Raw genomic sequence first — 57,111 nt, forward strand, 5'->3', positions numbered from 1 at the left:
CGCGTCGCGCACTGCGTGGAGATGTCGCATCTCGCCGTCGCATGATTGAAAGTAACCTGCGTCTGGTGGTGAAAATTGCTCGTCGTTATGGCAATCGTGGTCTGGCATTGCTGGACCTGATTGAAGAGGGCAATTTAGGGCTTATCCGTGCCGTCGAGAAGTTTGACCCGGAACGTGGGTTCCGCTTCTCAACATACGCAACCTGGTGGATCCGCCAGACGATCGAACGGGCGATTATGAACCAAACCCGTACGATCCGACTGCCGATTCACATTGTAAAAGAGCTGAACGTCTATCTGCGTACCGCGCGTGAGTTGTCGCATAAACTGGACCACGAACCGAGTGCAGAAGAGATTGCTGAACAACTGGATAAACCGGTTGATGACGTCAGCCGTATGCTCCGACTCAACGAGCGTATTACCTCGGTAGACACCCCGCTGGGTGGCGATTCCGAAAAAGCGTTGCTGGATATTCTGGCCGATGAAAAGGAAAACGGTCCGGAAGACACCACGCAAGACGATGATATGAAACAGAGCATCGTCAAATGGCTGTTCGAACTGAACGCCAAACAGCGTGAAGTGCTGGCACGTCGTTTTGGTCTGCTGGGGTACGAAGCTGCGACACTGGAAGATGTGGGCCGTGAAATTGGTCTCACTCGTGAACGTGTTCGCCAGATTCAGGTTGAAGGTCTGCGTCGTCTGCGTGAAATTCTGCAGACTCAGGGACTGAATATCGAAGCGCTTTTCCGCGAGTAAGCACAAGTTCTATCAAGAAAGGCCAGTCTCATTGGGACTGGCCTTTTTCTTTAGGGCTACCGCTATCGGGTTCTTTTTACTACACCAGACTTTTCAACCGGTAGATCCACTCCAGCGCCTGGCGAGGCGTTAGTGAATCCGGGTCGAGATTTTCCAGCGCATCAACGGCGGGTGACGTTTCTTCCGGTACTGACAGCAGCGACATCTGCGTGCCGTCGACCTGGGTTGCGGCAACATTTGGCGCGATGCTTTCCAGTTCGCGCAGTTTTTGCCGCGCGCGTTTGATCACCTCTTTCGGTACGCCAGCCAGGGCAGCGACTGCCAGACCATAGCTCTTGCTCGCCGCGCCATCCTGCACGCTGTGCATGAAGGCGATGGTATCGCCGTGCTCTAACGCATCCAGATGCACATTAGCGACGCCCTCCATCTTCTCCGGTAACTGCGTCAGTTCGAAGTAGTGGGTCGCAAATAAAGTTAATGCTTTGATTTTATTTGCCAGATTTTCTGCGCATGCCCATGCCAGCGACAGGCCGTCGTAGGTGGAGGTACCGCGTCCAATCTCATCCATCAGCACCAGACTGTTCTCGGTGGCGTTATGCAGAATGTTGGCGGTTTCGGTCATTTCTACCATGAAGGTGGAACGACCTGATGCCAGATCATCCGCCGCGCCCACGCGGGTAAAGATACGATCGATAGGCCCGATCTCGACTTTCTGTGCCGGAACGTAGCTGCCGATATAGGCCAGTAGCGCAATCAACGCAGTCTGGCGCATATAGGTACTTTTACCCCCCATGTTTGGGCCGGTGATGATCAGCATCCGTCGCTGAGGCGAGAGGTTAAGCGGGTTGGCGATAAACGGCTCGGTCAGCACCTGTTCAACCACCGGATGACGTCCCTCGGTAATACGAATGCCGGGTTTATCGGTGAAGATCGGACAGGTGTAATTCAGGGTATAAGCACGCTCCGCGAGGTTGACCAGCACGTCCAACTCCGCCAGCGCGCTGGCGCTCTGTTGCAAATCAGCCAGGTGTGGCAGCAGCATGTCGAACAGTTCGTCATACAACTGTTTTTCCAGCGCCAGCGCTTTGCCTTTTGAGGTCAGAACTTTGTCTTCGTACTCTTTCAGTTCCGGAATAATGTAGCGTTCGGCGTTTTTCAATGTCTGGCGGCGTACGTAGTTAATTGGCGCCAGATGACTTTGCCCACGGCTGATCTGAATGTAGTAGCCGTGCACGGCGTTAAATCCTACTTTCAGCGTGTCCAGACCGGTGCGTTCGCGTTCGCGGATTTCCAGTCTGTCGAGGTAGTCCGTGGCGCCATCAGCCAGCGCTCGCCACTCGTCAAGCTCTTCATTGTAGCCTGGGGCAATGACGCCGCCGTCACGGACGAGCACCGGCGGAGCTTCCACGACGGCACGTTCCAACAGTTCACGCAGCTCAGTAAACTCACCCATTTTCTCGCGCAGCATCTGCACGGGGGCACTGTCTACGTTTTCCAGTTGTGCGCGCAGTTCGGGTAATTGCTGGAAGGCATGACGCATACGGGCCAGATCGCGCGGGCGCGCAGTACGCAGGGCCAGACGCGCCAGAATACGTTCCAGATCGCCTACCTGACGCAGCACGGGTTGTAATTCGCTGGTGGTATCCTGCAGCGCGCCGATAGTCTGTTGGCGCTCGGTGAGGATTTTGGTGTCGCGGACCGGCATATGCAGCCAGCGCTTGAGCATACGGCTACCCATCGGTGTCACGGTGCAGTCGAGTACTGAAGCCAGCGTGTTTTCCACCCCGCCCGCCAGGTTCTGGGTGATTTCCAGATTGCGGCGTGTGGCGGCGTCCATGATGATGCTGTCCTGCTGACGCTCCATGGTGATGGAACGAATATGCGGCAGCGAGGTGCGCTGGGTATCTTTTACGTATTGCAGCAGACAGCCGGCAGCACATAACCCGCGTGGGGCGTTTTCCACGCCAAAGCCAATCAGATCCCGCGTGCCGAACTGCAGATTTAACTGCTGACGGGCGGTATCAATTTCAAATTCCCACAGCGGACGACGACGCAGGCCGCGACGTCCCTCTATCAGCGAGGTTTCGGCAAAATCCTCGGCATACAGCAATTCAGCGGGGTTGGTGCGCTGCAATTCCGCGGCCATGGTTTCGCGGTCAGCGGGTTCACTGACACGAAAACGCCCGGAGCTGATATCCAGCGTAGCGTAGCCGTACCCTTTACTGTCTTGCCAGATGGCGGCCAGCAGGTTGTCCTGGCGTTCCTGCAACAACGCTTCATCACTGATGGTGCCTGGTGTGACAATACGTACCACTTTGCGCTCAACCGGGCCTTTGCTGGTCGCCGGATCGCCAATCTGTTCACAAATAGCAACGGACTCACCCTGATTGACCAGCTTGGCGAGGTAGTTTTCTACCGCATGATGAGGAATGCCTGCCATCGGGATTGGCTCGCCCGCAGATGCGCCGCGTTTGGTCAGGGAGATATCAAGCAGCTGAGAGGCGCGTTTCGCATCGTCATAAAACAGTTCGTAAAAGTCGCCCATGCGGTAAAACAGCAGTATTTCCGGGTGCTGAGCCTTCAGCTTGAGATACTGCTGCATCATGGGGGTATGGGAGTCTAAGTTTTCTATTGTACTCATTGGTTTATGATGTCCATTTTCTTAATTTTTGATGAGTTAGTGATTTTTTGGTTATCATTAAGTTTCACGTTGTCTCATCGAATATCATGAAATCCTACATTTAAAGGTGGGTTAAAGTGTGCCTTGCCAACCTATACCTGGGTAAAATATGGGCATATACAGAGTAACCTACCTTGATGTTCATGACTGCATAAGGTGCATGATAACGGAGTCTTTATGGCAGGAAAACAAGAGGGAAAGCTACTTTCGTTTAAAGCGGTAGAAATGATGAAGCCAGGCGACAAAGATAAGTCCATAAATGACTCTGAGGTGTCTGTTAAATCCGTAGTGATTCAACCTGTACGACAACCGGGGCGATACCTCAGTCCGGAGGCCATTAGACAGGCCTCGTCGTGAGGATCGAATCTGCTTACAGATGTAGGGTCGATCCATTATTCTGGAATACACCGGTATCAGGACGATGTTTCATGCAATTTATCTGCTGGAGTTCCTCAATGGTATATTCGCGGTACAAGAAATACTGGATTTGGGTACCGTATCTGAGGTTCATTTTCTGAGCCAAGGCTGATACCCGCTGATACACTGCTTTCGTTGAGCAGTGCAGAAGTTGGGATGTGGCAGTAATATTTATTTGTCGGCGTAACGCACAGGCTACGGAAATCTCGGTATGGGTAAGGTTACGTAGCTCCCGCAAAGAATCAATTATGGTGAGTATATGATAGACAGTATATCTTCGGCCTTCATTAATATACTGGATAAACTCCGTTACAGAGGCGGTTCTGGAGATACCCTCCAGTGATGAAAGCACCTTTGATAACATTCCACGGCCTTTTACAAAAATGATAGAATAGCTGTCGGTCAGTTCATTGCAAATACGATGTTTAATATCATGTAAGCTGAAGAAAGATTCAATATCAATAATACATAAGTTCTCTTCGCGCAGGCTATCTATTGGCATCAGCCCTCCCGCAGACCGGGTAAAAAAAATATCATCAGAGAATACGACAAACGACATTGGGAAAAACCTTAACTCTTTGTTTTTAAGAAAAATGAGTCCGGTGCTTTCCTCAAAGGGATACACTGGACAATAAATGATTTACGGATTTTTTGAGATGAAACTAAGAAATTACAAGAAGATCCTCATTCAGACGCTATTTTTTGTCTGACATCATTAGCGTTATCTCTTTTTTATTTAGCATGGAAATAATCCCCTGATCCTTCAGGCTATCCAGGGCACGCGACAAGGTGGATATCGAAATGCCCAGAACCTGGGCCAGTTCTTTCTTACTGATCGGTAACTCAAGGTTGAGATGCTCAAAGCCATACTCTTTATAAGTGCGAGACAACAGTTGCAGGAAATATTGAACCTTCTGCAAGGTATCACTTTTGGTCAATACTGAAATAAATTGCTGTTTTTCCTGCGCCGAACGTGACAGGATCCTGACAATAAAATCTGTAAATCCTGGCATCAGCTGGCTCATTTCGTAGAAATGATCGCTTCTCAGTACGCAAACTTCTATTTCCGTTGCGGCTTGAATATCCTGCTGACTGTAACCGATGTGCAGCTCCTCCACGCCCATCACCTGTCCTGGCAAAACGATCCCCATCAGCTGCCCGCGCGTATCGTAAACCTTAGCGGCCCCGCTACGTAGGGCATATAGCGCGTCTATTTTCTCTCCCCGACGATAAATATATTCACCTCTGGCAATCTTCTTTTTTGTCTCCAGATTGCGGATAAACAATGGATCTTTCTGCCTGAACAGATAGGCGGAGCACAGTTCTGCAAAACCGCACTCTTCACAATTGACACAATTATTTCTTTTCATAGTGAATGTATAACACTATCCCTGTTATTGAATCACACAGTTCATTAAGGGTGATAAGGTATTTGCAATCGTAATATAGTTATTGTCTTTTTTGTCTAAGGAGATAACGTATTCCCCTTCCATCCCAAATATTTTTGTTGTCAGCAGGGTAATGTCTTCCGGCACATTATCGTGAGCCATGATATCTTTTGTCGTCGTATTCATACGATACTGGTTGCCGCTGACGTTATGGTAGGTAAATGTTATATAACGCGACAATCGATATTGACGCCCCTGATAGTCAATGTTGCCGGAAAGATTAAATACGCCCGTTTCGTTCTTGTTAAATTCAAACGTGATATTTCCTTTGAATAAGAGAGCGTGATCTGAAGCGTCAACATAGGTGATATTCGCAAAGCAGCGTTTGTCAAAATAAACACCCGATCGCAGGCTTAGTTGCCATGTTAACAGACAAATCAACGCGACCACTGCCAGCACTAAGGTTGTCATCAGCTTCATTTTAATTTCCAGTTAAAAGCATAATAGTTCTCACAATAGACAATTTTTGCTGTTGCCTTATCTGTTGGACAATAAGAGTAGAAAAACCGACCATGACTACCGTAAAGAACACTGGGTTGAAAATAAACCATAATCTGCGCGGGTTTCCGGGCGCACTTTAGCTCAAGTTCAGGCTGTAGCTGACGGATAATATTCATGACCTGAGGGTCAACTTCCTCCGATAAATCTTCATAGGCAGTAAATTTGCAGTTCCCGATTTCACCAATACTGTATTCGGCTGCAAAACGCGGTGAACCCTGTTTCTGGCTGAGTATCCAAAGGTTGGCCAGCAGCAAAAACGCGATAGCCGCAATCAGCCAGAGGTTTTTTTTATCCTTCGTTGCCGCCTTACGCAGGGATACCGGAAGAGGTGTGGTACTCACCATTTCTTCATCATTCTGCAGTTCAACGGCGATTTCCGGTGAGAAGTAAAAGCCCACCTTGGGTACGGCTACAATAATTTCCTCAATGAATATTAAGGATGTTAATGTTTTTCTGAGGATACTAATGTACTGGCTCAGCGATGAACTGGAACCCGGATGGCCCGCTTCCTCCCAGACTTTATCCAGAAGATAATCGCGTTCAAGTACCCGGCCTGGCGACGCAATCAGTAACGAAAGAATACGGTTAGCGGTATTTGTTAGCCTTTTACTTTGCTCGTTTCCGGGTTCCTTGACCACAAGTTCCCCGCTCTCGCTATCGTAAATGACTCTATTGGCTATCAAATATTTCATTCGCGTTTTCTTTCGGTAAATTTATACAATATGCATTCTGCGCGGCTGCGATTTCGGGTTATGCCTGGCTTAGTACATCGCAACCAAAGGTCTGAGCACTGCAATATTATGGCTTAGCAGATCGACAATGTCCCGATCCAGACGAAAATTTGACGCCTCTTCCTCGAGAATAATCAATGCTTTTTCGCTGGACATCCCCTGACGATAGGGGCGGTTCTCGGTCATCGCGGTGAAAACATCAGCCACAGCAATAATACGCGAAGGGATATCCAGCGCAGCCGCACCCAGACGAAAAGGGTAGCCGCTGCCGTCGAGGCGTTCATGATGTCTTGCCGCCCAGTGTACGATTTCACCCAGCTCTTCAATGGGATGTAGCATCTCCAGCGTCTTATAGCTGTGGCGCTTCATTTGCGCATACTCGTCCGGCTCCAGCTTTCCCTGCTTCTCGAGGATTTCCAGTGGAATACCCAGCTTGCCAATATCGTGCAGGTACCCCGCGATGCGGATTTTATCCTGGGTGTAGCGATCGCAGCCGTACAGCTCCGCAAGCTTCGCCGCCACGTGAGCCACGCTGGTACTGTGAGTCTGCGTAAAGCTGCTGTATTTATCGACGATATTCGAAATCAGCAGGCAGACCTCCAGAAAATCATGGTGATCCAGCACCACATCATTGAGCGGGCTGATAACACGCAGCACCTGTTGTAATGAGGGCGAACTCAGGCGAAACCAGAAACCATCCTCATGGCTGGCATCCTGTAGCGCCTCGACCAGGCACGATGGCCATAGTGGGCTACTGGCCAGAAAACCGGAAACAATATTATGCCGTTGGGCCACATAGTCACCTTCAATCCCGCGCAGCCACAGCTCAAACTCATCGGCCAGATGCACCAGATGCCAGGTATTTAGCATTGTATTCTGCGTGTAACCCAAGGCATCCGCGTGGCGCGTTTCAAGAATTGCGGTCACTGGCTGTAAAAAACGTACGCCGGACATCATTGAGGCGCCAAGCCGTCCATGCTCTTCAATAAAGGCTTTACCATGGGCGCCACTGAAGGGATGCACTTTGCTCACCGCCCCGATATTGTGCAACATACCCGCAAGCCAGGCGTTATTGATGGCTGCACTGTCAAAACCGGCTCGATTCCCGAGATACCAGCAAATGAGACCCGTGCGTTGCAAATGATGCACCAGTTCAGGAGAAAGCGGGTGCATAATGCTGTGCAGAAGATCAAGCACGGTTTGAACAGATATTTTCATAAAATCCTTTAAGAGAATTAAATTAAAAACTTACTGTAGCCCGTCTGGGCCACAGTAAAATAGGGGGGTTAATCGTAGCCAAACATTATCTGCGCAGTCGCCACCACGCTACCGGTTGATAATGCTGATGCGTTATAAACTTTGTAATAAGCATGAAGATAAATGTATTGCGTATTGCTTATATCATCATCTTTAGCGATATCTAATATTTGTGAGGCATGTTCCATATTATTGCTACTGGATATTTGCACCTCATCATAGTCACCCATAAACATCCGGCTACGAATGGCAATACCTACCCCTCCCGCCGTGGTTTCATCGTTGACCATTATCTGGTAGCTGGTATCCGAACTGACTAAATCATTGCTGGATAACCAGGCCTTAACATTGCGGGTAGACGTTTTAATTCCGGCCAGGTTGCCGCACTTCAGCGGGATCGTGAAATCGGCACCATCTGCCTTTCCATTTTTTTTCAGGACGCTAAACGGAGCGGGGGGTAATTTCACGCTCATGTCCCGCGTCATATTGCAGGTTGTTTCTTTTGGCTCAAACTGAATCGTCAGCTTCTCATAAGCAATAAAATAATCGGTATTCCAGCTTTTGCGTGCGGTTTCAGACATCATATTGGACCAGGCGCGATAAGCATATGTTTTGCTGGAAAGGAACGGTGAGCTGGAGCCGCTTCCGGTACCGCTCATCACCGCAGGTATGACCGACAGTGCGCCGCTGGTTGTGGTTTTGGTATAGCTTTCCATGCCCACAGGCGGAGCCGACATTAATTCTGCTCGCAGCGTATATTGTGTCTGATATGACAGAGAGTGAATGCCCACGATACCGCTGACAGTCACTTTGGTATCGCCACTAATGGTGGACGTTAATTTTATCCAGTAGCTACTTTCACCATCCGCACTGTTGAAATTCAAATAAACAGGAGAACCGTTGAAACCGGTAAAATAATATAAGTGGTCTTGCGCCAGACCACCGATCCCAATATTCCCGTAAGTACAGGTCATACTACCCGACCAACTGGTGGTATAGGAATATTCAACGACGTTTGAATTCACGAAAGCCGATGAAAGATTTAGCGACTTATCCGATTCTGCGACGCTGGTAAAAAGTATACCGGAATTACGGCAGGTATCGCCTGTTACACCGCGAGACTGAGCCTGCGACTGTGCTTGTGCAGATAATATTGGGATTGCGGTCAGTATTATGGCCGTAACCATAAAATAAAATAATTTTTTCATGATTGATTCTGTTAGCTGAGTAAACTGAGTTAGCGACAAATATTTTCAGCATGCTCTGCAGGCTGGGAAATAGTGCAGAATTTTTTAGTCTTACCTTTGCTGATATTCACCTTCAGGCTGGCGGGAAGCGTCTCTGACTTAATAAAAATCTGACTCCCCTGTGCGACATAGCCGACTTCTTCATTCCCGGCACCGCTGACAACCGCGCCAAACGGCAACTGACCCCCTTCAGCGGTTTGCACATCAAAAGTGAAGAGTCTGCGCGTGTCAGTTTTGTACTTCAGCCAGCTGATACTGCCTTCGTACGGCGCCACATTGAGTAAATTACCTTCAAGGTCGACGTCGCTTTTTTGGGTTCCATCCTGCTCCAGATGGAAATTATTCTGTCGGTACGGTGTCGCGCTGGTGATGAGGGCGATACCTTTGCTGTTGGTGTGTGCGGAGGTATCGCCGTTAACGACCGCGTTCACCACTCCTGGCGCTTCAATAATGACAAAATTACGTCCGTTATGAGGAGACGCCAGCAGCCCACCCTTCCATGCCAGCAGATTGCCGCTGGCACCCAGGCTTAGCTGGCGATATTCACGGGCCAGCGTCGCGCCGCTGTTCATGCTGGTATAGTCATTTTTCCAGCTGGTGTAGAGATCGGCTGCTCGCGAATCGTTGTCACTGTCGTGGCTCAGCATCAGGCTGTAGTCAACATCATGCATATTCCCGCTCATGCTGACGTCAGAAGAGGAATATTTGCCGTTCTGCACGCTGGCATGAGAAGACAGGCTGCCGCCGCTGCCGAATATCGACATCGGTATCGTGACAGAAAAATAGAGGTTGTTTTCCGTCTTACCGCGTGAACGCAACGCGCTCACCAGGTCGCCTTCATAATTGGTTTCATAGTCGTAATAGGACTGCGTAACCTCCGAGCGGCGCAGCGAAACCGAGTAGTTGACGCCGTGACTGGCATTGCTCCAGGTCAGGTTGTACTGACGGCTACTTTTCTGACCGCGCCAGTAATCGCGCCAGTAGGCTGAAAGCGACAGTCTTCCAAATTGTTCCCCCAGCGGCTGATTAATATTGGCGCTAAAGGCTTGTTTGCTGTTGATCGTTGAGGTGCCCGTTCCGCCATAATCCTTAATATTGGATTTGGTCAGGATATAATCGCTAAAAGAAGCGTAATCCTGAGTACGGTAATAATACGAAGCCAGCGAAATATTGGTGCGGGTCGGGAAGTATTTACTCCAGGACAGCGCGTATTTTTCTCCGTGGCGACGGCTATCGCCAGGCAGACGATACTGCGACTCCTCCACGGAAGCCGAGAGTGACCCAGCGTAGGGGATGGAAACCGCTCCTCCCAGAAGCAGAGACTGATAATTCTGGCTCCAGATCCCGCCCGCTGACGCGGTGAGGTAGTTATTCACCCCACGTGAATAGCTCACCTGGGTAAAATGGCTGCTATCGTCGACGTTGCGCATGTCCACCGCCCCGACGTTAATCTGATAGTCGCTGCTGCCGGGGCGCTGCATATCCGGGATCGAGGAGAATGGCACAATGAAGTGCTCAATGTTGCCGCCAGTGTTTTTTACCTCGACGGATAAATCGCTGCGTGAGCCGGTAGGCATCAGATCGCGGATGGCAAAGGGACCTGGCGGGACATTGATCTGGTGGATGATATGACCATCCTGGGAGATACTGACCACCGCTGAACTGGTTGCAACACCTTCGATCACTGGCATATAAACGTTTTCGCTGTCCGGTAACATCTGACGACTTTTATTCAGTGTCACCCCACGAAAACGGACCGTGTCAAAATAATCCGACGTCGTATAGCTTCGACCAATGCGCAGTACCGAATCGATTGCCGCAATTGGTTTTTCAACAAAACGCGTGGTATTTATCCAGCTACCTTTGTTCATTGCGCTGTAGCGCATCCACGATGAGCTATCGAGAAAATGCCAGCCATACATGTTTAGTCCGCTGTTCAGCGATAAATACAGATTATCGCTGTCACTATAGCCATTCTGCAGGCCGTGAAAATTGTAATAGTTGAAATTGTAATTGGTATACAGGCCATTAATTCCCTGATCCCATTTTTGCGGTGACACCCAGTTACGGCTATATTCTTTTACGAAAGCCTGAGGTACTTCTAAATCCAGACGCAGTGTGCCGGGTATCAGGGCGCTTTTCCCTCCGTGTAGCAGGGTATTAACGTCGAGCTTTTCAGCGGTGCTTTTATTTACAATATCATCCAGCCCCTGAATATCCAGTAGAGATGCGTCGTCTTTATTAATAAGCAGAGTACCTTTATCGTCATTAGCGACGGAAATATTAAATTTCCCGCGCCAGACGTTATTCACATAAACATCCAAATCATAAGCCCCCGGCGTCATAACCAGCCGAGAATTACTCCAGTCCATATCTGCTGAATTACCTACCAGCAGGCTGCTATTAAAATCCTCCGCCAACGCGCCGTATGAAAATATCGCGAGGCTGACAGAGTGAACTAGCAAACTTATACGAAACAGAGAACTGTTTTTCATCAGAATTGAACCTGGAGTCATTTATCTGGGATATCAGTGGATAGTGCTGAATCTCTTTGCGCCATAATCATCAAGCCATGTTAGGCGATATTGCCCACCGGACTGAATTTTGCTGGATACCAGCGCGCAGCCAAACGGCGGTATAAACGCAGTCTCAGCCAGTAAATTATCTTTTCGGCTTTGCTTTAGCTCGCCCCCCTGCCATGTCACGACCTGAGGGATGGTCATGTAATATGGCGAATTATTCTTCAGGCAAGTTTGACCGCCAGAAGTCGAAACGGTAATTTTCTCCGCCACGCTACTGTCGAGATCGCTCAGTTGATCCGGACGATAGAACAGTTTTATACGATTGCGAATGGCCACTTGTAGGTAGCTATCTCCACTCCCTTCAGGGACGGGAGGGACATCCAGAACGTTAAGCCAGAATACACTTTCGCGGTCTTTTGGCAGCGAATGGGTGTTCATCGCCGAGATTTTCAGAGCCTGTCCGGCGTGTCCGCTCATTTTTACGACCGGAGGCAGCAGAGAAAACGGCACTTTGACTTTCTCCGGCGCGGCGGAAGCATCGCCCTCGTCAATCCAGGACTGCACCAGATGGGTTTGTTCGCTGTCGTTTACCAGTTGCACCGACACAAATTTGGCGCTGGCCGGATAAATAACACGCGTTTCGTTGATCACAACGCTTGCGCTGGCATTCATGGAAATGAACGTAGCCGCAAGAAAAAATATCAGAGTTTTCATAATGTCGTAGAGGAGAGCCGGGGAGACCCCGGCTGAATGAGTTAGTCGTAGCTGAAGGAATAAGTTGCGTCAGTAACTACTTTACCGGTTGTTACGGCCGCGCCACCGTAGTTGTAGTAGTTGGCATACATGGTCAGTGTGACGCCATCTTCGGTGGCAGCGTCAGCGGAACTCAGACCAGTATCGAAAGCGGTATCAAACGGTACGGCAGTGTTACCGTCTTTGGTTAGCGCAATACCCACACCCTCGGCGCCATTGTCGCTGTAGTTTTTCAGGTATTTAGCATCATCCGACAGGTTGCTGCTGCTGAAAGTGATTTTAAGCGTTTTAGCTTCGTCCGATGCCGCAGAGCAGTTTTTCAGATTCATGGTGAAGTCTTTGGCGTTGGTTTTAACTACACCGGCGGTGGTGCCCATATCACCCACAGCAATAGGGGAAAGGTTTACCGTGAAGTCTGAACCGTTATTGGTCACCACGTTACAGGTGGTATCGGACACTGAACCGTTAAAGGTAATAGTGCCACCCGCTACGCCGGTTGATTCAGCTGCAAATGCAGAGCCGGAAACCATCAATGCCGCTACGATGAATGTTTTGTTAAACATTTGTGTATATCCCATTTTCATAATCAAATTTACTTTTGTCAGTAGCGTGAAACTTTTTCCCTGCTCCCTGGTTCGCGCTACATCATCCCTGGCATCTGAACAGATGTTGATGATTCATTTCACCTTCTCTGGAGTGGCGCATTCGGTTGCAGAACAACATTTCGCGTCACGCTGTAAGGTTGGAATATAAGACCATTGTTTGTATATTTGGTAAATGTAAATATCGATTAAATTATTTTTTTAAGATTAAAACGCTATTTTTAATGTTTTTTATAAATTTATATCATGAGCGAGGGGATGAAGAGGCTAGCGTTAAGAAAGTAATTACTGGTTAGATGATGGACAAAAGCTGCAAATGACGTTTTTGCAGAACAGCGGAATAGGCGAATGAATAAATTAATTAACTAATTGTTATCAAAAACTTAATAAAATAAACGTGTTAGATACAATTACTGTGTCGGCCCTGGGCTAAAGTGGACTCCCGGGCAGGGCAATCAATCGGGTTATGAACATGCTCAATACCTGTCTGACCGGATGATTGTGCCGCATTGCAGAATATCAGCTTGGCACACCGTCAAATTTCACCACTAACTCTGCGCCTGAAAAGTCGCCCGAGCTATAAAATCATCGTTGCATCAATATACAACTGTCGGTGACATTTATTACTGGCGGTCAGAGAGGGAAGGGATTATTGGAAAACCAGAAAGTTATAACGCTGGACGAGCAGGGTAACAATGTTCGCATAATCAGCGAGTTATGGTAGTGTAGGTTAGAATAGGGTTTTTATATTATGAGAGAAAATAATCTTTATTAATCAGCATTAACACACCAAGGCATCTTGGGCGTGTAGTTCGTGATGCCCGTATCAAGTGACTCTTTCAAATCGTTTTTGCTCTTTTTTAATCTTCGCTTATTGATTATTCATTTTCCGGCAACGCATAATTCTGGCAGTACAGATAGGGGATCCCCTCTTTGGTAATCAAATACGTCTCTCTATTCAGCGCAAAAAAATCGACATTGGATACGCTGGTGTTGGTCAGGAAGAAGTCGGGGAGGAGTTCCTGAATGAGACTGGCGGGTGCTGTTTCGCGATTGGATATTTGGATTTTCTGCGAAATCCAAACCGGGCTTGAGCCGTAGCTGGATTGTGTAAAAAGTACCATGCGTTGCACGGTCTGCTCATTATTTTCGGCATCTTTGATAATGCCATCAATATTCACAATACCTTTGTTGCCGCCGGTTTTGATATCAATGATCCCTCGGAATGAGCTTGTATTGCGTACAATCTCGATGGCAGACCGACAGGTCAGATTATGTAACTGACCATTGTTTTTACTGTACCGGTAGACGGCGGTAACAATTAGCGCAGCAAAACAAAGCAGCAGGATAATACCTGTCTGGATGCGGGGCGTTCGGGAATAAAAATTCATTAGCTATCATACCGTGGGTAATAAACCGACTGACAGGCGTTTTCCTGCCTGTTTTTCATCGGTGAGCGACATACAAGCACGGATAATTTCTTGGATTCAGGGTAGGTGGTGATATAGATAAATTTATGGCTCTGACACAGCCCAGGATTTTTGTTGATAAATGCCGTATGTCGGGAGAAATTACTGGCATCATTATTAAAATAATACTGACAGTCAGTGGGGGCGTTGTCTGCGGTGATATAGCCGGAGAAATAGTTATCACTGGTTTGCCACGGATACATTATAAGCACACAAATTATCAGGGTAATAGCAAGTATTACCATTTCAGCAGTGGTGATCAAAGGTTGGCGCGCTGTGTCATCTGACAGTTCTTCTATGGCGACATCCGGCACTAAGGGTTCTGCTGTAAAAGATACGCTCTCCTTCGGAGTTTCAATCACCTGAATATTGAACTCTTCCTGGATGATCAGCCCTTTGCGGGGGATCGTGGTGATAAGCGGTTGCTCCAGTTCCAGCTGCAGCAAACTTTTGCGCAAAGAGAGAATGCTTTGATAAAAGGCGTTGAAGCTCACCTGGCGGTGATTTTTACCCCAGCCGAATTCCAGTAGTTCGTTTTGGGAAACCACTTGCCCACGATGTTGAATAAGTAATAAAAGACATAATGACGCCGAGTGTTTGAGTTTTATCCGCTGATTGGGTTGATCTATCCGCGCCAGCGATTGTGTAGCTGGCGTAAATATTATTATTTTTTCAATCAGATAACTGACATTGCCAGTCTCAGACATGATGTTTCTACTCTTGCTGGTGCGCCAGGCGGTTGGCGAGTCATGATACCACTTAGCCCATAAAGACCACCAGTATGGACCCGACCCTACAGCGAGAACCGCGAAGTGTTTCAATTTCGTATCATAATATAACAACAATGATAACTTTTTAATGAAAATAAACTATATATAAATCAATGTATTGTGTCTTTTTGACTACATTGCAAAGAACAGAAAGATGAAATAACAACGACAAAGATGATTGCCATTAATTCTTTATGGACAGCGTCATATACTGCCTGGCACCACCACGCGAAAACAGCATGAGTCTGAACGCGTCAACGGCACCAGGGAATGCCGGTGGTAGATGTAGATGGGAATAAATGTCAGCTTGTTGGTGAGCTGACATTTATTTTTCGTGTTGAGTAAAATTCCACCCTCGTTTTGACAAAGCCATAATTTGCGGTAGAGAGTCCCATGTTTCAGAAAGATATTGAAAATGCTGTAGTGCTTGTTGGTGATGAAATGAAAAAGTCAGATAATGCCTGGCTGTCCTTACGCAAAAAACGCCAGCGTATTGATCTGAAGAGTGATGGAAATATCTTGTTTCTGGAGAAAGGGGCCGTCTCTGTTCATCGTGTGGAAAATGATTTGGTGATGGTAAGTATATCTGCACCGGCCATCCTCGGCTTGCCACAAATGCGTACGGAAGTTGCCGGACACTATTTACGTTGTGATACCGATTGTGAAATGTGGGCGATGAGTGCACCCAATGCCGAACTTTTGTTCACTGCGAAGAATCTTTGGAAACATGCATTTGATATTTTAACGCTACATCTGCAACGCTATTTTCAACGAGAAAAATTGCAATCGCATCGCACTATCCGTGAATTGATTATTGAACACCTGAAATATATTTGGTCGATGGAGCCTGAGATGCGTGAAAACACATCTGTGTATACATTCATTCTCGCTCGAAATCATATCTCACGCAGTGCTATCCACAAAGTATTGCAGGAGTTAGTGAATGACGGAAAAATAATTATGAAGCGAGGGAAACTCTCTTTTTTTGTATGTTAAAGTTAACATTAAAAGCATCTGACGTGTTTTTTTGCACTCAGCTGGAATGATAATGCAAAAACTGGGTTTGTGATTTTTGTTAATTATCAGTATGTTGGTTTTTGTCTTTTTCTTCACCGCTGATGCCAGCTACGCGGAATGTCCATTTTTATCTATAAATTAGTATTTATTTATTAATTTGATATGAATATGATGTTCCCTCCAATAATAACAAAAGTCATATCGCCAATGACCAACGGCAGGCCGGAAAACCTTGAGGCACAGCATAGCCGACTGTTTGGCAAACCTACTACCGATACAACGGATGTTCGCGCTGCACTGCAAAACGCGTTGGATCACAATACCTTTGTCCTGCTGGCCCAGCCTATCGTCAGTACTCGTGGTGATGAATCCTATCATGAGATATTGATCCGCATGCTCAATGAGCACGGGGAGTTTATTTCCCCTGACTATTTTCTGTCGGTTGCACGCGACACAGGGTTAGCACCCGATATCGATCTTTGGGTTATTGAGAACACCCTGAAGTACATGCGCTACCATCCGCTGAGTTGTTTTTCCATTAACCTGGCGCCAGTGACGCTATGTCGTTCAGGTATCGTTGCAAAGATAACTGCGTTGTTGCAGGAATATGTGGTGATACCGCAACGGATTATTTTTGAGATAACCGAGGCTGATACCCTGTCAGATAAAGAACACACGGCAGATACACTACGCTTACTACGTCAATTGGGATGTCGGATCGCGATTGATGACTTCGGTGCCGGGTTTGCAAGCTATGAACGCCTGATGAACATTGAAGCAGATATTTTGAAGATTGATGGGTCTTTCGTTCGTGGGATTATAAAATGTGAGGTTAGTCGCTATATCATCGAATCTTTCTGCCGGGTTGCGGCAATGAAAGGTATGCAGGTTGTCGCCGAGTTTGTTGAAAGTGCCGAAATCCAGATGCACCTGGAACACATGAATGTCGGGTGGTTACAGGGATACCACATTGGCAAGCCACAACCGTTGTTCACGTTAGAGTAATCTATAATCCGTTTATTTAAACGTATCATCACGATGCTGTAATCTGCCGATAATATAACCTCCTGGCGGAGGCTATATTAATATCAAGAACATTAGCTGACCCATAATTTACGGATCCTGCAGCTGAAGCTGATTCTCTAAACGCCGATCGCGCAGGGTTGCATAAATAAAGGTAATCACAAACAGCAGAGAAAATAGTACGACTATGGTGGGAGCCGGTGCGCTGTCGATGAAAAATGACAGGTACACGCCCATAAATGAGGTAATGACCGACATCGCCACCGCCAGCCATAAGGCGTGGGAAAATTTCCGCGTCATTAAAATCGCGATGGCGCCAGGTGCAATCAGTAATGAAATTGACAAAATAATCCCTACCGATTTTAGCGTGGCGACAATCGTCAGGGCGATCATGCACAACAGGCCGTAATGCAGCAGTGCGGTGTTAAGCCCACTGGCCTTTGCCTGATGTGGGTCGAACGCATGCAGTAGCAAATCTTTCCATTTAAGTCCGATGATAAGCGCGATCCCCAGAGTAATAACCGCGGTTTGCATGATATCGCTTAACGATACGCCCAGCATGTCGCCGAACAGAATATGATCGAGATGGACTTCTGACTGGATAGAGACGTACAGCACCAGACCCGCACCAAACATCCCGGAGAAAACAATACCCATGATGGTGTCGCGCTTGATGCGGCTGTTATCGTCGAGGTATCCGGTCGCCACCGCGCAGAACAGACCGGCGATAAACGCGCCAATTGCCAGCGGGATGCCCGCAATCCACGCCAGTACAATCCCTGGGAAAACCGCATGACTCATGGCATCGCCCATCAACGCCCAGCCTTTGAGTACTAAAAATACCGACAGCAGCGCGCAAGGCACAGCGACGATGGTAGAGATGACCAGCGCATTAACCATAAAGCTAAACTGAAAAGGTTCCAGCAGCGTTGTTAAGATCATACTTGCTCCTTGTTCACCAGACGGGCGCGGCGGCGATTCGCCAGCAGACCGTGTTTTGGTGCGAAGACAAATGCCAGCAGGAACAGCAGCGTTTGCAGAACGACGATAATTCCGCCGGTTGCCCCGTCCAGCCAGTAGCTTAGCCAGGCGCCGAAAAAGCTGGTCAGGCTGCCGAGTGCCACGGCGATGGTGAGCAGGCGAGGAAAACGATCGGTCAGCAGCCAGGCCGTCGCACCGGGCGTAACCACCAGGCAAATCACCAGAAAGGCGCCGACGGTTTGCAGTGCGGCGATCGTGGAAACGGAGAGCAACGTAAAAAACAACAGTTTCAGCCGACCCGGATTCAGACCGATAGACCGCGCGTGGTTTTCATCAAAAAAGACCACCATCAGATCTTTCCACTTCAAAAACAGAATGGTCAGCGAAACCACGCCGATGATCGCCAGTTGCAGAATATCTTCCGGCGCAATCGCCAGGATGTTACCCAGAATAATGGTCTGGATGTTCACCGACATCGGATTAAGCGACACCATAAACAGCCCGATACCGAAAAAGGACGAAAAAATCAGCCCGATAATGGCATCTTCCTTCAGGCGTGAACGCTGATTGAGAAACAGCATGCTGCCCGCCGCCAGTCCACCGGAAAGAAATGCGCCCAGCGCAAAGGGAAGCCCTAACATATAGGCTCCGGCCACGCCTGGAACGATCGAGTGCGACAGCGCATCGCCAATCAGCGACCACCCTTTGAGCATCAGATAGCAGGAGAGAAATGCGCACAGGCCGCCGACCATCGCCGAAACCCACATGGCGTTGAGCATGTACTGGTAGCCAAACGGCTCCGTTAGCCAGTTCATGATTACTCCCCCTCGCTTGCCGCGCGTCGCGAAATAAACGGACGTTCATCATCGGTAATCACGTGTTGTTCACCGCCGCTTAGCGCGACGTGACGCAGAACGCCGCTGAATGCCAGTTCGAGATTCTCGTGGGTAAAGGTGGTTTCGGTTGGCCCACTTGCCAGCACCGTGCCCTTAATCATCACCGTGTAATCGCAAAATTCGGTGACGGATCCCAGATTATGGGTAGAGACCAGCATGGTCCGGCCTTCATCACGCAGTTCACGCAGCAGATCGATGATCCGGGCCTCGGTTTTCACATCCACGCCGGTGAAGGGTTCATCCAGTAAAATAACCTGCCCGTCCTGTGCGATGGCTCTTGCCAGAAAAACGCGTTTTTTCTGCCCGCCGGACAGTTCACCTATCTGGCGATGGCGATAGTCCAGCATATCTACCCGCGCCAGCGCCGCATCCACGCAGTCGTGGTCGATTTGTTTTGGTCGACGCAGCCACCCCATATGGCCAAAGCGGCCCATCATCACTACATCTTCCACCAGTACCGGAAACGACCAGTCCACCTCTTCTGACTGGGGGACATAGGCGATCAGATTTTGTTTGAGCGCCTTATTAACCGGTTGTTGCAGAATAGATATTTCCCCTTTCGCCAACCGGACAAAACCCATCAGCGCTTTAAAAAGCGTTGATTTTCCCGAACCGTTTACGCCGACCAGAGCGGCAATTGAGCCGCCCGGAACCTGAAAAGTGGCATCCCGCAGCGCGGTGTGGCCGTTGCGATACGTCACCGTAACCTGATTCACGGTAATCGCAGATTGACTCATTTTTGGCTCCTTAACCCGTCGTTGATGCCGCTGAGGATGGTTTCTGTCGTCACGCGTAGTAAATCCAGATAGGTCGGTACCGGACCATCGGCAGCGCTGAGCGAATCGACATACAGCACGCCGCCGTAATACGCGCCAGACTCGCGGGCGACCTGACGCGCAGGTTTGTCGGACACGGTGCTTTCGCTAAATACGGTAGGGATTTGATGTTTTCTGATCGCATCGATCACTTTGCGTACCTGCTTGGGCGTGCCTTGCTGATCGGCATTGATCGGCCACAGATACAGCTCTTTCAGGCCGTTATCACGCGCGAGGTAAGAGAATGCGCCTTCGCTGGTGAGCAGCCAGCGTTTATCAGCAGGGAGCTTCGCCAGTTCTGCATGCAGTGGCGCCAGAGTCTGCTGGATTTTCGCTTTATAATTCTCCGCATTTTTCTGGTAGGTTGCGGCATGGTCGGGATCGTATTTCATCAGCGCATCGCGAATGTTATCCACGTAGATAAGCGCGTTCTCCGCTGACATCCAGGCATGCGGATTCGGTTTGCCGTTGTACGGCCCTTCGCTGATACCCATTGGCTGCACGCCATTTGAGACCATGACCTCCGGTACGCCGGACAAATTTTGGTAGAAGCGGGCAAACCATAGTTCGAGATTAAGGCCGTTGGAGAGAATAAGCTGTGCGCCTTGCGCCCGTTTAATATCCCCCGGTGTGGGTTGATATTCGTGAATTTCTGCCCCGGGTTTGGTGATGGAACTGACGTCCGCCGCGTCACCTGCCACGTTGCTTGCCATATCGGCAATCACCGTAAAGGTGGTTATCACTTTGAACTTTTCTTTCGCCCAGGCAGGTGACAGCGTAAGCGCCGTTAACACGCTGGCAAGGAGAAATGACTTCAGATGGGGCAGATGCGGCATAGTATCCCTCACAACAAAGTGGTTAATTTATCATCGAATATAGCCTTTGCTATGTTATATAGCACATGGCATAAACAAATGAAAATAATTCTTATTTGCGTAGGGTGCTAAGGAATGTATCACCGCCAGGTAATAGTCCTGCGCTTAGTTAAGGTGTATTATTTATGCAACTTAATTGTGGAGGCATCATGTCCGGCAAACGTATTGCACGTGAGAAAATGACGATCCAGAGAATGATCTCGCTGTATGAGAGCCAGTGTCCGCAGGCTTCAGATGAACCGGGGCATTACGATGCGTTGTTTGCCTATGCGCAAAAGCGCCTGGATAAATGCGTATTTGGTGAGGAAAAACCGGCCTGCAAACAGTGTCCGGTGCACTGTTACCAGCCCGCTAAACGCGAAGAGATGAAGCAAATTATGCGTTGGGCTGGACCCAGAATGCTCTGGCGTCATCCGATTCTGACCGTGCGTCATCTGATTGATGACAAACGTCCGGTGCCGGAGTTACCCGAGAAATACCAGCGGAAGAAGTGATTTAGCAATTCTATGCCGGATGGCGGCTGCGCCTTATCCGGCCGACAAAGACAAACGCACCAGTGGCGTAGGCCCGATAAGCGTAACGCTATCGGGCAATAATCCGTTAAACCAGTGCGTCCTTATCAATGCCCAGGCGCTTCATGCGCGAGAGTAACGTTGTGCGTTTCAACCCCAGTCTTTGTGCCGCGCCTTTAGGACCGGCGACAACGCCATTGGTTTCTTTCAGAACGCGCATTATCAGTTGGTATTCATCTTCGCCATCCTGTGCGACTTCGGTCGCCACCGGCGGCGTAGACGGCGCCAAAGCGACTACATCCGGCAGGGACAGTTGCAGCACGTTGCCCCGGGTGAGCAGAACCGCGCGTTCTACGACGTTTTCCAGCTCGCGCACGTTACCCGGCCATTCCATGCTGCTCAGCGTACGCAGGGCTTCGGCGGGAATGCTGTCGATATTGCGCCCCATCCGGCGGGCAATTTTGAAGGTGAAGGCTTTCACCAGCAGCGGAATATCTTCCGGGCGCTCGCGCAGCGGCGGCAGATGGATCGGGAAGACGTTCAGTCGATAGTAGAGATCGTTACGAAACTCGCGATCGGCGACCATCTTTTTCAGATCGCGGTTAGTGGCAGCGATCAAGCGAACGTCGGTCTGGATCAGTTTATTGCTGCCCAGACGTTCAAACTCCTGCTCCTGCAGAACGCGCAGCAGCTTGGGCTGAAGCTCCAGCGGCATGTCGCCAACTTCATCGAGAAATAACGAACTTTTGTCCGCCAGTTCAAAGCGTCCAATCCGCTGCGTGCTGGCCCCGGTAAATGCGCCACGTTCATGGCCAAACAGATCGCTTTCCAGCAATCCGGCAGGCATTGCCGCACAGTTCATTTTCACCATCCGACGGGCGTTACGTCCGCTCAGGTTGTGAATTGCTCGTGCAATCAGCTCTTTACCCGTCCCGGTTTCACCAAGAATCAGGACAGTGCTGTCGCTTTGCGCCACCATTTCGACCTGTTTGAGTACGCTGTACATCGCTTCGCTGCGGCCAATGATTTCTCCGAACTCACTTTCTACGTTGTTGAGTTGTTCAGTCAGCGCCAGGTTTTCATCGACCAGCCGCTCCTTCAGGCGGTGGATCTCCTGGTAGGCGAGGGCGTTATCCACGGCGATCGCCACGCGTTCTGCGATTTGGCGCAGCAGTTTGAGATTGGCGGTGGTGAATACTTTCTCTTCGCATTGCGCCAGCTTAAGTACGCCGAGCATATTATTGCCGGACATCAGCGGCAGCAGGCACAGAGTCTGTAGCTGGTTGCCCCAGGTTTCGAACAACATTCTCTCGTAAGGGGCCAGGGTATCGCGTTCGCTCAGGTTAATCAGCAGCATCTCTTTACTTTTGAAGACCCGTTCAGAGAGCGTGCCGGCTTCGTCCACTTCACTTTGTTCGTGTGCCGGATGATGTTCATCCAGATAGTGAGTGGAATAAATGCTGAGCTTGTTTTTGCGATCGCTGCGTAACACGATGCTGATGGCATCAATGTCGAAGTAGTGATGGATCTCTTTGGCGACTTCGCTGACCAGCTCATCAATATCCAGGCGGGAGAGCACAGCATTGGTGATGGCGACCAGGATGCGAAAGTTATCACGCTCACGGCACAGGAGATCGTAATCGACATTGTTGCTGACCCGGCTTTGAATTTGTTCAGCAACGACGCCGACTATTTGGGTGAAGGTCTGCAGCCGGTTGTACTCTTTTTCACTCCACGGTTGGTCTTCGTTACGGATAAATTCGCAACCGCCAAAGATTCGCCCATCTGCTGCCAGCGGTAGCAGGCAGTAGTGACCAAATTTAGAATACAGCCCGCCAGAGGCCAGCTGTGGCCAGGTTTCGTTAAACTCGTGATAGTTGCAGTGCAGCGCATCGGGGCGAGACAAAATACGGCGTACCGGGCCATGCGCCAGCACCGTTTCGTCTTCATAATCGATGGGGTTACCATTTTCACGCGTCGCAAAATAACGCGCACGCTGCGTTTGTGCCTGCCATAAGACAATAGCCGCGCAGTCGGCCAGCGCTGAACGCTTGACCAGTTGCGAAAGCGCCTCGCTGAGAGACGGCAGGTCGGGCTGCTGTAATAATGTACGAGTAATATCGAACAGGCCTTGCTGTCCGAGGTCACTCATCGGTGTATACGACATATTGCTTTTCCAGGAAAAGCACCGCAGAACGGTGCGAAAACGGTAAATGAATTATAGGTATAAGTCGTAAATTATTGCCGGACTGGTCCCGCTACTCGAACCGTAGACCCGATCGGCAAAACGCCATCAGGTGATATTGCAGCGTTAAGGCCGGATGTCGACGCAAATGCGTCTTACCCGGCCTACAGCTTGCTGCCAACCGGCTGTTAGCATATACGAGGTAATGGTTCGGCGTGTGGTAAATCGAGAGTGCGTTTCACGCCGTAGAGTCCGGCAAGACGCACACCTTTGCGTTCTACCACTTCACCAATCATTGCGGCATCGCGTCCTAACGGATGTGCGCGCAGCGCGGCAAGCACCGTTTCAGCAGCCTGACGCTCAACGGCAATCACCAGCTTGCCTTCGTTAGCAAAGTTAAGCGCATCCAGACCCAGCAGTTCGCAAACGCCACGCACCGCGGGCTTCACGGGCAGGGCCGCTTCAGACAGCTCAATACCAAACCCGCATGAGGCGGCAAATTCATGCGTTACCGCATTTACGCCGCCACGGGTCGCGTCACGCAGCGCCTTCACGCCGGGAATATCACGCAGCGTCTGGATAAGCGGTGTCAATACCGCGCAGTCGCTGACCAGTTCGCCATCAAGACCCAGCTGTTCGCGCAGGTTAAGGATAGTTGCGCCGTGATCGCCAAGCGTACCGCTGACCAGCAGCACATCGCCTGGGCCGAGGGTCTGTGCGCCCCAGTGAATGTTGGCGGGGATCGCCCCCATTCCGGCCGTGTTGATGAACAGCTTGTCTGCAGCGCCGCGCTGCACGACTTTGGTATCGCCGGTCACGATGGCGATGCCCGCTTCACGCGCGGTCGCCGCCATACTGTTGACGACGGTTTTCAACGTCTCCATCGGCAAACCCTCTTCGAGGATAAAACCGCAGGAGAGGTAGCGAGGGATCGCGCCGCTGACCGCCACGTCGTTAGCCGTACCGCAGATGGCCAGCTTGCCGATATTGCCACCCGGGAAGAACAACGGATCGATAACATAGCTGTCGGTTGAAAACGCCAGACGATCGCCTTCTGCAACCAGTTGCGCCAGGTCCAGACGGGCCTGATCTTCTTGTTCCGCCAGCCACGGATTAGCAAAAGCCTCCATAAACAGACTGTTGATCAACTGCTGCATAGCCTGACCGCCGCTACCGTGGGCGAGTTGTACGCTGTTCATGCTTCACACTCCTGCTGACGATACTGATACCAGGCGGCACATGCGCCTTCTGAGGAGACCATCAGGGCGCCAAATGCGGTCTCCGGGTTACAGGTTTTGCCAAATAGCGGGCACTGATGCGGTTTGCATCTGCCGGTCAATACCTCGCCGCAACGCGCGCGCGGATCGTCATACACCTGCTGCGGCGCTGGCTGGAAATGCGCTTCGGCATCAAAGCGCTGATAGTCTGGCGTCAGGTGAACGCCAGAGGATTCAATGACGCCCAGACCGCGCCATTCGCTATCGCCATTGACGCAGAACACTTCGGCGATGGCCTGCTGCGCTAACAGGTTACCGGCGTCCGGCACCACGCGGCGATACTGGTTTTCAACCTGGCTATGCGCGGCAATCTTCTGTTCAATCAACATCACCACGCCCTGCAGCAGATCGAGCGGTTCGAAACCGGCGACCACCAACGGACGATGGAAGTCTGAAGCAATGAAATTATAGGCATCGGTGCCAATCACCATGCTGACATGGCCCGGCGCTAAGAAGGCGTCGATGCCGTTGTCCGGCTGTTCCAGCAGGCTGCGCAGCGTAGGGATAAGCGTGATGTGCTGGCAGAAAAAGTAAAAGTTCTGCACGTCACGCTGTTTTGCCTGCTGAAGGGTGATGGCGGTGGTTGGCATTGTGGTTTCAAAACCCAGGCCAAAGAACACAACCTTACGCGTTGGGTTTTCCTGCGCCAGCTTCAGCGCATCCATCGGTGAATAGACGATGCGGATATCCGCGCCGCGCGCTTTGGCTTGTAGCAAAGAACCTTGTTTACCCGGAACGCGCATCGCATCGCCAAAGGTGCAAAAAATCACTTCCGGATGGCTGGCGATTTCCACACAGCTGTCGATTCTGCCCATCGGCAGAACGCAAACCGGGCAGCCCGGACCATGAATAAACTCGACGTTGTCAGGCAACAATTGGTCGAGACCGAACTTGAAGATAGCGTGGGTATGACCACCACACACTTCCATGATGCGCAGCGGACGTTCAGCAGTGTAGGGGAGGTGTGCGGCACGTTCACACAGGTGCTCTATCAACTGCATCACCTGTTCTGGTGCGCGGTATTCGTCAACAAAACGCATTATTTTTCCTCGCCATACAACAACGCGCCGACATCCGGCTCAACGTCAAACATGTTTTGTAGCGCGTCGAGCGTGTCGCGCGCTTCAGCTTCATTAATGATGCTCATGGCAAAGCCGACGTGGACCAGTACCCACTGACCCAGACGGGGTTGGCCGTGTTCATCGCAGCTTCCGACCAGCGTCAGGTCGACGTCGCGCTGAATACCGCAAACATCGACTTTGGCCTGGTTGCCATCAATGGTGCGGATTTGACCCGGAACACCTATGCACATCGCTGCGTCTCCAGCCAGGAGAGCCATTGGTCCATGCCTTCGCCACTGGTGGCGGAAATCAGGATGATCTCAATTTCCGGGTTCACTTCCCGGGCGCTGGCGATGCACTTTTCTACGTCAAAATTGAGGTACGGCAGTAGGTCTACTTTGTTGAGTAGCATCAGCGACGCGGCGGCAAACATATGCGGGTATTTCAGCGGCTTGTCTTCGCCTTCGGTGACGGAAAGCACCGCCACTTTATGGCGTTCGCCGAGGTCGAAGCTGGCCGGGCAAACCAGGTTCCCGACGTTTTCAATGAACAGGATGCCGTTGTCTTCAAGCGGCAAACGTGGCGCGGCGTCAGCAATCATTTGTGCGTCAAGGTGGCAACCTTTACCGGTGTTGACCTGGATGGCGGGCGTACCTGTGGCGCGAATACGGGCGGCATCGTTAACCGTCTGCTGGTCGCCTTCAATGACGGCGCAAGGCACGCTGTCTTTAAGCTTCATCAGCGTTTCGGTCAGCAGCGTGGTTTTACCGGAGCCTGGGCTTGAGACAAGGTTTAATACCAGATGTTGACGGGCAGCAAAGCGGGCGCGGTTGCGCTCGGCCAGACGGTTGTTTTTATCCAGCACGTCAATTTCCACTTCCAGCATCCGGCGCTGACTCATGCCTGGCGCGTGGGTGCCTGCTTCACCGTGACCGTAATGCAAATCGCCTTCTTCATTCTGGCTCGGTGTGAAACTGGAGGTCTTCACCCCGGTAATATTCAGCGCCGGACGAGCCGCTGGGGCAAATGGCGCGCTGCGAAACGCCGAGTGGGGATTATGCTCATCACCCTCTATATAAAGGTTGCCTTCAGCGCAACCACATGTCGTACACATCGCTCACTCCTGATTTATTACTTGCGATACTTCAGTTGCCGGATGATGACGCTTAGGCGTCGGCATCCGGCGCTGGAGTTTCATCTATTTCAATACGTCGAATCTGTAAGCCGTCATCGGCCACAATTCTCAGCATATCGCTGTTGCATTGCGGACATCTGCGCACGCGTTGCGTCAGTAAGGTGACGTATTGCTGACAAGATTCGCACCAACATTCGGCTTCTTGTTCTTCGAGGTGGAGTTTACAACCTTCTGCAAGGGTCCCGCGGCATACCAGATCAAAACAAAAGGCGAGAGCGCTGGTTTCTACGCAAGAAAATGCGCCAATTTTGAGCCAGACCCCAGTTACTCGTTGAGCACCGTATTGCGTGGCCTGTTGTTCAATCAATTCCAGTGCCCGTTGGCAGAGGGTTATTTCGTGCATACCGCCTCCTATGAAGTTGCCGTATTAAAAGCAATAAACATGCCAGCTTGAATTTTTTCTATCGTGACAATGACGACGATGACGAAATGACATGTCGTCACCGCTCTTTGATTTTTTATCTATATGAAAATTAAGATTTTTAATTTTGGCATGAAATGTGCTTAAAGCTGTTCATCTCTGCTAAACGGGTAACCTGACATGACTATTTGGGAAATAAGCGAAAAAGCCGATTACATCGCTGAACGGCATCGTCGCCTACAGGACCAGTGGCGTATTTACTGCAACTCGCTGGTTCAGGGGATCACCCTGTCAAAAGCGCGTTTGCATCATGCAATGAGCTGCGCACCGGACAAGGATCTCTGCTTCGTCCTTTTTGAACACTTCACTATCTACGTCACGCTGGCGGACGGCTTTAACAGCCACACCATCGAGTACTACGTTGAAACGAAAGACGGTGATGATAAGCAACTGATTGCACAGGCTGAGTTGACCATCGACGGTAAGGTTGATGAGCGTATCAGCAACCGCGATCGCGAGCAGGTGCTGGAGCACTATCTCGAAAAAATCGCCACCGTCTACGACAGCCTCTATACCGCGGTTGAGAACAATATGCCGGTGAATTTAAGCCAGCTGATTGAGGGACATAGCCCGGCTTAAGCCTTGGGTGTGCCCACTTTTGTCATGATGCGCTTTCATACTGCGTCACGACGTTTAGGGAATGGGCATGTCGAAAAATGTCGAAATGACATTTTCCAGACATGTTTTCGTCAAAAATGACTATCACCTGAGGAATGCCTGGTGAATCGTTTTGTAATTGCTGACTCCACTCTTTGCATCGGCTGCCACACCTGTGAAGCCGCCTGCTCAGAGACACATCGCCAGCATGGCCTGCAGTCAATGCCGCGCCTGAAAGTGATGTTAAATGAAAAAGAATCCGCCCCGCAGCTTTGCCACCATTGCGAAGATGCGCCTTGCGCCACCGTTTGTCCGGTTAATGCGATTAATCGCGTTGATGGTGCCGTGCAGCTGAATGAAAGCCTGTGTGTAAGCTGCAAACTGTGCGGGATCGCCTGTCCGTTTGGCGCGATTGAGTTTTCCGGTAGCCGTCCGCTGCATATCCCGGCAAACGCCAATACGCCAAAAGCGCCTCCGGCTCCGCCAGCGCCTGCCCGCGTGAGCACGTTGCTGGACTGGGTTCCGGGTATTCGTGCCATCGCGGTGAAATGCGATCTGTGCAGTTTTGACGAGCTTGGTCCGGCCTGCGTGCGCATGTGCCCGACCAAAGCCCTGCACCTGGTGAGTAACGTGGATATTGCCCGCGCCAGCAAACGTAAGCGTGAGCTGACTTTCAATACCGACTTCGGCGATCTCACCTTGTTTCAGCAGGCTCAGAGTGGGGATGCAAAATGAGCGCAATTTCACTGATTAACAGCGGCGTAGCCTGGTTTACGGCGGCTGCGGTTCTGGCATTTCTGTTTTCATTTCATAAACCGCTGAGCGGCTGGATTGCCGGGGTTGGCGGTGCGGTTGGCAGCCTGTGTACGGCGGCTGCGGGTTTCACCGTACTGACTAATGCGCTGGCGGTGAGCGGTGTGATGCCATTTATTGGTCACAGTGTGCAAATTACCCCGTTGAACGCTATCTGGCTGATTACGCTGGGCCTGTGCGGCCTGTTTGTCAGCCTGTACAACATTGACTGGCATCGTCATCCGCAGGTAAAAGCCAACGGGCTGCTGGTGAATCTGCTGATGGCCGCGGCGGTATGTGCGGTGGTTGCCAGCAACCTCGGAACGCTGGTGGTGATGGCGGAAATCATGGCGCTGTGTGCCGTGTTCCTCACCGGCTGCAGCAAAGAGGGCAAACTGTGGTTTGCGCTGGGCCGCGTCGGCACGCTACTGCTGGCTATTGCCTGCTACCTGGTGTGGCAACGCTACGGCACCCTGGAGCTGCGCCTGCTTGACCTGCGCGCACAGGAGCTGCCGCTCGGGTCTGATATCTGGCTGCTGGGCGTGGCGGGTTTTGGCCTGCTGGCCGGGATTATTCCGCTGCACGGATGGGTACCACAGGCACACGCCAACGCCAGCGCACCGGCTGCGGCGCTGTTCTCTACCGTCGTCATGAAGGTGGGTCTGCTGGGTATTCTCTCCCTGTCGCTGCTGGGCGGTAACGCGCCGCTGTGGTGGGGCATTACGCTGCTGGTGCTGGGAATGATCACCGCGTTTGTCGGCGGTCTGTATGCGCTGATGGAACACAACATTCAGCGTCTGCTGGCATACCACACGCTGGAAAACATCGGCATTATTCTGCTGGGTCTGGGCGCTGGCGTAACCGGAATTTCCCTGAATCAACCTGCGCTGATTGCGCTGGGTTTGACCGGTGGTCTGTACCACCTGGTAAACCACAGCCTGTTCAAAAGCGTTCTGTTCCTGGGCGCAGGCAGCATCTGGTTCCGTACCGGTCATCGTGATATCGAAAAACTGGGCGGTATCGGTAAACGTATGCCGGTTATCTCTCTGGCGATGCTGGTTGGCCTGATGGCGATGGCCGCACTGCCGCCGCTGAACGGTTTTGCCGGTGAGTGGGTTATCTACCAGTCCTTCTTTAAGCTTGGCAACAGCGGTGCTTTTGTCGGTCGTCTGTTAGGACCGTTGCTGGCGGTAGGACTGGCGATTACCGGCGCGCTGGCGGTGATGTGTATGGCGAAAGTCTATGGCGTTACGTTCCTTGGCGCACCGCGCACGAAGGAAGCTGAAAATGCCTGCTGCGCGCCAATCCTGATGGGCGTTAGCGTAGTCGCGTTGGCTATCTGCTGCGTGATTGGGGGCGTTGCTGCGCCGTGGCTGCTGCCGATGATCTCCGCTGCCGTTCCGCTGCCGCTGGAAACCGCGAACACCACCGTTTCTCAGCCAATGATCACGCTGCTGCTGATCGCATGTCCGCTGCTGCCGTTCATCATCATGGCGATTTTCAAAGGCAACCGTCTGCCGTCGCGTTCACGCGGTGCGGCATGGGTGTGTGGTTACGATCATGAGCAGTCAATGGTCATTACCGCACACGGTTTTGCCATGCCGGTGAAAGAAGCTTTTGCGCCGGTACTCAAACTGCGCAAATGGCTGAATCCGGTATCACTGGTTCCGGGCTGGCAGAATGCGGCTGCACCGGTGCTGTTCCGTCGCCTGGCGCTGATTGAGCTGGCGGTACTGGTGGTGATTGTGGTTTCACGAGGAGCCTGAGAATGAGTGTTTTATATCCGTTAATTCAGGCGCTGGTGCTGTTTGCCGTTGCGCCGCTGCTGTCCGGTATTACCCGCGTGGCACGTGCGCGTTTGCACAATCGCCGCGGTCCGGGCGTTTTGCAGGAATACCGCGACATTATCAAACTGCTGGGCCGTCAGAGCATTGCGCCTGCGGACTCCAGTTGGGTTTTCCGCCTGACGCCGTTTGTGATGGTGGGTGTGATGCTGACTATCGCCACCGCGTTGCCGGTAGTGACCGTTGGCTCACCACTGCCGCAACTGGGCGATCTGATCACCTTAATTTACCTGTTCGCCATCGCCCGCTTCTTCTTCTCTATCGCGGGCCTGGATACCGGTAGCCCGTTTACCGCTATTGGCGCCAGCCGCGAAGCGATGCTCGGCGTGCTGGTTGAACCTATCCTGCTGCTGGGTCTGTGGGTAGCGGCGCAGGTTGCTGGCTCAACGCATATCAGCAATATCGCCGATACCATTTATCACTGGCCTGCTGCACGCAGCATTCCGTTGATTCTGGCGCTGTGCGCCTGTGCTTTCGCCACCTTTATCGAAATGGGCAAACTGCCGTTCGATCTGGCAGAGGCAGAGCAGGAGCTGCAGGAAGGTCCATTGACCGAATACAGCGGCAGCGGTTTTGCGGTGCTGAAATGGGGCATTAGCCTTAAGCAACTGGTCGTTCTGCAAATGTTCGTTGGCGTGTTCCTGCCGTGGGGACAGATGGAAACCTTCACCTCGGGTGGGCTGCTGCTGGCGCTGGTGATTGCCGTCGTCAAACTGGTTCTCGGCGTGCTGGTCATCGCCCTGTTCGAAAACAGCATGGCGCGTCTGCGTTTTTGCGCCACTTCACGCGTGACCTGGGCCGGTTTTGGGTTTGCGTTTTTAGCGTTCGTCTCCTTGCTGGTGGCGTGATTTAAGAGAGTTTGAGCATGTCTGAAGAAAAATTAGGTCAACAATATCTCGCGGCGCTGCACCAGGCCTTCCCGGGCGTCGTGCTGGATGAAGCCTGGCAGACCAAAGATCAGCTGACGATCACCGTCAAGGTGAACTACCTGCCGGAAGTGGTGGAGTTCCTGTACTACAAACAGGGCGGCTGGTTGTCCGTGCTGTTTGGTAACGACGAACGTCAGCTGTGTGGTCATTATGCCGTGTACTACGTGCTGTCGATGGAGCAGGGTACCAAGTGCTGGATTACCGTGCGCGTTGAGGTCGATGCCAATAAGCTGGAGTTCCCGTCCGTCACGCCGCGCGTGCCTGCTGCGGTCTGGGGCGAGCGCGAAGTGCGCGATATGTACGGTTTGATCCCGGTTGGTTTGCCCGATGAGCGTCGTCTGGTACTGCCGGATGACTGGCCGGACGAACTCTACCCGCTGCGTAAAGACAGCATGGATTATCGCCAGCGCCCCGCGCCGACTACCGATGCTGAAACCTACGAGTTCATCAACGAACTGGGCGACAAGAAAAACAACGTGGTGCCGATTGGCCCATTGCACGTCACCTCTGATGAACCCGGTCACTTCCGTCTGTTTGTTGACGGCGAGAACATCATCGACGCCGACTACCGTCTGTTCTATGTCCACCGCGGCATGGAGAAGCTGGCGGAAACCCGCATGGGTTACAACGAAGTGACCTTCTTGTCCGACCGCGTGTGCGGCATTTGCGGCTTTGCGCACAGCACCGCCTATACCACCTCCGTCGAGAACGCGATGGGCATCGTCGTGCCGGAACGTGCGCAGATGATCCGCGCCATTCTGCTGGAAGTTGAACGCCTGCACTCGCACCTGCTGAACCTCGGCCTGGCCTGTCACTTTACCGGTTTTGACTCCGGCTTTATGCAGTTCTTCCGCGTGCGTGAAACCTCCATGAAGATGGCGGAGATCCTCACCGGGGCACGTAAAACTTACGGTCTGAACCTGATCGGCGGTATTCGTCGTGATCTGCTGAAAGAGGATATGATCCAGACCCGTCAACTGGCGCAGCAGATGCGTCGTGACGTGCAGGAACTGGTCGATATGCTGCTCAGCACGCCGAACATGGAACAGCGTACCGTAGGTATTGGTCGTCTTGATCCGGAAATTGCCCGTGATTTCAGTAACGTCGGCCCGATGGTACGCGCCAGCGGCCATGCGCGTGACACCCGCGCCGATCACCCGTTTGTGGGCTATGGTCTGCTGCCGATGGAAGTTCACAGTGAGCAGGGTTGCGATGTTATTTCTCGTCTGAAAGTCCGTATCAATGAAGTCTACACCGCACTGAATATGATCGACTTTGGTCTGGACAACCTGCCAGGCGGCCCGCTGGCTGTGGAAGGTTTTACCTACATTCCACACCGCTTTGCGCTGGGCTTTGCTGAAGCGCCGCGCGGGGATGACATCCACTGGAGTATGACTGGCGACAACCAGAAACTGTATCGCTGGCGCTGTCGCGCGGCGACTTACGCCAACTGGCCGACGCTGCGCTACATGCTGCGTGGCAACACCGTTTCCGATGCCCCGCTGATTATCGGTAGCCTCGATCCTTGCTACTCCTGTACCGACCGTATGACCGTGGTCGATGTGCGTAAGAAGAAGAGCAAAGTTGTGCCGTACAAAGAACTTGAGCGCTACAGCATCGAGCGTAAAAACTCGCCGCTGAAATAAGGAATCGCCATGTTTACCTTTATCAAAAAAGTCATCAAAACCGGGGCGCCGACATCGTCGTATCCGCTGGAGCCGATTGCGGTCGATAAAAACTTCCGTGGCAAACCGGAACACAATCCGCAGCAGTGCATTGGCTGTGCGGCCTGTGTGAATGCGTGCCCGTCGAACGCGCTGACGGTAGAAACCGATCTGGTCACCCATGAGCTGGCGTGGCAGTTCAACCTCGGCCGTTGCATCTTCTGCGCCCGCTGCGAAGAAGTCTGCCCGACTGCGGCAATTAAGCTGTCGCAGGAGTATGAACTGGCGGTGTGGAAGAAAGAGGATTTCCTGCAGCAGTCCCGCTTTGCGCTGTGTAATTGTCGCGTATGTAACCGCCCGTTTGCGGTACAAAAAGAGATCGATTACGCCATTGCGCTGCTTAAGCACAACGGTGACAGCCGTGCGGAAAACCACCGTGAAAGCTTTGAGACCTGCCCGGATTGTAAGCGCCAGAAATGCCTGGTGCCGTCTGACCGTATTGAACTGACTCGCCATATGAAAGAGGCCAGCTGATGAGCAATTTATTAGGCCCACGTGACGCCAACGGTATTCCGGTACCGATGACGGTGGATGAATCCATTGCCAGCATGAAAGCGTCGCTGCTTAAAAGCATCAAGCGTTCAGCGTACGTTTACCGTGTGGACTGCGGCGGCTGCAACGGCTGTGAAATCGAAATCTTCGCTACGCTTTCTCCGCTGTTTGATGCCGAACGTTTTGGGATCAAAGTTGTACCATCACCGCGCCATGCGGATATCCTGCTGTTTACCGGCGCGGTAACGCGTGCCATGCGCTCTCCGGCGCTGCGCGCCTGGCAGTCTGCGCCAGATCCGAAAATTTGTATCTCTTACGGTGCCTGCGGTAACAGCGGCGGTATCTTCCACGACTTATACTGCGTATGGGGCGGCACGGATAAAATCGTACCGGTGGATGTGTATATTCCTGGCTGTCCGCCAACGCCTGCGGCTACGCTGTACGGTTTTGCAATGGCGCTGGGTCTGCTGGAACAAAAAATTCACGCGCGTGCGCCAGGTGAACTGGACGAACAGCCGGCTGAAATTCTGCATCCGGATATGGTTCAGCCGCTGCGCGTGAAGGTGGATCGTGAAGCACGCCGTCTGGCGGGCTACCGCTACGGTCGCCAGATTGCTGATGACTATATGACCCAGTTAGGGCAGGGCGAGCATCAGGTGGCGCGCTGGCTGGAAGCGGAAAACGATCCGCGTCTGACCGAGATCGTCACGCATCTTAATCATGTTGTCGAAGAGGCGCGTATCCGATGAGTGAAACGGTGGTGTTCAGTCAACTGAGCCGTAAGTTTATTGATGAGAACGATGCAACGCCCGCTGAGGCGCAGCAGGTTGTCTATTACAGCCTGGCGATTGGTCACCACCTTGGGATCATCGATTGCCTGGAAGCGGCGTTAACCTGTCCGTGGGATGAATATCTGGCGTGGATTGCCACGCTTGCCGAAGGCAGTGAAGCCCGCCGGAAAATGGAAGGCGTGCCGAAGTACGGCGAGATCGTCATCGATTTCAACCATGTGCAGATGCTGGCGCGCGCGTTCGATGATGCGCGTGCCGTGCAGACCCCGCAGCAGCAGGAGTGGAGCAAGCTGATGCTCAGCATGCTTCACGATATCCACCAGGAAAGCGCCATCTATCTGATGGTGAGGAGACATCGTGACTGACGTTTTATTATGTGTGGGTAACAGTATGATGGGCGATGACGGCGCGGGGCCGCTGTTAGCCGAAATGTGTGCTGCAAATCCTCAAGGTCAATGGGTTGTCATCGACGGCGGTAGCGCGCCGGAAAACGACATCGTCGCCATCCGTGAGTTGCGCCCGCAGCGTCTGTTGATTGTGGATGCCACCGATATGGGGCTAAATCCTGGTGAAATCCGCATTATCGATCCTGATGATATTGCCGAGATGTTCATGATGACCACCCACAACATGCCGCTGAACTACCTGGTCGATCAGCTGAAAGACGACGTTGGCGAGGTGATTTTCCTTGGCATTCAGCCGGATATTGTCGGTTTTTACTACCCGATGACACAGCCGATCAAAGATGCGGTAGATACCGTCTATCAGCGATTAGCCGGGTGGGAAGGACACGGTGGGTTCGCTGAATTAGAGGCACCGGAAGCCTGAGCCTGAGGGCACTGAATACCGGATGGTGTGTCGCATTACCACCATCCGGATAACGTCGACACCCTCGAAACAGACTATTCACCTGCTTGTTCAATAATTAATTTCCCCTGCGTAACCGATACTTTTACCGACGTGCCCGTTGGGAACCCCGCCTGTTCCAGCCAGTCTCCGTTCATCGTAAGTGAAGCATGGCGGCTTATACGTCGTGTAAAACCGGTTTTGCGATCTTCATGCCGTACTCTGACATAGCTGACTTTAAAATGACGTAATGGCTTGTTGATAACCGCTTCGGCATTACCATTTTTACCAGACATAAACACTCCCTTGTTACGAATAAAACGATGGAAAACTACTGAATAAAATGCCAGTAAAAAGGCGGGAGGGCAAACCCGAAACTGGAAGGCAGATCCAGAAAATAGAATGCAAATAATGAAAGGATGAGAAGTTGATAATAGTTGGGGGGAATATTCTCTTCTTTTACTAATACGGGAGTTATATTATATTTCGGCGTTGTTCAGGGAGGTTATATACTCGAATTATTTAGAATTTGAATATATGGGAAATTAATATACAGGAGTTATTTATGCGTTCAGGTATTCGTTTGGTAAATTTAATTATTATTTCCTCTCTTCTTAGCGGGTGCGAGACGGCGGCTGACGCGTTCTTCTCTGCGGGAGACCAATTATTTCAACCGGGGGAGTCATCAGCTGCGTCAATGCCAACCTTGTCCGTCGCTGATTTTATCGCGCCCTATACCTTAAATCCTGTTAAAGCCAATAAGGACTATCTTGGTGAATGGGTGAAGCTGCGGGGCGTGGTCATTGATATTCGTAAGGTTAATGGTATTTCCAATGCTTATTCTTATCTTGTCAGCCTGAAAGACGAAAATAATAAAACGAACAACGTGATTCAGTTCCAGTTTGGCTCCCATAATAGTACGAATGTTGAGTCATTACAGATTGGCCGGAGCGCGACAATTATTGGTCAGGTCCACGCGTTGGGCGAAGCGCCTTTGCCGCTGCTGCAAAATCCTAAAGTTGTACAATAAAAATGATAACAGACAGCGGGTATATATATTCTGAATAATACGTGTTGCCGGATGGCGGCGTCATCCGGCAACATTGTTATTCCAGATCGGTCCCGTTACTCGCAATCACTTTCTTATACCACCAGAACGATTTTTTGCGTTTACGCGCTAACGTGCCGTTGCCCGCGTCATCGCGGTCCACATACACAAAACCGTAGCGTTTGCTCATCTCACCGGTTGAGGCTGAAACCAGATCGATACAGCCCCAGGTGGTGTAGCCCAGCAGCGGCACGCCATCCTCAATAGCATCTGCCATGGCGCGAATGTGCTCGCGTAAATAGCTAATGCGATAGTCGTCATTGATTTCGCCGTTAGCATCGATCTCATCTTTCGCCCCCAGCCCGTTTTCCACCAGAAACAACGGCTTCTGGTAGCGGTCATACATCATATTCATGGTGATGCGCAGACCGAGTGGGTCGATGCCCCAGCCCCATTCGCTGGCGGCAATGTACGGATTACGCAGCGACTTCACCACGTTAGCGGCGCTGGTATTGCCAGTATTCATTTCAGCGGAGGCGCAGCGCGATGCGTAATAGCTAAACGAGACGAAATCGACGGTGTTTTTCAGGATATCGTCATCTCCCGCCGCTTTTTCTATCACCACGCCTTTTTCGCGAAACACACGGGCAGAGTAAGCGGGGTAAGCCCCGCGCGCCTGCACATCAATAAAGAACAGGTTTTCGCGGTCTTTTTCCAGCGCGGTCCACACATCTTCCGGTTTACAGGAATAAGGATAAAAATTACCGCCCGCCAGCATACAGCCGACCTGGTTTTGCGGATTAATTTCATGGGCAATTTTAGTTGCCAGGGCGCTGGCAATCAGTTCGTGGTGGGCGGACTGATATTTCACCTGATCCTGATTTTCACCTTCTTCAAACACCAGTCCGGCGCCAGAAAAAGGGCTGTGCAGCATAATGTTGATTTCGTTGAACGTTAGCCAGTACTTCACCAGACCGTCAAAGGCCTCGAAGCAGGTACGGGCATAGCGGGTAAAGAACTCCACCATTTTGCGGTTACGCCAGGAGCCATACTCGCTGACCAGATGCATCGGCACATCGAAGTGACACAGCGTAACTAACGGCTCAATACCGTATTTTTTACACTCGGCAAACACGGCCCGGTAAAACGCGATACCCTCTTCATTAGGCGTCAGCTCGTCGCCGTTGGGGTAGAGACGGCTCCAGGCAATGGAAGTACGAAAAACCGTAAACCCCATTTCCGCCATCAGCGCGATATCTTCTTTATAGCGATGATAAAAGTCGATTGCCTGATGGCTGGGATAAAATTCGTCATCCCGCAGCGTAAAGCGTTTTTCCTGACCCAGTTTGACGGCCATGCGGTTTGTGCCGTGGGGGATCATATCGACGGTGGTCAGCCCTTTGCCGCCTTCCCGGTATGCCCCTTCAGACTGGTTGGCGGCCAGTGCGCCGCCCCATAAAAATCCTTGCGGAAAAACAGACATAGTTAACCTCAGTTCATACCAGTCAAATGCTGGCTCTATTGATATTGCCTGGTTGCGCGGCCTGGTTTTTTCTGGCCTGCGCGGCTGCATCTTCGACAGGAATATCTTCAAAGCCGAGGAGCAGTGTTAATACAAAGGAAAGCACGACCGCCAGCGCCATCACGCCAAACACCCAAACGATGGTCATCGGATTGGCTGGATCGAAAAACTGTACGCTGGTGAACAAGCCTGGAGCCGCCATGGAGTGGCTCGCCAGTCCGGCCATTCCGGCAACGGCACCGCAGATAAAGCCGCTGATAAGACTCGCAATCAGTGGGCGTTTCAGGCGGATCGCCACGCCATACAGCGCGGGTTCGGAAATGCCTGCCATGATGGCCGAGGCGGCTGCCGCTAACGCCGTCTGACGCAGTTCCGGGTTTTTGGTTTTCCATGCCACTGCCAGCGATGAACCGCCCAGCGACAAATTGGCGCCAATTTCTGACGGCATCACCATGCCTTCTTTTCCGGTTTCGGCAATGGTCTGAATAATGGTTGGCGTGAAGACGCGGTGCATACCGGTCATCACCAGCAACGGCCACAATGCGCCCATAATGGCCACCGACAGCCAGCCGAGATAGCCGTGAATGGTATAAACCAACGCAGAAATTGCACTACCGATCCAGATGCCGATCGGGCCAATGATGACGATGGCGAGTGGGGCGGCGATCAGCACGATTAGCATCGGTTTAAGGAAGTTTTTGGTTACCGCCGGAGTGATGCGATCGACCCAGCGTTCGATGTAGGACAGACACCAGGTCATGACCAGCGCCGGGATCACCGTGTAGGTGTATTTCACCGCCGTCACCGGGATCAGGGCAAACTCAACGTGCTCACCCTGCGCGGCCTTCGCCATCAGTTCGATGAAGCTGGGATGCACCAGTACGCCTGCGATGGCGATTGCCAGCGACATGTTAGTTTTGAATTTTATGGCTGCTGAGGCGGCAACCATCAGTGGCAGGAAGAAGAAGGCGCCGTCGCCGATTACGGTCAGAATAGTGAGCGTGGACGATCCTTTCACCAGCACGCCGGTCATTTCGAGGATCATTGCCAGCAGCTTGAGCATTGATCCGCCGATAATAGCCGGGATCAACGGGGACATTGTGCCGATCAGCGCGTCGAGGATCCCCGCGCCAATCCGCTTCAGCGTCAGCCGAGGTTTGGTTTGCGGCTCTGCAGGTTGCATATTGGCAGGCAACAGGCTGACTACCTCGCGATACGCCTGCGAAACGGTGTTGCCGATGATCACCTGGCACTGGTTATCGCTGCGCACCACGCCGAGCACGCCAGGGAGCGTCTTCAGCGTCGTGCTGTCGACCTGCGAGTCATCTTTGATAACGAAACGCAAACGGGTCATACAGTGGGTCACTGCTGTGATGTTGTCCACGCCTCCCAGAGCCGTCACAACCGAGCGCGCCAGCGCTGCATAATTTTTGGACATCGGATTTAATCCTGTTTTATCAGTAGAGTACGTTATGTTTTATCCGTTCACGTTGGTCGCTTTTCTGGGTTGATGAAACGCAGATAGGAAACCGGTTCCACAAAATCATGTTTAAATTACACGTAATGGGCAAGGTTTATTTTTAATCATTTTTTATAATTGTGACTCCGATCACCAGATATCAGCGTTTGCAATTGAGCAGCAAGGACAGCGGCGAAACGGTGCAGTACACTGCGTCACATTGAGAGAAAAGGGATGAGTAATATGACCACGATGCTGGAGGTGGCGAAGCGTGCCGGGGTGTCAAAAGCGACGGTTTCCCGGGTGCTTTCCGGGAATGGCTATGTCAGCCAGGAAACCAAAGACCGCGTGTTTCAGGCCATTGAAGAGAGTGGTTACCGCCCTAACTTGCTGGCACGCAGTCTGGCAGCGAAAACCACGCAGACGCTAGGTCTGGTGGTAACTAACACCCTTTATCACGGCGTCTATTTCAGCGAACTGCTGTTTCATACCGCGCGGATGGCGGAAGATAAGGGACGCCAGTTGTTGCTGGCTGACGGTAAGCACAGCGCAGAGGAAGAGCGTCAGGCGATCCAGTACCTGCTCGACCTGCGCTGTGACGCGATTATGATCTATCCGCGTTTTCTTAGCGTGGATGAGATAGACGATATCATCGACGCCCACGCCCAGCCGATTATGGTGCTTAATCGGCGGCTGCGGAAAAATACCAGCCACTGCGTGTGGTGCGATCAAAAGCAAACCAGTTTTAACGCCGTTACTCAGCTCATTGCCGCTGGGCACAAAGAGATTGGTTTTATTACTGGCTCGATGGATTCGCCTACCGGCGTGGAGCGACTTTCAGGCTATAAAGACGCGCTGGCACATCATGGCATTCCGCTTCATAATGATTTGATTGTTAAAGGGAAATGGACGCCAGCCTGCGGCGCAGCGGGAGTCGATACTTTGCTTTCGCGTCAGGTCAATTTTACCGCGCTGGTGGCCAGCAATGATGATATGGCGATCGGTGCGATGAAGCAGTTGCACGCGCATGGCGTGCGCGTCCCTGCTCAGGTGTCGGTGATTGGCTTCGATGATATCGCTATCGCGCCATACACTATTCCGGCGCTTTCCAGCGTCAAAATCCCGGTAACGGAAATGATTCAGGAAACGATAGGCCGCCTGATCTTTATGCTGGATGACGGGGCGTTTACGCCGCCAAAAACCTTCACCGGTGAACTCATTCAACGCGACTCTGTTGCGCCGCTCGTTTTGCGCTGACGGCTGTCATTTGTCATCGTCACTAGTGACGATGACACGGCTTCTCTGCATTCATCAAAATAAAAAACCTTTAATAACAGTCAATTAAATTCTGGCACGATTTATGAATGCTTCGGCAGATAATCTGTCATTGCTGGAGAAATTGATGAACCGTTTCATCATTGCAGACGCCAATAAATGCATTGGTTGCCGTACCTGTGAAGTGGCCTGCGTGGTATCCCATCAGGATAACCAGGACTGCGCATCGCTGACCCCTGAAACCTTTTTACCCCGCATTCATGTCATCAAAGGCGTTAATGTCTCCACGGCGACGCTGTGCCGCCAGTGTGAAGACGCGCCGTGCGCTAACGTCTGTCCGAACGGTGCAATCAGCCGTGATAAAGGCTTTGTCCACGTGATGCAGGAGCGCTGCATTGGGTGTAAAACCTGCGTTGTGGCTTGCCCTTATGGCGCAATGGAAGTGGTCGTGCGTCCGGTTGTTCGTAACAGCGGGGCAGGTCTGAACGTCCGGGCAGAAAAAGCCGAAGCCAATAAGTGCGACCTGTGCCACCATCGTGAGGCCGGCCCTGCCTGTATGGAAGTCTGCCCGACTCACGCGCTGATTTATGTGGATCGCAATAAGCTTGAGCAACTGAGCGCTGAAAAACGCCGTCGAGCGGCGCTGGATTCCACGGCATCTTTGCTGTTCTGATATCTGAAAATCCGCGTAAAATACGTGCCGGATAAGGCGAAGCCGCCATCCGGCAAACGGACATTTCAGGGATACAACACCGCGGGAATTCATCATGACAATAAACAACCACTCCGGCGTACAGCTGCGTATTCGCGGTAAGGTACAGGGCGTCGGATTTCGCCCCTACGTCTGGCAACTGGCGCAGCGATTACAGCTACATGGCGATGTGTGTAACGACGGTGACGGTGTGGTTGTGCGTATACAGGAAGATCCGGCAGAGTTTATTGCGCAGTTGCATCAACACTGCCCGCCGCTGGCGCGCATTGACAGCGTTGAGAGCGAACCGTTCGCCTGGACGCAGCCGCCTGCCGATTTCTCGATTCGGCAAAGTGCTGGCGGAACGATGAATACGCAAATCGTTCCGGATGCCGCGACCTGTCCAGAATGTCTGGTTGAAATGAACACCCCCGGTGAACGCCGCTATCGTTATCCCTTTATCAACTGCACCCACTGTGGCCCGCGCTTTACGATTATCCGCGCCATGCCCTACGATCGCCCGTTTACCGTGATGGCGTCATTCCCACTCTGTGCGCAATGCGATAAAGAGTATCGTGATCCGTACGACCGTCGCTTCCATGCCCAGCCCGTTGCCTGTCCGGCATGCGGTCCCCACCTCGAATGGTTTAGCGCGGGTGAGCGGGCGGAGAAAGAAGATGCGTTGCAGGCGGCAGTATCGCGCCTGAAAGCAGGCGGTATTGTGGCCGTTAAAGGGATTGGTGGGTTTCATCTGGTGTGCGATGCACGAAATGATGACGCCGTAGCGCTGCTCAGGCTGCGCAAACACCGTCCGGCAAAACCTCTGGCAGTGATGCTGCCCGGTGATGACGGACTGCCTGAACCCGCTCGTCGTTTGCTGACAACCCCAGCCGCGCCGATCGTGTTGGTGCAGAAACGCTATATCGCAGCATTGAGCGAGGGCATTGCGCCAGGGTTAACGGAAGTGGGCGTCATGCTGCCAGCGAATCCGTTGCAGCATTTGCTCTTACAAGAGATGAATTGTCCGTTGGTAATGACCTCCGGCAATCTCAGCGGCAGACCGCCCGCTATTACCAACGCGCAGGCGCTGGATGATTTACACGAAATTGCCGATGGTTTCCTGCTGCATAACCGCGAAATTGTGCAGCGGATGGATGACTCTGTGGTACGCGACAGTGGGGAGATGCTGCGTCGTTCACGGGGTTACGTGCCGGATGCGGTGGCGCTGCCGCCAGGATTTCACGACGTGCCGCCGATGCTTTGCCTGGGCGCAGATCTGAAAAATACCTTCTGCCTGGTGCGTGGTGAACAGGCGGTTATTAGCCAGCATTTGGGCGATCTCAGCGATGACGGCATTCAGCAGCAGTGGCGTGATGCGCTGCGCCTGATCCAGAACATTTATGACTTTTCGCCGCAGCGTATCGTGCATGATGCACACCCTGGTTATGTTTCCAGCCAGTGGGCCAGCGAAATGAATCTGCCAACCGAAACGGTGCTGCATCACCATGCGCATGCCGCTGCGTGTCTGGCCGAGCACGGCTGGTCGCTCGACGGTGGTGACGTGATTGCCCTGACGTTAGACGGTATCGGCATGGGGGAAAACGGCGCGCTGTGGGGGGGAGAGTGTTTGCGGGTCAACTATCGTGAATGCGAGCACCTTGGCGGCTTACCGGCGGTAGCGCTGGCGGGGGGCGATCTGGCGGCAAAACAGCCGTGGCGCAATTTGCTCGCGCAGTGCCTGCGCTTTGTTCCTGACTGGCAGCGCTACCCGGTAACATCGGTGCTGCAACATCAAAACTGGAACGTGCTGGCGCGCGCCATTGAGCGGGGGATTAACGCACCGCTGGCGTCATCGTGCGGACGGCTGTTTGATGCCGTTGCCGCCGCGCTTCAATGTGCGCCGGAATCGCTGAGTTATGAAGGTGAGGCGGCCTGCGCGCTGGAGGCGATGGCATCGCAATGTGCTGCCGTTGAGCACCCTGTCACGGTGCCGCTTGATGGCAATCAGCTGGACTTAGCGGTTTTTTGGCAGCAATGGCTGACCTGGCAGGCCAAACCTGCCGAAAGAGCGTGGGCGTTTCACGACGCGCTGGCGCGTGGGTTTGCTACCCTGATGCGTTTGCAGGCCGAAGAGCGGGGGATTAAGACGCTGGTATTCAGCGGAGGTGTGATGCATAACCGCTTATTGTCAGCCCGGCTGGCGTTTTATCTGCATGATTTTACCTTACTGTTCCCACAGCGTTTACCGGCGGGCGACGGCGGGTTGTCGTTGGGGCAGGGCGTGATTGCCGCGGCGCGGGCGTTGGCGCAAAAATAAAAAAAGCCCCGGGACTGGCGGGGCAAGAACAACAGGTCGGGGCATACCGACAAGTGGCAACGCACATCCATGTGCGTGAGGTTAATAAATCAAGCAACGGTATTCTGTACTTACACGGGCAGCGTTTTCAGCAGCGCAAAGGCCTCTTTCATGCGGTCTTCGCTGACGACAAAGGCACATAGCTGGCCTGCGTCGTTCATCCCTCTGGCCACCATCCCTTGCGCTTCGGCGGCAATATGCCAGTTCAGATCGTGGCGCTGGGTTTCCCCAGCCAAATGCAAGGGTAATTCCGGCGTTTTGACTTTTACCAGCATGGCAGGCAACTTCAATGGCGCATTGCCGCCGAGCAGGTTTTTCGCCAGATACATGGCGCTCAGCTGAATCGGTTGCAGGAATGGGAGTACCTGACCGTTAATTTCTGCACAGTCGCCGAGGGCATAAATGTCCGGGTGGCTGGTTTGCAGGTAGCTGTCGACGCAGACTCCACGATTGATGTTCAATCCGGCGCGACGCGCCAGCGCGGTTTCAGGGCGCAGACCCGTAGCGGCGATCACCGCATCGACTTCTACGCTGCGGCTACGATCGAGCGTGGCGCGAATCCCCGACTCCGTTTTCTCCAGCCCCTGAAGCTGCGATTTCAGCAGCAGGTGTACGCCCATATCGGTCAGACGATGCTGTAAGCGACTGCTTACTTCTGGCGGCATCAGCGAAGCCAGAATGCTGGCGGCGTTGTCGATAAGCGTTACCGCTTTACCAGCACGACAAAAATCCATCGCCAGTTCGCTGCCAATCAAGCCGCCGCCGACAATCAGCACCCGTTGGGCGTCACGCAGTTGTGTTTCACAGGCGCGATACTCTTGTTGGCTGTTCAGTGTGAGCATTAACTCACGTCCGGTAATCGGCGGTACGAAGGCAGATGCTCCCGTCGCCAGCACCAGTTTGTCGTATGGCCACTGTTGCTCCTGGCTTTTCACTACGTGAGCATCGGCATCGATGTCGGTTACCCAGGTGTGCGGGAAGAGGCGCAAATTAAACTGTTCGGCAAACTCCCCCGCCGACTGGCGGGTGAGGTCGTCTGCACGTTGCGACTGACTGATAACATGGCTGAGATCGGGCTTGTTGTACTCATCCATACTGTCCGCAGCAATCAGGGTCAGCGGGACATTTGCATCCTGCTTACGGATATTTTTGACTAACTGGCGGGCGGCGAAGCCCGAACCAATAATGACAATTCCGCGGCTCATTTTGCCTCCGTTGCCAGTACGTCAAAGACGTCTTTACCTAATGAACATTCCGGGCACAGGAAGTTATCCGGCACGTCGCTCCACGGTGTTCCCGGCGCGACATCCTGCAGCGGTTCACCTTTTGCCGGGTCGTAAATCCACTGGCATACGCTGCACTGCATGCTTGGACCAAGATCAGCGGCAACCGCCGCGGCACAGGCGCACTCTTCCTCTTTGGTTGCCGTTTTGACGATTGTTTCCGGCAGCGGAGCAAGCGCCCACTGACGTGCGATTTCACGGCCATGCTGGCGACACAGTTCCAGCGCGTCCAGATCCGGACGCCATTTCGCTTTCAGACTCAGCGACATCTCGAAACCGGCATCCTGCAAGCGTGTGGACAAACGGTCTACCGCACCGCCGCTCCAGCCGTGTGAACCAAAGGCGCTGGCGCGTTTGTTACGAAAACGCAGGCCGGTCATCTCTTCTACCAGACCGGCGATTTTTGGCATCATTACGTTGTTCATCGTTGAAGTACCAACCAGCACGCCTTTAGAGCGGAAGACGTTAGTCAGGACTTCGTTTTTGTCGCTACGGGCGACGTTAAAGATTTTCACCGCCACGTTCGGGTCAACTTCGTTGATGCCCTGGGCAATGGCGTCCGCCATCATGCGGGTGTTGTTGGACATGGTGTCGTAGAAAATGGTGATACGGTCTTCCTGATAGTCAGCCGCCCATTTCAGATACATTTCAACGATTTGTGTCGGGTTGTCGCGCCATACCACGCCGTGGGAAGTGGCAATCATATCCACCGGCAGGTTGAAGCCGAGAATCTCAGTGATTTTCGGTGTAACCAGACGGCTGAACGGCGTCAGGATGTTGGCGTAGTAACGCTGGCACTGTTCGAACAGTTCGGTCTGGTCAACTTCGTCGTTAAACAGACGTTCATCACAATAGTGCTGGCCGAAGGCGTCGTTACTGAACAGCACCGCATCGCCGGTCATGTAGGTCATCATGCTGTCAGGCCAGTGCAGCATCGGCGTTTCAACGAAGATCAGCTGCTTACCGTTGCCAATGTCCAGCGAGTCGCCGGTTTTCACCACGTTGAAGTTCCACTCCGGGTGGTGGTGGTGCCCGTTGATAGAGTCAATAGCGTTGGCTGTGCAGTAAATTGGCGTGTCAGGGATGCAGGACATCAGCTCAGTCAGCGCACCGGCATGGTCCTCTTCCGCGTGGTTAATGATGATGTAGTCGATATCTGCCAGGTCAATTTCACTGCGCAGGTTCTGCACGAATTCACGGCTAAACTTGTGGTCTACTGTATCGATCAGGACATTTTTTTCTTCACGGATGAGATAGCTGTTGTAGCTGCTACCGCGCAGCGTTTTATATTCAGTCCCGTGGAAATCACGAACTTCCCAGTCACGTTGGCCAACCCAATGAATGTTATTTTTAACCAGAATAGACATAGCAACCTCAGTAATTAATTCAGCGTTTTCTAAAAAAGATGTTTTGCTTATTGCAGGTTGCGTGCCAACTTTTTAATTGTTGATTTTAAAGGGTTTGTTTTTTAATGCCTATAAGGTGGTAGTCAAAATGACTATTCATTTTATTGTCAATATGACAATATGAATTGTCAAAATGACAATGAGGTCGTCATGAGTTTTTCCGTAGACGTGCTGGCGGGTATCGCCATTGAATTACAAAGCGGTATTGGACATCAGGACCGTTTTCAACGCCTGATAACCACCTTGCGTCAGGTGTTGGAGTGCGACGCGTCGGCATTGCTGCGCTATGAGTCGCGACAGTTTATTCCGCTGGCAATCGATGGGCTGGCGCAGGACGTTCTCGGCAGGCGCTTTACTCTGGAAGGGCATCCTCGTCTGGAGGCGATTGCCCGTGCCGGGGACGTGGTTCGTTTCCCTGCCGACAGCGATTTGCCAGACCCTTACGATGGGCTGATTCCGGGCCAGGAGAGCCTGAAGGTACACGCCTGCATTGGCTTACCGCTGTTCGCCGGTCAAAATCTGATTGGCGCGTTAACGCTGGATGGCATGGAGCCCGATCAATTCGATGTTTTCAGCGATGAAGAACTTAGGCTGATTGCCGCGCTGGCGGCGGGCGCGCTGAGCAATGCGCTGCTGATTGAACAACTGGAAAGCCAGAATATGTTGCCGGGCTCGTCGACGGCCTTCGAGCAGGTGACTGAAACCCAAATGATTGGCCTGTCGCCCAATATGCTGCAGTTGAAAAAAGAGATTGAGATTGTGGCGGGATCCGATCTCAACGTACTGATTAGCGGCGAAACGGGGACCGGGAAGGAGCTGGTAGCTAAGGCTATCCATGAAGGTTCGCCGCGCGCGGTGAATCCGCTGGTGTATCTGAACTGCGCGGCGTTGCCGGAAACCGTAGCGGAAAGTGAGCTGTTTGGTCACGTAAAAGGCGCCTTTACCGGGGCTATCAGCAATCGTAGCGGTAAGTTTGAAATGGCTGACAATGGGACGCTGTTTCTCGATGAGATTGGCGAGCTCTCGCTGGCGTTACAGGCTAAGTTGCTACGTGTGTTGCAGTACGGCGATATTCAGCGTGTGGGTGACGATCGCAGCCTGCGCGTGGATGTTCGGGTGCTGGCGGCAACGAACCGTGATTTACGGGAAGAGGTGCTGGCCGGGAATTTCCGTGCGGATTTGTTCCACCGTCTGAGCGTCTTTCCCCTTTCCGTACCGCCCCTTCGTGAACGCGGCGAAGATGTGGTACTGCTGGCCGGTTATTTTTGCGAACAATGTCGGCTGCGGCTGGGACTTTCCCGCGTGGTGTTAAGTCCCGGCGCGCGTAGCCATCTGTTGAATTACGGCTGGCCCGGGAACGTGCGTGAGCTGGAACATGCCATTCACCGGGCGGTTGTTCTGGCAAGGGCCACCAGGGCAGGGGATGAAGTGGTGCTTGAGGCGCAGCATTTTGCCCTGCAGGATGAAACCCCGGCTCTGCAGGCGGAGGTTGTTGCGGAGATCCCGCAGCATCGCAACCTGCGTGAGGCAACGGAGTCATTCCAGCGGGAGATGATCCGCCGGGCGTTGGCGCAAAATAATCACAGTTGGGCGGCAAGTGCGCGGGCGCTGGAAACAGACGTCGCCAACCTGCACCGGCTGGCGAAACGTCTGGGGCTGAAGGATTAGAGAATACCTGCCTGATAGAAATCCTGCAGGTTGATAGCACCGGTGAGTTTACCGTTTTCATCTACCACCGGTGCGGCAGTGATTTTGCGCTTCATCAGGATCTCTTTGGCGTCAATGGCGCGGCTCTGGGCCTGCAGCGTAATGCCATTATGGGTCATTGCTTCGCTAACCTGAGTGGTGAGCGCTCCGCCGCCAACCAGCCAGCGGCGCAGGTCGCCGTCGGTAAAGACGCCTTTCACCAGCGACTCGTCGTCGCAGACTGCCACCAGGCCAAGACCCGTACGGCTTAGTTCCAGCATCGCGTCCATGACGCTGGTGGTGAGCGTCACCTGCGGAATGGCATCGTCACGGCGCATCAGATGATGCACTTTATTTAACAGACGAGCGCCCAGCGCACCCGCCGGATGCGAGCGGGCAAAATCTTCTTCGTTAAAGCCGCGCGCCTGCATCACGGCGATTGCCAATGCGTCGCCCATCATCAGAGTGTTCACGGTGCTGGAAGTCGGTGCCAGGCGCATCGGACAGGCTTCACGCTCAACGGAAATATCCAGCACGGCTTTGGCTGCCAGACCCAGCGGTGAGGTCGGTTTTCCGGTCATTGCCAGCAGAGCGACGGACTTGTCTTCCAGGCGCGGAATGATGAGATCCAGTTCTTTTGCGCCGCCGGAGTAGGAAATAAACAGCATGACATCACGGCTTTCAATCATCCCTAAGTCGCCATGCAGCGCTTCAGCCGGATGCACAAAAAAGGCGGGCGTGCCGGTACTGGCGAGGGTCGCGGCTATTTTTTTGCCAATATGGCCTGATTTGCCAATCCCGGAGACAATCACTTTGCCTTCGCAGTGGATGATAGTATTGGCGGCGCGGACAAAATCATCGCCCAGTCGTTCAGGCAGTCGGCTGGCTTCCTGTAGCTCCAGCATTAACGTCTGACGGCCCGCGTTCAGTAGTGCATCACTCATTGGTTTCTCCGGTTATGATCACTTCAATCCCTTTTGCTTCCAGCGCCTGACGAAACGCTGGGTCGATACCCGCATCGGTAATCAGCTTGTCGACGCTTTCCAGACTGCACACAACATTGGGGCTTTTGCGCCCAAATTTTGACGAGTCAGCCATCAGAATCACTTCGCGAGCGGCATTGCACATCGCTTTACTGACGCTAAACACCTCATTAAAGGTGGTCACGCCGGCATTGAGGTCAATGCCGTCGGTGCCCATGAAGAGTTTATCAAAGCTGAACTGCTCAAAGGCGTTTTCTGCCAGCTGACCGTGAAATGACGCAGATTTTTTGCGAAAAGTCCCGCCGGGCATCAGGATAGTTTGCTCGTTGTCCAGTTCTGAAAGGGCGTTAACAATGTGCAGACTGTTGGTCATGACGGTGATGTTGCTAAAGCGGGTGAGCATCGGCACCATCTGCAATACGGTGCTGCCCGCATCCAGAATAATCGAGTCGCCATCGTGAATAAAACGGACGGCGGCTTCGGCAATCTGCTCTTTTTTATGCGTATTGATTAGCGTTTTGTGATCGATTGGCGGGTCGGATTCATCTTTATTTAATACCACACCGCCATAGGTACGAATGACGGTTCCGGCATTCTCCAGAATGACCAGGTCTTTGCGAATGGTCGTGCCGGTTGTGTCAAAGTAGTGGGCCAGTTCTTCAACCGAGCATTTCCCCTGCTTTTGCAGGTGCTCCAGTATGGCTGCCTGTCGCTGACGAGGTTTCATAGGCGTGATTACCCTGACTTAATAGGTTGCAAAATGATAATTTCGCAAGCTATTAGCATTCACAACGAAATTACCCATGTTTCAGTTTAAGCGCCAATGATAGTGCATTCTGCGCTAACGGATCATGGGGAAAGATCACATCAGGCTGTAAATCATCAAGATGTTTGCCCATTATCGTGACAATTTTACCGGGCCTGGCAAATACAGTAAGACCTTTCATAAATAACGAATCGGTAACCCGCTGCTGTTCATCTAGCGCGATGGCGACCACCACGCGGGGTTTAAACCGTCCACCGGAACGACCTACGCCAACCCGACCCCGCTGGCAGAGTTGATCAAACGCCCGGTTAAAGCGGGATATTTGCCAGCCACCGAGCGCCAGTTGCAGGCACCAGGCGATAGCGGCGACGGTAATCAGTGCGGAAACCATAATGTGCTCCTTTGATTTTGCCGGATGGCGGCTGTGCCTTATCCGACCAGATGTGTGTAGGCCCGGTAAGCGCAGCGCCACCGGGCAATCATGTTTCTTAGAACATCACCTGACCACCGGTCACGTTAATGGACTGACCGGTGCAGTAAGAGGCTTTCGGGCTGGCGTAAAACAGCAGCATGTTCAGCACGTCCTGATAATCGCAGCCGCGCTTAAGCGGAACCTTATCAATGTAGTACTGCTCGACTTCGTCTGGCTTAAGGCCAAGCTTGGTCGCATATTGCGGTAATAATGACTGAAACATCGGTGATTTCAGCAGATTGCCGAGCATCAGTGAATGCACGGTGATCCCGTATTCCGCCAGATCCAGCGCCAGCGACTGGGTTAAACCTACGCCGCCAAATTTTGCCGCGCTATAGCCTGAGTTGTGTTTACTGCCCACTTTCCCTGATTTGGAGTTGATCTGGATAATGCGTCCCTGGACGCCATCGCGGATCATCAGGCGTGAAAATTCCCGTGCGCAGAGGAAGTAGCCGACCAGATTCACCTGCAGCGAGCGGTCGAAATCCCCAAGCTGAAAGTCGCTGATAAACGCGGCTTTAGCGATACCCGCGCTGTAAACCAGCAGATCGACGCGGCCAAATATTTCATCCACTCCGCGCGACAGCGCCAGCACACTTTGTTCGCTGGTGGCATCAGCGCCAAAACCGTAGGCGGTGCCTTCGCCAAACTCGGCGTTAATTTCCTGTGCGACGTTGGCGGCTTTATCGCTTTGGATATCCACCACCGCGACGCGGTACCCTTCTGTCGCAAGCCCACGGCAAAGGAATGCCCCCAGGGTCTGGCCTCCACCAATGACAACGGCAACCTGATTCATCTTTATCTCCTTCAATCTTAAGCAATAAACTTCAAAATACAGCCCGGTGCGATACCGTCCGGTACGGGGCCCGCAACGTGTACGGTGCCGGGAAATTCCGCTTCACTCAGTCCGTCAAAACGCAGAGTGATATGCCCCAGTTCACGTAAGTTTTGTTCCGCCACGCTGCCAACGGCTGTGACCGGGTAGTGATGCTGGCCTAGCTCAAATTGGATCCCAGCCTGCAAAGAGCCGTTCAGCTCCCCATGGCAATGGATGAAGCAAAATTCTTCGATATCCGCAGGCGCGCCTTCACGAAAGGTAATTAGCATCTGGTCGCAGAGTGCATCCGGGGCGCTCTGGCCGATGCGGGTGATGGTGGTTTCATAAATCACGGTCATTTTTGAGTGCCTCTTATTGGTAAATAAAGCCGGAAACAAACCAGGCGATGAGAACGGTCGGTGCGCCGGTCAGAAAACGACTCACCAGTACGGATGGCACACCGACGCGGACCGTGTCCTGGCGCGCTTCGGCTAGCGACAATCCGACTGGAATAAAGTCGCATGCCGCCTGGGCGTTAATGGCGAACAAGGCAGGTAGCGCCAGATGCGGAGGAATGTTCCCCAAACCAATCTGTACGCCGATCAGGACGCCGATAACCTGGGCGATGACCGCACCAGGGCCGAGGAAAGGGGACAGCAGCGGGAAAGAGCAGATCAGCGCCAGGGTTACCAGCCCCAGCGGATGGCTGGCCAGCGGTGCGAGTCCATGGGCAATCCAGTCCCCCAGGCCAGACGCCATAATGATGCCGATCAGCGCCGAGACGAACGCCATAAACGGCAGAATGGTTTTCAGGACGGTATCGATAGTGTCTCGCCCGGCCTGAAACAGAACCGCAACGGCTGAACCCATTCCCATGCCGACTTTTGCCAACAGACCGTCGCTTTGTTCGGTAATTTTCTTGCTGGTGTCGTACTCGCGACCCATCGTGCTGTTTGCAGGCGTTGGCGCAGCGGATGCTTCACCGATAACGGTAATGTTTTCTTCTTTCACGCCAGAGACATAGATATCTTCGATAATATATTGGGCCAGCGGACCGGATTTACCCGTCGCGTGAATATTCACTGTTGGTATACGGCGTTTTGGATAGATCCCGCAGCGCAGCGTGCCGCCGCAGTCGATGATCGCCACGCCAATTTCGTTCTCTGGCGGCTCGCCTTCTTTGAAGCCATCAACGGCCTGCCAACCTGTCAGGCTGGCTATCCTGTCGACTATTGCGGGGCGAGTCCCGGCGGTGATATAGACAATTTTCTTGCCTGGCACGGCATCCAGTTCAAGCGGGCCGCCCCAGCCGCCGGTGCCTTTTTCAATACGAATACGCGTCATGATGCTACTCCCGCCAGATGTACTTTCTGCTCAAGTTGAATACCCATTTTTTTCTCAAAGATGGTGGTGGTGAAATCGGTCACCCAGCCGCGGAAGAAGTTGGTCACCAGGCCGACCAGCAAATAGCTCACCGCCAGCGGGCTGAGCGGAAGACCCAGCGTGGTCAGTCCGCTGGCGATCCCCAGATAGACGAACAGCTCACCGGGGTTGATGTGGGGAAATAAGCCGTTCATTGAATGGCAGCTGTAAGAGGCGGCTGCGTAGTAGCTGGGCTTGAACTTTTCCGGCATAAAGCGGCCCAGGCTCAGCGTCATAGGATTACAAAACACAAATGTGCCGATGCACGGCAGCAGTAGATAGCGGGACAGCGGGTTTCCGGCGCAGCGCTGGGCAAAACGTTCAATACGTTGCTGACCGATAAAGTTAATCAGCGCATTCATGATGACCAGCAGACTGATCAGCAGAGGCAGAATACCGGTCACCATGCCGGTAAACACCTCTCCGCCTTTCTGGAACAATCCGATAAACCACTCAGCACCGAGTGTGATGGTGTCGATCATTATTCTCTCCTGTAGGGGTTTTAGTTATCTTGCCAAACGGTAACTAATTTTAATCGGATCGAAAGATTTAAAAGTGTTATTTTGATCGCAAAATGAAAGATAAATATTTTAATTTGAAAGATTGTGCGTGAGAACGCGCAAATGTGCCGGTCAGGAGTGCAAGAGGGGAGAAATTCTGTGAAGGAGAGCGACTACTGCTTCCTTGTGTGGCGGAGGATGCTTTACCATACTTCTCCCAGGCTGAATTTGTTTAATGGATGTCTCATGTTCAAGCGTCGTTATGTAGCGTTACTGCCCCTTTTTGTATTGCTTGCTGCTTGTAGCAGCAAACCTAAACCTTCAGAGACTCAAACGACTACGGGTACGCCATCCGGCGGCTTCCTGCTTGAGCCACAGCACAATGTCATGCAAACGGGCGGCGATTTTGCCAATAATCCAAACGCGCAGCAGTTCATCGAGAAAATGGTGAACAAGCACGGCTTTGACCGCCAGCAGCTGCAGGAGATCCTGTCGCAGGCCAAGCGTCTGGACTCGGTATTGCGTTTGATGGACCGCCAGGCGCCGACGACTCAACCGCCAGCCGGACCTAACGGTGCATGGCTGCGGTATCGTAAACAGTTCATCACTCCGGATAACGTACAAAACGGTGTGGCCTTCTGGAACCAATATGAAGATGCGCTGAACCGTGCATGGCAGGTCTACGGCGTACCGCCGGAAATTATCGTTGGCATTATTGGCGTAGAGACTCGCTGGGGCCGCGTGATGGGTAAAACGCGGATTCTGGATGCGTTAGCGACGTTGTCGTTTAACTATCCTCGTCGTGCGGAATATTTCTCTGGTGAACTGGAAACCTTCCTGCTGATGGCGCGAGATGAAAGCGACGATCCGCTCGATTTGAAAGGTTCTTTCGCAGGGGCGATGGGCTACGGCCAATTTATGCCATCTTCCTATAAACAATATGCCGTTGATTTCAATGGCGATGGTCACATTAACCTGTGGGATCCGGTTGATGCTATCGGTAGCGTGGCGAACTATTTCAAAGGCCACGGCTGGGTGAAAGGCGATATGGTTGCGGTTCCGGCGAATGGCCAGGCGCCTGGGCTGGCGAACGGCTTTAAAACCCAGTACAGCATTTCTCAGCTTGCCGCCGCGGGCCTGACGCCGCAGCAGTCTCTGGGTAATCATCAGCAGGCCAGCCTTCTGCGACTGGATATCGGTACCGGTTATCAGTATTGGTATGGACTGCCGAACTTCTACACCATCACCCGCTATAACCACAGTACCCACTATGCAATGGCCGTGTGGCAATTGGGTCAGGCGGTCGCGCTGGCGCGCGTGCAGTAATCATTTGTTATCGGTCTACAGGGGCAATTCCTTGTAGACCGAATAGGCTATCCTGGTGCGTTATCCGGTACTCTTTTGAATGCGGTTTATCTATTTTCTGAATGCCCCTCGTAAAATTGTCTCCTCATCCCCATCTTGGTTATGAAAGTGCTATCTTGTCCGGCATATTTTTTTAACTGACAGAGGCTGAAATGACCGACAGTGAACTGATGCAGTTAAGCGAGCAGGTTGGCCTGGCGTTGAAAGCGCGCGGGGCAACCGTGACGACGGCGGAATCCTGCACCGGCGGCTGGGTAGCCAAAGCAATTACGGATATTGCCGGCAGCTCCGCCTGGTTTGAGCGCGGGTTTGTGACCTACAGCAATGGAGCCAAAGCGCAGATGATTGGCGTGCGCGAAGAGACGCTGGTCCAGCATGGGGCGGTGAGCGAACCTGTGGTGGTGGAGATGGCGATTGGCGCGCTAAAAGCGGCCCGCGCGCATTTCGCTGTTTCGATTAGCGGCATTGCGGGGCCAGATGGCGGCAGTGAAGAAAAGCCCGTGGGGACGGTATGGTTCGCTTTTGCCAGCGCGAGCGGCGAGGGGATTACCCGCCGGGAATGCTTCAGCGGCGATCGCGATGCGGTACGTCGACAGGCGACCGCCTACGCGTTACAAACCCTGTGGCAACAATTTCTACAAAACACTTGATACTGTATGAGCATACAGTATAATTGCCCCAACAGAACATTATCTATCACGTTTCGCGGTTTAACCCGAAAGCGGCATGACAGGAGTAATTAATGGCTATCGACGAAAACAAACAGAAAGCGTTGGCGGCAGCGCTGGGTCAGATCGAAAAGCAATTCGGTAAAGGCTCCATCATGCGCCTGGGTGAAGACCGTTCCATGGATGTGGAAACCATCTCCACCGGTTCGCTTTCTCTGGATATCGCATTGGGCGCGGGCGGTTTGCCAATGGGCCGTATCGTTGAAATCTACGGGCCTGAATCTTCCGGTAAAACGACGCTGACCCTGCAGGTTATTGCTGCCGCCCAGCGCGAAGGTAAAACCTGTGCGTTCATCGATGCGGAACACGCACTGGATCCCGTCTATGCGCGCAAGCTTGGCGTTGATATCGACAACCTGCTGTGCTCTCAGCCTGATACCGGTGAACAAGCGCTGGAAATCTGTGATGCGCTGGCGCGCTCCGGTGCGGTTGACGTTATCGTTGTCGACTCCGTTGCCGCATTGACGCCGAAGGCAGAAATCGAAGGCGAGATTGGTGACTCTCACATGGGCCTTGCGGCACGTATGATGAGCCAGGCCATGCGTAAGCTGGCCGGTAACCTGAAGCAGTCCAACACGCTACTGATTTTCATCAACCAGATCCGTATGAAGATTGGCGTTATGTTCGGTAACCCGGAAACCACCACCGGTGGTAACGCCCTGAAATTCTATGCTTCTGTTCGCCTGGATATCCGTCGTATTGGCGCGGTGAAAGAAGGCGACAACGTGGTTGGTAGCGAAACCCGTGTTAAGGTCGTGAAAAACAAAATTGCAGCGCCGTTCAAACAGGCTGAATTCCAGATTCTTTACGGTGAAGGTATCAACTTCTACGGCGAACTGGTTGATTTGGGCGTGAAAGAGAAGCTGATTGAAAAAGCCGGTGCATGGTACAGCTACAACGGTGAGAAAATTGGTCAGGGTAAAGCGAATGCCACTAACTGGCTGAAGGAAAACCCGGCAACTGCGAAGGAAATTGAGAAGAAAGTACGCGAGTTACTGCTCAATAACCCGGATTCAAAACCAGACTTCTCTGTTGATGACAGCGGTGAAGATGTAAAAGAAACGAACGAAGATTTCTGATAATCTGACGTTATCGCACATAGAAGGGCTGCATACCATGCAGCCCTTTTCCATTTCTGAAGGCTCACTATGACAGAAGCAACTTCCCGCCGCTCCGCTTATTCCCGACTTCTTGACCGCGCTGTACGTATACTGGCGATGCGCGATCACAGCGAGCAGGAACTGCGGCGTAAGCTGGCCGCTCCGGTGATGGGAAAAAATGGACCGGAAGACATTGATGCAACGCCGGAGGATTACGACAAGGTCATCGCCTGGTGTATTGAAAGTCGTTATCTGGATGATGACCGCTTTGTTCAGCAGTTTATCTCCAGCCGTAGCCGTAAAGGTTATGGACCCGCGCGTGTGCGTCAGGAATTAAACCAAAAAGGGATTTCGCGGGAAGCCGTTGAACGAGCCATGCGCGAGTGCGAAATTGACTGGGCAGCACTTGTGCGCGCGCAGGCCATTCGTAAATACGGAGAACCTTTACCTGTAGATTTTTCAGATAAGGTAAAGGTCCAGCGCTTTTTGCTCTACCGTGGCTATCTGATGGAAGATATTCAGGCAATATGGCGAAATTTTGACGATTGAGCGCATACGGGATTTTACTTCCCAGTAAAGAAAACTTATCTTATTCCCACTTTTCGATTGCCAGAGGCGCAGTTTACGTGCCGATGCTGGTAATGACATTTCGTTAGCTTGATTTCTTCAGGATAATTATGAGCAAGAGCACCGCTGAGATCCGTCAGGCGTTTCTCGATTTTTTCCATAGTAAAGGACATCAGGTAGTTGCCAGCAGCTCCCTGGTACCGAACAATGACCCTACTTTGTTGTTTACCAACGCCGGGA

At 52.4% G+C, this 57,111-nt stretch carries 57 protein-coding genes (2 of these 57 running past the window's edge); 23 read left to right on the forward strand and 34 right to left on the reverse strand.

What is annotated here, in order from left to right:
- Positions 1-755 carry the 3' portion of an RNA polymerase sigma factor RpoS gene (gene rpoS, locus ABIE10_RS20280; RefSeq protein WP_000081498.1) on the forward strand. 238 nt of this gene lie to the left of the window's left edge, so the window shows 755 of its 993 coding nt (coding positions 239-993); the start codon falls outside the window, past its left edge; it ends in the stop codon at positions 753-755.
- A gap of 79 nt (positions 756-834) precedes the next feature.
- Here the strand turns inward: rpoS and mutS are convergent, their stop codons facing one another.
- From mutS to ABIE10_RS20340, 12 genes are all read right to left on the reverse strand, one after another.
- Positions 835-3,396 (reverse strand): DNA mismatch repair protein MutS, encoded by a 2,562-nt coding sequence (gene mutS / locus ABIE10_RS20285; RefSeq protein ID WP_047499414.1) that lies wholly within the window; start codon positions 3,394-3,396, stop codon positions 835-837.
- A gap of 409 nt (positions 3,397-3,805) precedes the next feature.
- Positions 3,806-4,411: a hypothetical protein gene (locus ABIE10_RS20290; protein ID WP_181633315.1), complete on the reverse strand. Its 606-nt coding sequence runs from the start codon at positions 4,409-4,411 to the stop codon at positions 3,806-3,808.
- Positions 4,412-4,547: 136 nt separating this feature from the next.
- Entirely contained in the window at positions 4,548-5,138 is a 591-nt protein-coding gene (locus tag ABIE10_RS20295; RefSeq protein ID WP_233626864.1) for a Crp/Fnr family transcriptional regulator, read from the reverse strand.
- 108 nt (positions 5,139-5,246) lie between these two features.
- Positions 5,247-5,720, reverse strand: coding sequence for a hypothetical protein (locus ABIE10_RS20300; protein WP_047414279.1), 474 nt, complete (start codon positions 5,718-5,720; stop codon positions 5,247-5,249).
- The gene (locus ABIE10_RS20305) at positions 5,717-6,493 is read right to left on the reverse strand and encodes a winged helix-turn-helix domain-containing protein (RefSeq protein WP_049282621.1); all 777 of its coding nucleotides are present in this window, start codon (positions 6,491-6,493) and stop codon (positions 5,717-5,719) included. The genes ABIE10_RS20300 and ABIE10_RS20305 overlap by 4 nt, the downstream gene beginning before the upstream one ends.
- Before the next feature lie 69 nt (positions 6,494-6,562).
- Positions 6,563-7,750: an HD-GYP domain-containing protein gene (locus tag ABIE10_RS20310; RefSeq protein WP_049282622.1), complete on the reverse strand. Its 1,188-nt coding sequence runs from the start codon at positions 7,748-7,750 to the stop codon at positions 6,563-6,565.
- Positions 7,751-7,818: 68 nt separating this feature from the next.
- Entirely contained in the window at positions 7,819-8,997 is a 1,179-nt protein-coding gene (locus ABIE10_RS20315; RefSeq protein WP_103766744.1) for a fimbrial protein, read from the reverse strand.
- 29 nt (positions 8,998-9,026) lie between these two features.
- On the reverse strand, positions 9,027-11,531 hold the full coding sequence (locus ABIE10_RS20320; RefSeq protein WP_200083923.1) for a fimbria/pilus outer membrane usher protein: 2,505 nt from the start codon (positions 11,529-11,531) through the stop codon (positions 9,027-9,029).
- Positions 11,532-11,564: 33 nt separating this feature from the next.
- Positions 11,565-12,230, reverse strand: coding sequence for a fimbrial biogenesis chaperone (locus tag ABIE10_RS20325; protein WP_249742571.1), 666 nt, complete (start codon positions 12,228-12,230; stop codon positions 11,565-11,567).
- 83 nt (positions 12,231-12,313) lie between these two features.
- Positions 12,314-12,874, reverse strand: a complete 561-nt coding sequence (locus tag ABIE10_RS20330) for a fimbrial protein (RefSeq protein ID WP_047414269.1) — start codon at positions 12,872-12,874, stop codon at positions 12,314-12,316.
- Between the two features lie 917 nt (positions 12,875-13,791).
- A complete protein-coding gene (locus ABIE10_RS20335; RefSeq protein ID WP_103766746.1) occupies positions 13,792-14,304 on the reverse strand; it encodes a hypothetical protein in 513 nt (170 codons plus the stop codon).
- Complete coding sequence (locus ABIE10_RS20340; RefSeq protein ID WP_429156877.1) at positions 14,304-15,089, reverse strand: winged helix-turn-helix domain-containing protein; 786 nt, start codon at positions 15,087-15,089, stop codon at positions 14,304-14,306. Before ABIE10_RS20340 ends, ABIE10_RS20335 begins: the two co-directional genes overlap by 1 nt.
- A gap of 456 nt (positions 15,090-15,545) precedes the next feature.
- Here ABIE10_RS20340 and ABIE10_RS20345 point away from each other — a divergent pair, with 456 nt between their 5' ends.
- Positions 15,546-16,148: a helix-turn-helix domain-containing protein gene (locus tag ABIE10_RS20345; RefSeq protein ID WP_053389516.1), complete on the forward strand. Its 603-nt coding sequence runs from the start codon at positions 15,546-15,548 to the stop codon at positions 16,146-16,148.
- A 228-nt stretch (positions 16,149-16,376) separates the two neighbouring features.
- Positions 16,377-17,174 carry an EAL domain-containing protein gene (locus tag ABIE10_RS20350; protein ID WP_200079763.1) on the forward strand — a complete coding sequence of 266 codons (798 nt, stop codon included), beginning with the start codon at positions 16,377-16,379 and terminating at the stop codon, positions 17,172-17,174.
- A gap of 108 nt (positions 17,175-17,282) precedes the next feature.
- Here the strand turns inward: ABIE10_RS20350 and sitD are convergent, their stop codons facing one another.
- From sitD to ABIE10_RS20370, 4 genes are read right to left on the reverse strand one after another with little or no spacing between them, the layout of a single operon-like run.
- Positions 17,283-18,134 carry an iron/manganese ABC transporter permease subunit SitD gene (gene sitD, locus ABIE10_RS20355; RefSeq protein WP_016154200.1) on the reverse strand — a complete coding sequence of 284 codons (852 nt, stop codon included), beginning with the start codon at positions 18,132-18,134 and terminating at the stop codon, positions 17,283-17,285.
- Positions 18,131-18,988, reverse strand: a complete 858-nt coding sequence (sitC, locus tag ABIE10_RS20360) for an iron/manganese ABC transporter permease subunit SitC (protein ID WP_016154199.1) — start codon at positions 18,986-18,988, stop codon at positions 18,131-18,133. The genes sitD and sitC overlap by 4 nt, the downstream gene beginning before the upstream one ends.
- Positions 18,989-18,990: 2 nt before the next feature.
- The gene (sitB, locus tag ABIE10_RS20365; RefSeq protein ID WP_019077551.1) at positions 18,991-19,806 is read right to left on the reverse strand and encodes an iron/manganese ABC transporter ATP-binding protein SitB; all 816 of its coding nucleotides are present in this window, start codon (positions 19,804-19,806) and stop codon (positions 18,991-18,993) included.
- Positions 19,803-20,720, reverse strand: coding sequence for a metal ABC transporter substrate-binding protein (locus tag ABIE10_RS20370; protein ID WP_429156882.1), 918 nt, complete (start codon positions 20,718-20,720; stop codon positions 19,803-19,805). Before ABIE10_RS20370 ends, sitB begins: the two co-directional genes overlap by 4 nt.
- A 188-nt stretch (positions 20,721-20,908) precedes the next feature.
- On the opposite strand from ABIE10_RS20370, the gene ABIE10_RS20375 reads away from it, so the two are divergent.
- On the forward strand, positions 20,909-21,253 hold the full coding sequence (locus ABIE10_RS20375; protein WP_003825888.1) for a nitrous oxide-stimulated promoter family protein: 345 nt from the start codon (positions 20,909-20,911) through the stop codon (positions 21,251-21,253).
- 106 nt (positions 21,254-21,359) lie between these two features.
- Here the strand turns inward: ABIE10_RS20375 and flhA are convergent, their stop codons facing one another.
- The 6 genes from flhA to hypA form a co-directional block, all read right to left on the reverse strand.
- Positions 21,360-23,438 carry a formate hydrogenlyase transcriptional activator FlhA gene (gene flhA, locus ABIE10_RS20380; protein WP_200047476.1) on the reverse strand — a complete coding sequence of 693 codons (2,079 nt, stop codon included), beginning with the start codon at positions 23,436-23,438 and terminating at the stop codon, positions 21,360-21,362.
- Positions 23,439-23,644: 206 nt separating this feature from the next.
- Positions 23,645-24,655: a hydrogenase maturation carbamoyl dehydratase HypE gene (gene hypE, locus ABIE10_RS20385; RefSeq protein ID WP_016157324.1), complete on the reverse strand. Its 1,011-nt coding sequence runs from the start codon at positions 24,653-24,655 to the stop codon at positions 23,645-23,647.
- Positions 24,652-25,773, reverse strand: coding sequence for a hydrogenase formation protein HypD (gene hypD / locus ABIE10_RS20390; protein WP_019077547.1), 1,122 nt, complete (start codon positions 25,771-25,773; stop codon positions 24,652-24,654). Before hypD ends, hypE begins: the two co-directional genes overlap by 4 nt.
- Positions 25,773-26,045, reverse strand: a complete 273-nt coding sequence (gene hypC / locus ABIE10_RS20395) for a hydrogenase 3 maturation protein HypC (protein WP_003037411.1) — start codon at positions 26,043-26,045, stop codon at positions 25,773-25,775. Before hypC ends, hypD begins: the two co-directional genes overlap by 1 nt.
- Complete coding sequence (hypB, locus tag ABIE10_RS20400; protein WP_141875573.1) at positions 26,036-26,908, reverse strand: hydrogenase nickel incorporation protein HypB; 873 nt, start codon at positions 26,906-26,908, stop codon at positions 26,036-26,038. Before hypB ends, hypC begins: the two co-directional genes overlap by 10 nt.
- A 52-nt stretch (positions 26,909-26,960) precedes the next feature.
- Positions 26,961-27,332: a hydrogenase maturation nickel metallochaperone HypA gene (hypA, locus tag ABIE10_RS20405; RefSeq protein ID WP_016154191.1), complete on the reverse strand. Its 372-nt coding sequence runs from the start codon at positions 27,330-27,332 to the stop codon at positions 26,961-26,963.
- A gap of 198 nt (positions 27,333-27,530) precedes the next feature.
- On the opposite strand from hypA, the gene hycA reads away from it, so the two are divergent.
- The 9 genes from hycA (at position 27,531) to hycI (ending at position 35,407) form a co-directional block, all read left to right on the forward strand.
- A complete protein-coding gene (gene hycA, locus ABIE10_RS20410) occupies positions 27,531-27,989 on the forward strand; it encodes a formate hydrogenlyase regulator HycA (RefSeq protein ID WP_016154190.1) in 459 nt (152 codons plus the stop codon).
- A 141-nt stretch (positions 27,990-28,130) separates the two neighbouring features.
- Positions 28,131-28,742, forward strand: a complete 612-nt coding sequence (hycB, locus tag ABIE10_RS20415) for a formate hydrogenlyase subunit HycB (protein WP_016154189.1) — start codon at positions 28,131-28,133, stop codon at positions 28,740-28,742.
- Positions 28,739-30,565 carry a formate hydrogenlyase subunit 3 gene (gene hycC / locus ABIE10_RS20420; RefSeq protein WP_046274831.1) on the forward strand — a complete coding sequence of 609 codons (1,827 nt, stop codon included), beginning with the start codon at positions 28,739-28,741 and terminating at the stop codon, positions 30,563-30,565. The genes hycB and hycC overlap by 4 nt, the downstream gene beginning before the upstream one ends.
- A gap of 2 nt (positions 30,566-30,567) precedes the next feature.
- Positions 30,568-31,491 carry a respiratory chain complex I subunit 1 family protein gene (locus tag ABIE10_RS20425; protein WP_046274832.1) on the forward strand — a complete coding sequence of 308 codons (924 nt, stop codon included), beginning with the start codon at positions 30,568-30,570 and terminating at the stop codon, positions 31,489-31,491.
- A 17-nt stretch (positions 31,492-31,508) separates the two neighbouring features.
- Positions 31,509-33,218 (forward strand): formate hydrogenlyase subunit HycE, encoded by a 1,710-nt coding sequence (hycE, locus tag ABIE10_RS20430; RefSeq protein WP_016154186.1) that lies wholly within the window; start codon positions 31,509-31,511, stop codon positions 33,216-33,218.
- Between the two features lie 9 nt (positions 33,219-33,227).
- The gene (gene hycF / locus ABIE10_RS20435) at positions 33,228-33,770 is read left to right on the forward strand and encodes a formate hydrogenlyase subunit HycF (RefSeq protein WP_016154185.1); all 543 of its coding nucleotides are present in this window, start codon (positions 33,228-33,230) and stop codon (positions 33,768-33,770) included.
- Positions 33,770-34,537: a formate hydrogenlyase subunit HycG gene (gene hycG, locus ABIE10_RS20440; RefSeq protein WP_003037388.1), complete on the forward strand. Its 768-nt coding sequence runs from the start codon at positions 33,770-33,772 to the stop codon at positions 34,535-34,537. Before hycF ends, hycG begins: the two co-directional genes overlap by 1 nt.
- The gene (locus ABIE10_RS20445; RefSeq protein ID WP_003037385.1) at positions 34,534-34,944 is read left to right on the forward strand and encodes a formate hydrogenlyase maturation HycH family protein; all 411 of its coding nucleotides are present in this window, start codon (positions 34,534-34,536) and stop codon (positions 34,942-34,944) included. Before hycG ends, ABIE10_RS20445 begins: the two co-directional genes overlap by 4 nt.
- A complete protein-coding gene (gene hycI, locus ABIE10_RS20450; RefSeq protein ID WP_016154183.1) occupies positions 34,937-35,407 on the forward strand; it encodes a hydrogenase maturation peptidase HycI in 471 nt (156 codons plus the stop codon). The genes ABIE10_RS20445 and hycI overlap by 8 nt, the downstream gene beginning before the upstream one ends.
- Positions 35,408-35,481: 74 nt before the next feature.
- Here the strand turns inward: hycI and ABIE10_RS20455 are convergent, their stop codons facing one another.
- Entirely contained in the window at positions 35,482-35,721 is a 240-nt protein-coding gene (locus tag ABIE10_RS20455; RefSeq protein ID WP_016154182.1) for a SymE family type I addiction module toxin, read from the reverse strand.
- Between the two features lie 269 nt (positions 35,722-35,990).
- On the opposite strand from ABIE10_RS20455, the gene ABIE10_RS20460 reads away from it, so the two are divergent.
- Positions 35,991-36,455 carry an OB-fold putative lipoprotein gene (locus ABIE10_RS20460; RefSeq protein WP_259688207.1) on the forward strand — a complete coding sequence of 155 codons (465 nt, stop codon included), beginning with the start codon at positions 35,991-35,993 and terminating at the stop codon, positions 36,453-36,455.
- A 76-nt stretch (positions 36,456-36,531) separates the two neighbouring features.
- On the opposite strand, the gene ABIE10_RS20465 is transcribed toward ABIE10_RS20460, so the two are convergent.
- Together ABIE10_RS20465 and ascF are read right to left on the reverse strand one after the other, a co-directional pair.
- Positions 36,532-37,956 (reverse strand): 6-phospho-beta-glucosidase, encoded by a 1,425-nt coding sequence (locus ABIE10_RS20465; protein ID WP_016154180.1) that lies wholly within the window; start codon positions 37,954-37,956, stop codon positions 36,532-36,534.
- Between the two features lie 22 nt (positions 37,957-37,978).
- Positions 37,979-39,433, reverse strand: a complete 1,455-nt coding sequence (ascF, locus tag ABIE10_RS20470; protein ID WP_046274835.1) for a PTS cellobiose/arbutin/salicin transporter subunit IIBC — start codon at positions 39,431-39,433, stop codon at positions 37,979-37,981.
- A gap of 264 nt (positions 39,434-39,697) precedes the next feature.
- Here ascF and ABIE10_RS20475 point away from each other — a divergent pair, with 264 nt between their 5' ends.
- From ABIE10_RS20475 to hypF, 3 genes are all read left to right on the forward strand, one after another.
- Positions 39,698-40,711, forward strand: coding sequence for a LacI family DNA-binding transcriptional regulator (locus ABIE10_RS20475; RefSeq protein ID WP_429156958.1), 1,014 nt, complete (start codon positions 39,698-39,700; stop codon positions 40,709-40,711).
- A 145-nt stretch (positions 40,712-40,856) separates the two neighbouring features.
- Positions 40,857-41,402: an electron transport protein HydN gene (gene hydN, locus ABIE10_RS20480; RefSeq protein WP_003037366.1), complete on the forward strand. Its 546-nt coding sequence runs from the start codon at positions 40,857-40,859 to the stop codon at positions 41,400-41,402.
- A gap of 94 nt (positions 41,403-41,496) precedes the next feature.
- On the forward strand, positions 41,497-43,737 hold the full coding sequence (gene hypF / locus ABIE10_RS20485) for a carbamoyltransferase HypF (protein WP_429156890.1): 2,241 nt from the start codon (positions 41,497-41,499) through the stop codon (positions 43,735-43,737).
- 110 nt (positions 43,738-43,847) lie between these two features.
- On the opposite strand, the gene norW is transcribed toward hypF, so the two are convergent.
- The gene (gene norW, locus ABIE10_RS20490) at positions 43,848-44,981 is read right to left on the reverse strand and encodes an NADH:flavorubredoxin reductase NorW (protein ID WP_204552117.1); all 1,134 of its coding nucleotides are present in this window, start codon (positions 44,979-44,981) and stop codon (positions 43,848-43,850) included.
- A complete protein-coding gene (gene norV, locus ABIE10_RS20495; protein ID WP_053389531.1) occupies positions 44,978-46,426 on the reverse strand; it encodes an anaerobic nitric oxide reductase flavorubredoxin in 1,449 nt (482 codons plus the stop codon). The genes norW and norV overlap by 4 nt, the downstream gene beginning before the upstream one ends.
- A 189-nt stretch (positions 46,427-46,615) precedes the next feature.
- Here norV and norR point away from each other — a divergent pair, with 189 nt between their 5' ends.
- A complete protein-coding gene (gene norR / locus ABIE10_RS20500) occupies positions 46,616-48,133 on the forward strand; it encodes a nitric oxide reductase transcriptional regulator NorR (RefSeq protein ID WP_181629975.1) in 1,518 nt (505 codons plus the stop codon).
- Here norR and gutQ read toward each other — a convergent pair.
- The 7 genes from gutQ to srlA form a co-directional block, all read right to left on the reverse strand.
- Positions 48,130-49,095, reverse strand: a complete 966-nt coding sequence (gene gutQ / locus ABIE10_RS20505) for an arabinose-5-phosphate isomerase GutQ (protein WP_046274841.1) — start codon at positions 49,093-49,095, stop codon at positions 48,130-48,132. The two genes, norR and gutQ, sit on opposite strands and share 4 nt — an antisense overlap.
- Positions 49,088-49,861, reverse strand: a complete 774-nt coding sequence (gene srlR / locus ABIE10_RS20510) for a glucitol operon DNA-binding transcriptional repressor SrlR (RefSeq protein WP_003037350.1) — start codon at positions 49,859-49,861, stop codon at positions 49,088-49,090. The genes gutQ and srlR overlap by 8 nt, the downstream gene beginning before the upstream one ends.
- A 70-nt stretch (positions 49,862-49,931) precedes the next feature.
- Positions 49,932-50,291: a transcriptional regulator GutM gene (gutM, locus tag ABIE10_RS20515; protein WP_429156893.1), complete on the reverse strand. Its 360-nt coding sequence runs from the start codon at positions 50,289-50,291 to the stop codon at positions 49,932-49,934.
- 97 nt (positions 50,292-50,388) lie between these two features.
- A complete protein-coding gene (srlD, locus tag ABIE10_RS20520) occupies positions 50,389-51,168 on the reverse strand; it encodes a sorbitol-6-phosphate dehydrogenase (RefSeq protein WP_003037345.1) in 780 nt (259 codons plus the stop codon).
- Between the two features lie 17 nt (positions 51,169-51,185).
- Positions 51,186-51,548, reverse strand: a complete 363-nt coding sequence (gene srlB, locus ABIE10_RS20525) for a PTS glucitol/sorbitol transporter subunit IIA (RefSeq protein WP_016157310.1) — start codon at positions 51,546-51,548, stop codon at positions 51,186-51,188.
- 13 nt (positions 51,549-51,561) lie between these two features.
- A complete protein-coding gene (srlE, locus tag ABIE10_RS20530) occupies positions 51,562-52,533 on the reverse strand; it encodes a PTS glucitol/sorbitol transporter subunit IIB (protein ID WP_016154170.1) in 972 nt (323 codons plus the stop codon).
- Positions 52,530-53,093, reverse strand: coding sequence for a PTS glucitol/sorbitol transporter subunit IIC (srlA, locus tag ABIE10_RS20535; RefSeq protein ID WP_429156897.1), 564 nt, complete (start codon positions 53,091-53,093; stop codon positions 52,530-52,532). Before srlA ends, srlE begins: the two co-directional genes overlap by 4 nt.
- Positions 53,094-53,357: 264 nt before the next feature.
- Here srlA and mltB point away from each other — a divergent pair, with 264 nt between their 5' ends.
- The 5 genes from mltB to alaS form a co-directional block, all read left to right on the forward strand.
- The gene (gene mltB, locus ABIE10_RS20540) at positions 53,358-54,437 is read left to right on the forward strand and encodes a lytic murein transglycosylase B (RefSeq protein WP_046274844.1); all 1,080 of its coding nucleotides are present in this window, start codon (positions 53,358-53,360) and stop codon (positions 54,435-54,437) included.
- Between the two features lie 191 nt (positions 54,438-54,628).
- A complete protein-coding gene (pncC, locus tag ABIE10_RS20545; RefSeq protein WP_153646965.1) occupies positions 54,629-55,126 on the forward strand; it encodes a nicotinamide-nucleotide amidase in 498 nt (165 codons plus the stop codon).
- Positions 55,127-55,218: 92 nt separating this feature from the next.
- The gene (gene recA / locus ABIE10_RS20550; protein WP_016154166.1) at positions 55,219-56,283 is read left to right on the forward strand and encodes a recombinase RecA; all 1,065 of its coding nucleotides are present in this window, start codon (positions 55,219-55,221) and stop codon (positions 56,281-56,283) included.
- Positions 56,284-56,352: 69 nt separating this feature from the next.
- A complete protein-coding gene (recX, locus tag ABIE10_RS20555; protein ID WP_370916193.1) occupies positions 56,353-56,853 on the forward strand; it encodes a recombination regulator RecX in 501 nt (166 codons plus the stop codon).
- 128 nt (positions 56,854-56,981) lie between these two features.
- Positions 56,982-57,111, forward strand: the start of a protein-coding gene (gene alaS, locus ABIE10_RS20560; RefSeq protein ID WP_103766759.1) for an alanine--tRNA ligase. 2,498 nt of this gene lie beyond the right edge of the window; the window shows 130 of its 2,628 coding nt (coding positions 1-130); its start codon is at positions 56,982-56,984; the stop codon falls past the right edge of the window.

It is taken from the genome of Citrobacter sp. 506 (assembly GCF_050434985.1).
GTDB lineage: Bacteria > Pseudomonadota > Gammaproteobacteria > Enterobacterales > Enterobacteriaceae > Citrobacter > Citrobacter braakii.

Excerpts from the sequence above, each read along its gene's own strand:
- mutS (WP_047499414.1), bottom strand. The coding sequence starts at position 3,396 with ATGAGTACAATAGAAAACTTAGACTCCCATACCCCCATGATGCAGCAG.
- ABIE10_RS20290 (WP_181633315.1), bottom strand. The coding sequence starts at position 4,411 with ATGTCGTTTGTCGTATTCTCTGATGATATTTTTTTTACCCGGTCTGCG.
- ABIE10_RS20300 (WP_047414279.1), bottom strand. The coding sequence starts at position 5,720 with ATGAAGCTGATGACAACCTTAGTGCTGGCAGTGGTCGCGTTGATTTGT.
- ABIE10_RS20305 (WP_049282621.1), bottom strand. The coding sequence starts at position 6,493 with ATGAAATATTTGATAGCCAATAGAGTCATTTACGATAGCGAGAGCGGG.
- ABIE10_RS20310 (WP_049282622.1), bottom strand. The coding sequence starts at position 7,750 with ATGAAAATATCTGTTCAAACCGTGCTTGATCTTCTGCACAGCATTATG.
- ABIE10_RS20315 (WP_103766744.1), bottom strand. The coding sequence starts at position 8,997 with ATGAAAAAATTATTTTATTTTATGGTTACGGCCATAATACTGACCGCA.
- ABIE10_RS20320 (WP_200083923.1), bottom strand. The coding sequence starts at position 11,531 with ATGAAAAACAGTTCTCTGTTTCGTATAAGTTTGCTAGTTCACTCTGTC.
- ABIE10_RS20325 (WP_249742571.1), bottom strand. The coding sequence starts at position 12,230 with ATGAATGCCAGCGCAAGCGTTGTGATCAACGAAACGCGTGTTATTTAT.
- ABIE10_RS20330 (WP_047414269.1), bottom strand. The coding sequence starts at position 12,874 with ATGTTTAACAAAACATTCATCGTAGCGGCATTGATGGTTTCCGGCTCT.
- ABIE10_RS20335 (WP_103766746.1), bottom strand. The coding sequence starts at position 14,304 with ATGAATTTTTATTCCCGAACGCCCCGCATCCAGACAGGTATTATCCTG.
- ABIE10_RS20340 (WP_429156877.1), bottom strand. The coding sequence starts at position 15,089 with ATGTCTGAGACTGGCAATGTCAGTTATCTGATTGAAAAAATAATAATA.
- ABIE10_RS20345 (WP_053389516.1), top strand. The coding sequence starts at position 15,546 with ATGTTTCAGAAAGATATTGAAAATGCTGTAGTGCTTGTTGGTGATGAA.
- ABIE10_RS20350 (WP_200079763.1), top strand. The coding sequence starts at position 16,377 with ATGACCAACGGCAGGCCGGAAAACCTTGAGGCACAGCATAGCCGACTG.
- sitD (WP_016154200.1), bottom strand. The coding sequence starts at position 18,134 with ATGATCTTAACAACGCTGCTGGAACCTTTTCAGTTTAGCTTTATGGTT.
- sitC (WP_016154199.1), bottom strand. The coding sequence starts at position 18,988 with ATGAACTGGCTAACGGAGCCGTTTGGCTACCAGTACATGCTCAACGCC.
- sitB (WP_019077551.1), bottom strand. The coding sequence starts at position 19,806 with ATGAGTCAATCTGCGATTACCGTGAATCAGGTTACGGTGACGTATCGC.
- ABIE10_RS20370 (WP_429156882.1), bottom strand. The coding sequence starts at position 20,720 with ATGCCGCATCTGCCCCATCTGAAGTCATTTCTCCTTGCCAGCGTGTTA.
- ABIE10_RS20375 (WP_003825888.1), top strand. The coding sequence starts at position 20,909 with ATGTCCGGCAAACGTATTGCACGTGAGAAAATGACGATCCAGAGAATG.
- flhA (WP_200047476.1), bottom strand. The coding sequence starts at position 23,438 with ATGTCGTATACACCGATGAGTGACCTCGGACAGCAAGGCCTGTTCGAT.
- hypE (WP_016157324.1), bottom strand. The coding sequence starts at position 24,655 with ATGAACAGCGTACAACTCGCCCACGGTAGCGGCGGTCAGGCTATGCAG.
- hypD (WP_019077547.1), bottom strand. The coding sequence starts at position 25,773 with ATGCGTTTTGTTGACGAATACCGCGCACCAGAACAGGTGATGCAGTTG.
- hypC (WP_003037411.1), bottom strand. The coding sequence starts at position 26,045 with ATGTGCATAGGTGTTCCGGGTCAAATCCGCACCATTGATGGCAACCAG.
- hypB (WP_141875573.1), bottom strand. The coding sequence starts at position 26,908 with ATGTGTACGACATGTGGTTGCGCTGAAGGCAACCTTTATATAGAGGGT.
- hypA (WP_016154191.1), bottom strand. The coding sequence starts at position 27,332 with ATGCACGAAATAACCCTCTGCCAACGGGCACTGGAATTGATTGAACAA.
- hycA (WP_016154190.1), top strand. The coding sequence starts at position 27,531 with ATGACTATTTGGGAAATAAGCGAAAAAGCCGATTACATCGCTGAACGG.
- hycC (WP_046274831.1), top strand. The coding sequence starts at position 28,739 with ATGAGCGCAATTTCACTGATTAACAGCGGCGTAGCCTGGTTTACGGCG.
- ABIE10_RS20425 (WP_046274832.1), top strand. The coding sequence starts at position 30,568 with ATGAGTGTTTTATATCCGTTAATTCAGGCGCTGGTGCTGTTTGCCGTT.
- hycE (WP_016154186.1), top strand. The coding sequence starts at position 31,509 with ATGTCTGAAGAAAAATTAGGTCAACAATATCTCGCGGCGCTGCACCAG.
- hycF (WP_016154185.1), top strand. The coding sequence starts at position 33,228 with ATGTTTACCTTTATCAAAAAAGTCATCAAAACCGGGGCGCCGACATCG.
- hycG (WP_003037388.1), top strand. The coding sequence starts at position 33,770 with ATGAGCAATTTATTAGGCCCACGTGACGCCAACGGTATTCCGGTACCG.
- ABIE10_RS20445 (WP_003037385.1), top strand. The coding sequence starts at position 34,534 with ATGAGTGAAACGGTGGTGTTCAGTCAACTGAGCCGTAAGTTTATTGAT.
- ABIE10_RS20455 (WP_016154182.1), bottom strand. The coding sequence starts at position 35,721 with ATGTCTGGTAAAAATGGTAATGCCGAAGCGGTTATCAACAAGCCATTA.
- ABIE10_RS20460 (WP_259688207.1), top strand. The coding sequence starts at position 35,991 with ATGCGTTCAGGTATTCGTTTGGTAAATTTAATTATTATTTCCTCTCTT.
- ABIE10_RS20465 (WP_016154180.1), bottom strand. The coding sequence starts at position 37,956 with ATGTCTGTTTTTCCGCAAGGATTTTTATGGGGCGGCGCACTGGCCGCC.
- ascF (WP_046274835.1), bottom strand. The coding sequence starts at position 39,433 with ATGTCCAAAAATTATGCAGCGCTGGCGCGCTCGGTTGTGACGGCTCTG.
- ABIE10_RS20475 (WP_429156958.1), top strand. The coding sequence starts at position 39,698 with ATGACCACGATGCTGGAGGTGGCGAAGCGTGCCGGGGTGTCAAAAGCG.
- hydN (WP_003037366.1), top strand. The coding sequence starts at position 40,857 with ATGAACCGTTTCATCATTGCAGACGCCAATAAATGCATTGGTTGCCGT.
- hypF (WP_429156890.1), top strand. The coding sequence starts at position 41,497 with ATGACAATAAACAACCACTCCGGCGTACAGCTGCGTATTCGCGGTAAG.
- norW (WP_204552117.1), bottom strand. The coding sequence starts at position 44,981 with ATGAGCCGCGGAATTGTCATTATTGGTTCGGGCTTCGCCGCCCGCCAG.
- norV (WP_053389531.1), bottom strand. The coding sequence starts at position 46,426 with ATGTCTATTCTGGTTAAAAATAACATTCATTGGGTTGGCCAACGTGAC.
- norR (WP_181629975.1), top strand. The coding sequence starts at position 46,616 with ATGAGTTTTTCCGTAGACGTGCTGGCGGGTATCGCCATTGAATTACAA.
- gutQ (WP_046274841.1), bottom strand. The coding sequence starts at position 49,095 with ATGAGTGATGCACTACTGAACGCGGGCCGTCAGACGTTAATGCTGGAG.
- srlR (WP_003037350.1), bottom strand. The coding sequence starts at position 49,861 with ATGAAACCTCGTCAGCGACAGGCAGCCATACTGGAGCACCTGCAAAAG.
- gutM (WP_429156893.1), bottom strand. The coding sequence starts at position 50,291 with ATGGTTTCCGCACTGATTACCGTCGCCGCTATCGCCTGGTGCCTGCAA.
- srlD (WP_003037345.1), bottom strand. The coding sequence starts at position 51,168 with ATGAATCAGGTTGCCGTTGTCATTGGTGGAGGCCAGACCCTGGGGGCA.
- srlB (WP_016157310.1), bottom strand. The coding sequence starts at position 51,548 with ATGACCGTGATTTATGAAACCACCATCACCCGCATCGGCCAGAGCGCC.
- srlE (WP_016154170.1), bottom strand. The coding sequence starts at position 52,533 with ATGACGCGTATTCGTATTGAAAAAGGCACCGGCGGCTGGGGCGGCCCG.
- srlA (WP_429156897.1), bottom strand. The coding sequence starts at position 53,093 with ATGATCGACACCATCACACTCGGTGCTGAGTGGTTTATCGGATTGTTC.
- mltB (WP_046274844.1), top strand. The coding sequence starts at position 53,358 with ATGTTCAAGCGTCGTTATGTAGCGTTACTGCCCCTTTTTGTATTGCTT.
- pncC (WP_153646965.1), top strand. The coding sequence starts at position 54,629 with ATGACCGACAGTGAACTGATGCAGTTAAGCGAGCAGGTTGGCCTGGCG.
- recA (WP_016154166.1), top strand. The coding sequence starts at position 55,219 with ATGGCTATCGACGAAAACAAACAGAAAGCGTTGGCGGCAGCGCTGGGT.
- recX (WP_370916193.1), top strand. The coding sequence starts at position 56,353 with ATGACAGAAGCAACTTCCCGCCGCTCCGCTTATTCCCGACTTCTTGAC.